Annotated in this window: 62 protein-coding genes and 2 pseudogenes (2 of these 64 running past the window's edge); 32 read left to right on the forward strand and 32 right to left on the reverse strand. The window is 68.9% G+C overall.

The annotated features are described in order from the left end of the window. Together DMB80_RS07785 and DMB80_RS07790 are read left to right on the forward strand one after the other, a co-directional pair. Positions 1–122, forward strand: the 3' portion of a protein-coding gene (locus tag DMB80_RS07785) for a hypothetical protein (protein WP_111509312.1). Its footprint begins 85 nt before the window's first position; only the last 122 of its 207 coding nucleotides appear in the window; its start codon lies off the left edge, out of view; it ends in the stop codon at positions 120–122. After that, positions 119–970, forward strand: a complete 852-nt coding sequence (locus tag DMB80_RS07790; RefSeq protein ID WP_111509313.1) for a hypothetical protein — start codon at positions 119–121, stop codon at positions 968–970. The genes DMB80_RS07785 and DMB80_RS07790 overlap by 4 nt, the downstream gene beginning before the upstream one ends. A 3-nt stretch (positions 971–973) precedes the next feature. Here the strand turns inward: DMB80_RS07790 and DMB80_RS07795 are convergent, their stop codons facing one another. Beyond that, the gene (locus DMB80_RS07795) at positions 974–2,212 is read right to left on the reverse strand and encodes a KasA/KasB family beta-ketoacyl-ACP synthase (RefSeq protein ID WP_111509314.1); all 1,239 of its coding nucleotides are present in this window, start codon (positions 2,210–2,212) and stop codon (positions 974–976) included. Between the two features lie 162 nt (positions 2,213–2,374). Beyond that, positions 2,375–3,367: a ferritin-like domain-containing protein gene (locus tag DMB80_RS07800; protein WP_111509315.1), complete on the reverse strand. Its 993-nt coding sequence runs from the start codon at positions 3,365–3,367 to the stop codon at positions 2,375–2,377. Positions 3,368–3,576: 209 nt separating this feature from the next. Between DMB80_RS07800 and DMB80_RS07805 the strand changes: the two genes are divergently transcribed. Then, on the forward strand, positions 3,577–4,587 hold the full coding sequence (locus DMB80_RS07805; protein ID WP_111509316.1) for an iron-containing redox enzyme family protein: 1,011 nt from the start codon (positions 3,577–3,579) through the stop codon (positions 4,585–4,587). Here DMB80_RS07805 and DMB80_RS07810 read toward each other — a convergent pair. Together DMB80_RS07810 and DMB80_RS07815 are read right to left on the reverse strand one after the other, a co-directional pair. Further along, positions 4,564–4,794: a CDGSH iron-sulfur domain-containing protein gene (locus tag DMB80_RS07810; RefSeq protein WP_111509317.1), complete on the reverse strand. Its 231-nt coding sequence runs from the start codon at positions 4,792–4,794 to the stop codon at positions 4,564–4,566. The two genes, DMB80_RS07805 and DMB80_RS07810, sit on opposite strands and share 24 nt — an antisense overlap. Then, positions 4,791–5,477: a HemK2/MTQ2 family protein methyltransferase gene (locus DMB80_RS07815; protein WP_111509318.1), complete on the reverse strand. Its 687-nt coding sequence runs from the start codon at positions 5,475–5,477 to the stop codon at positions 4,791–4,793. The genes DMB80_RS07810 and DMB80_RS07815 overlap by 4 nt, the downstream gene beginning before the upstream one ends. Positions 5,478–5,625: 148 nt before the next feature. Here DMB80_RS07815 and DMB80_RS07820 point away from each other — a divergent pair, with 148 nt between their 5' ends. After that, entirely contained in the window at positions 5,626–5,880 is a 255-nt protein-coding gene (locus tag DMB80_RS07820; protein ID WP_111509319.1) for a hypothetical protein, read from the forward strand. A gap of 4 nt (positions 5,881–5,884) precedes the next feature. Here the strand turns inward: DMB80_RS07820 and DMB80_RS07825 are convergent, their stop codons facing one another. Beyond that, positions 5,885–6,589, reverse strand: a complete 705-nt coding sequence (locus tag DMB80_RS07825) for a cutinase family protein (RefSeq protein WP_111509320.1) — start codon at positions 6,587–6,589, stop codon at positions 5,885–5,887. Positions 6,590–6,688: 99 nt separating this feature from the next. Here DMB80_RS07825 and DMB80_RS07830 point away from each other — a divergent pair, with 99 nt between their 5' ends. The 5 genes from DMB80_RS07830 to DMB80_RS07850 all read left to right on the forward strand — a co-directional run bounded on the left by DMB80_RS07830 (position 6,689) and on the right by DMB80_RS07850 (position 9,394). Continuing rightward, on the forward strand, positions 6,689–6,976 hold the full coding sequence (locus DMB80_RS07830; protein ID WP_111509321.1) for a hypothetical protein: 288 nt from the start codon (positions 6,689–6,691) through the stop codon (positions 6,974–6,976). 66 nt (positions 6,977–7,042) lie between these two features. Then, positions 7,043–7,600, forward strand: a complete 558-nt coding sequence (locus DMB80_RS07835) for a type 1 glutamine amidotransferase domain-containing protein (protein WP_111509322.1) — start codon at positions 7,043–7,045, stop codon at positions 7,598–7,600. Positions 7,601–7,646: 46 nt separating this feature from the next. Continuing rightward, entirely contained in the window at positions 7,647–8,153 is a 507-nt protein-coding gene (locus tag DMB80_RS07840) for a DUF6328 family protein (RefSeq protein WP_240431058.1), read from the forward strand. A gap of 68 nt (positions 8,154–8,221) precedes the next feature. Next, complete coding sequence (locus DMB80_RS07845; RefSeq protein WP_111509323.1) at positions 8,222–8,608, forward strand: nuclear transport factor 2 family protein; 387 nt, start codon at positions 8,222–8,224, stop codon at positions 8,606–8,608. A gap of 12 nt (positions 8,609–8,620) precedes the next feature. Beyond that, on the forward strand, positions 8,621–9,394 hold the full coding sequence (locus DMB80_RS07850; protein WP_111509324.1) for an enoyl-CoA hydratase/isomerase family protein: 774 nt from the start codon (positions 8,621–8,623) through the stop codon (positions 9,392–9,394). 28 nt (positions 9,395–9,422) lie between these two features. On the opposite strand, the gene DMB80_RS07855 is transcribed toward DMB80_RS07850, so the two are convergent. Then, the gene (locus tag DMB80_RS07855; protein ID WP_111509384.1) at positions 9,423–10,559 is read right to left on the reverse strand and encodes a glycoside hydrolase 5 family protein; all 1,137 of its coding nucleotides are present in this window, start codon (positions 10,557–10,559) and stop codon (positions 9,423–9,425) included. Between the two features lie 284 nt (positions 10,560–10,843). On the opposite strand from DMB80_RS07855, the gene DMB80_RS07860 reads away from it, so the two are divergent. Next, the gene (locus DMB80_RS07860) at positions 10,844–12,040 is read left to right on the forward strand and encodes an MFS transporter (protein ID WP_240431067.1); all 1,197 of its coding nucleotides are present in this window, start codon (positions 10,844–10,846) and stop codon (positions 12,038–12,040) included. Here the strand turns inward: DMB80_RS07860 and DMB80_RS07865 are convergent. Genes DMB80_RS07865 through DMB80_RS07875 form a run of 3 tightly spaced genes read right to left on the reverse strand, consistent with a single transcriptional unit; the run spans position 12,037 to position 12,878 of the window. Continuing rightward, positions 12,037–12,378, reverse strand: a complete 342-nt coding sequence (locus DMB80_RS07865; RefSeq protein ID WP_111509326.1) for a heme-binding protein — start codon at positions 12,376–12,378, stop codon at positions 12,037–12,039. The two genes, DMB80_RS07860 and DMB80_RS07865, sit on opposite strands and share 4 nt — an antisense overlap. A gap of 16 nt (positions 12,379–12,394) precedes the next feature. Then, a complete protein-coding gene (locus tag DMB80_RS07870; RefSeq protein ID WP_240431059.1) occupies positions 12,395–12,658 on the reverse strand; it encodes a hypothetical protein in 264 nt (87 codons plus the stop codon). Further along, positions 12,651–12,878, reverse strand: coding sequence for a hypothetical protein (locus DMB80_RS07875; RefSeq protein ID WP_111509386.1), 228 nt, complete (start codon positions 12,876–12,878; stop codon positions 12,651–12,653). Before DMB80_RS07875 ends, DMB80_RS07870 begins: the two co-directional genes overlap by 8 nt. Positions 12,879–13,057: 179 nt before the next feature. Between DMB80_RS07875 and DMB80_RS07880 the strand changes: the two genes are divergently transcribed. Beyond that, entirely contained in the window at positions 13,058–14,407 is a 1,350-nt protein-coding gene (locus tag DMB80_RS07880; RefSeq protein WP_111509327.1) for an acyltransferase family protein, read from the forward strand. 70 nt (positions 14,408–14,477) lie between these two features. Here the strand turns inward: DMB80_RS07880 and DMB80_RS28030 are convergent, their stop codons facing one another. Then, positions 14,478–14,654, reverse strand: a complete 177-nt coding sequence (locus DMB80_RS28030; protein WP_162938452.1) for a hypothetical protein — start codon at positions 14,652–14,654, stop codon at positions 14,478–14,480. Positions 14,655–14,858: 204 nt separating this feature from the next. Here DMB80_RS28030 and DMB80_RS28035 point away from each other — a divergent pair, with 204 nt between their 5' ends. Continuing rightward, positions 14,859–15,002 (forward strand): hypothetical protein, encoded by a 144-nt coding sequence (locus DMB80_RS28035; protein WP_162938453.1) that lies wholly within the window; start codon positions 14,859–14,861, stop codon positions 15,000–15,002. A 30-nt stretch (positions 15,003–15,032) separates the two neighbouring features. Here DMB80_RS28035 and DMB80_RS07885 read toward each other — a convergent pair whose 3' ends face one another. Then, a complete protein-coding gene (locus DMB80_RS07885; protein WP_111509387.1) occupies positions 15,033–16,166 on the reverse strand; it encodes a CynX/NimT family MFS transporter in 1,134 nt (377 codons plus the stop codon). A gap of 326 nt (positions 16,167–16,492) precedes the next feature. Between DMB80_RS07885 and DMB80_RS07890 the strand changes: the two genes are divergently transcribed. The 5 genes and pseudogenes from DMB80_RS07890 (at position 16,493) to DMB80_RS07910 (ending at position 20,937) form a co-directional block, all read left to right on the forward strand. Further along, complete coding sequence (locus tag DMB80_RS07890) at positions 16,493–18,034, forward strand: PP2C family protein-serine/threonine phosphatase (RefSeq protein ID WP_111509388.1); 1,542 nt, start codon at positions 16,493–16,495, stop codon at positions 18,032–18,034. Further along, a complete protein-coding gene (locus DMB80_RS07895; RefSeq protein WP_111509328.1) occupies positions 18,031–19,086 on the forward strand; it encodes a cobalamin B12-binding domain-containing protein in 1,056 nt (351 codons plus the stop codon). Before DMB80_RS07890 ends, DMB80_RS07895 begins: the two co-directional genes overlap by 4 nt. Then, positions 19,083–19,433, forward strand: coding sequence for an STAS domain-containing protein (locus DMB80_RS07900; RefSeq protein WP_111509329.1), 351 nt, complete (start codon positions 19,083–19,085; stop codon positions 19,431–19,433). The genes DMB80_RS07895 and DMB80_RS07900 overlap by 4 nt, the downstream gene beginning before the upstream one ends. Before the next feature lie 12 nt (positions 19,434–19,445). After that, positions 19,446–20,234 (forward strand): DNA-formamidopyrimidine glycosylase family protein, encoded by a 789-nt coding sequence (locus DMB80_RS07905; protein ID WP_111509330.1) that lies wholly within the window; start codon positions 19,446–19,448, stop codon positions 20,232–20,234. A gap of 32 nt (positions 20,235–20,266) precedes the next feature. After that, a pseudogene (locus tag DMB80_RS07910) lies at positions 20,267–20,937 on the forward strand (alpha/beta hydrolase). Positions 20,938–20,944: 7 nt separating this feature from the next. On the opposite strand, the gene DMB80_RS07915 reads toward DMB80_RS07910, so the two are convergent. Next, complete coding sequence (locus DMB80_RS07915) at positions 20,945–21,661, reverse strand: SDR family NAD(P)-dependent oxidoreductase (RefSeq protein WP_111509331.1); 717 nt, start codon at positions 21,659–21,661, stop codon at positions 20,945–20,947. A 74-nt stretch (positions 21,662–21,735) separates the two neighbouring features. Here DMB80_RS07915 and DMB80_RS07920 point away from each other — a divergent pair, with 74 nt between their 5' ends. Then, entirely contained in the window at positions 21,736–22,272 is a 537-nt protein-coding gene (locus DMB80_RS07920) for a TetR/AcrR family transcriptional regulator (RefSeq protein ID WP_111509332.1), read from the forward strand. Between the two features lie 15 nt (positions 22,273–22,287). Here the strand turns inward: DMB80_RS07920 and DMB80_RS07925 are convergent, their stop codons facing one another. The 6 genes from DMB80_RS07925 to DMB80_RS07950 form a co-directional block, all read right to left on the reverse strand. Next, the gene (locus DMB80_RS07925; protein WP_111509333.1) at positions 22,288–22,860 is read right to left on the reverse strand and encodes a carboxymuconolactone decarboxylase family protein; all 573 of its coding nucleotides are present in this window, start codon (positions 22,858–22,860) and stop codon (positions 22,288–22,290) included. A gap of 62 nt (positions 22,861–22,922) precedes the next feature. Beyond that, positions 22,923–23,363 carry an acyl-CoA thioesterase gene (locus tag DMB80_RS07930; RefSeq protein ID WP_205538575.1) on the reverse strand — a complete coding sequence of 147 codons (441 nt, stop codon included), beginning with the start codon at positions 23,361–23,363 and terminating at the stop codon, positions 22,923–22,925. Beyond that, entirely contained in the window at positions 23,356–24,666 is a 1,311-nt protein-coding gene (locus DMB80_RS07935) for a hydroxyacid-oxoacid transhydrogenase (RefSeq protein ID WP_111509334.1), read from the reverse strand. The genes DMB80_RS07930 and DMB80_RS07935 overlap by 8 nt, the downstream gene beginning before the upstream one ends. After that, on the reverse strand, positions 24,663–25,562 hold the full coding sequence (locus tag DMB80_RS07940) for an EamA family transporter (RefSeq protein WP_240431060.1): 900 nt from the start codon (positions 25,560–25,562) through the stop codon (positions 24,663–24,665). The genes DMB80_RS07935 and DMB80_RS07940 overlap by 4 nt, the downstream gene beginning before the upstream one ends. Positions 25,563–25,594: 32 nt before the next feature. After that, positions 25,595–26,029 (reverse strand): SRPBCC family protein, encoded by a 435-nt coding sequence (locus DMB80_RS07945; RefSeq protein WP_111509335.1) that lies wholly within the window; start codon positions 26,027–26,029, stop codon positions 25,595–25,597. An 8-nt stretch (positions 26,030–26,037) separates the two neighbouring features. Next, the gene (locus DMB80_RS07950; RefSeq protein ID WP_046364261.1) at positions 26,038–26,883 is read right to left on the reverse strand and encodes a 1-acyl-sn-glycerol-3-phosphate acyltransferase; all 846 of its coding nucleotides are present in this window, start codon (positions 26,881–26,883) and stop codon (positions 26,038–26,040) included. Between the two features lie 82 nt (positions 26,884–26,965). On the opposite strand from DMB80_RS07950, the gene DMB80_RS07955 reads away from it, so the two are divergent. Both DMB80_RS07955 and DMB80_RS07960 read left to right on the forward strand, forming a co-directional pair. After that, positions 26,966–27,796, forward strand: coding sequence for an acyl-CoA thioesterase (locus tag DMB80_RS07955; protein ID WP_111509336.1), 831 nt, complete (start codon positions 26,966–26,968; stop codon positions 27,794–27,796). Between the two features lie 43 nt (positions 27,797–27,839). Beyond that, positions 27,840–28,676 carry a formate/nitrite transporter family protein gene (locus DMB80_RS07960; RefSeq protein WP_111509337.1) on the forward strand — a complete coding sequence of 279 codons (837 nt, stop codon included), beginning with the start codon at positions 27,840–27,842 and terminating at the stop codon, positions 28,674–28,676. Here the strand turns inward: DMB80_RS07960 and DMB80_RS07965 are convergent. Continuing rightward, positions 28,673–30,136: an amidase gene (locus DMB80_RS07965; protein ID WP_111509338.1), complete on the reverse strand. Its 1,464-nt coding sequence runs from the start codon at positions 30,134–30,136 to the stop codon at positions 28,673–28,675. The genes DMB80_RS07960 and DMB80_RS07965 overlap by 4 nt on opposite strands. Before the next feature lie 135 nt (positions 30,137–30,271). Here DMB80_RS07965 and DMB80_RS07970 point away from each other — a divergent pair, with 135 nt between their 5' ends. After that, positions 30,272–30,742 carry a hypothetical protein gene (locus DMB80_RS07970; RefSeq protein ID WP_111509391.1) on the forward strand — a complete coding sequence of 157 codons (471 nt, stop codon included), beginning with the start codon at positions 30,272–30,274 and terminating at the stop codon, positions 30,740–30,742. 1 nt (position 30,743) lies between these two features. Here the strand turns inward: DMB80_RS07970 and DMB80_RS07975 are convergent, their stop codons facing one another. Then, positions 30,744–31,571, reverse strand: a complete 828-nt coding sequence (locus DMB80_RS07975) for an LLM class F420-dependent oxidoreductase (protein WP_111509339.1) — start codon at positions 31,569–31,571, stop codon at positions 30,744–30,746. An 81-nt stretch (positions 31,572–31,652) separates the two neighbouring features. On the opposite strand from DMB80_RS07975, the gene DMB80_RS07980 reads away from it, so the two are divergent. Then, positions 31,653–32,363 carry a VIT1/CCC1 transporter family protein gene (locus tag DMB80_RS07980; RefSeq protein WP_111509340.1) on the forward strand — a complete coding sequence of 237 codons (711 nt, stop codon included), beginning with the start codon at positions 31,653–31,655 and terminating at the stop codon, positions 32,361–32,363. Positions 32,364–32,391: 28 nt separating this feature from the next. Continuing rightward, positions 32,392–34,380, forward strand: a complete 1,989-nt coding sequence (gene malQ, locus DMB80_RS07985) for a 4-alpha-glucanotransferase (RefSeq protein WP_240431061.1) — start codon at positions 32,392–32,394, stop codon at positions 34,378–34,380. Between the two features lie 109 nt (positions 34,381–34,489). On the opposite strand, the gene DMB80_RS07990 is transcribed toward malQ, so the two are convergent. Continuing rightward, on the reverse strand, positions 34,490–35,443 hold the full coding sequence (locus DMB80_RS07990; RefSeq protein WP_111509342.1) for an LLM class F420-dependent oxidoreductase: 954 nt from the start codon (positions 35,441–35,443) through the stop codon (positions 34,490–34,492). A gap of 120 nt (positions 35,444–35,563) precedes the next feature. Then, the gene (locus DMB80_RS07995; protein WP_111509343.1) at positions 35,564–37,312 is read right to left on the reverse strand and encodes an MOSC and FAD-binding oxidoreductase domain-containing protein; all 1,749 of its coding nucleotides are present in this window, start codon (positions 37,310–37,312) and stop codon (positions 35,564–35,566) included. An 82-nt stretch (positions 37,313–37,394) separates the two neighbouring features. Here DMB80_RS07995 and DMB80_RS08000 point away from each other — a divergent pair, with 82 nt between their 5' ends. The 5 genes from DMB80_RS08000 to DMB80_RS08020 all read left to right on the forward strand — a co-directional run bounded on the left by DMB80_RS08000 (position 37,395) and on the right by DMB80_RS08020 (position 41,229). Beyond that, complete coding sequence (locus tag DMB80_RS08000) at positions 37,395–38,114, forward strand: GAF and ANTAR domain-containing protein (RefSeq protein ID WP_111509344.1); 720 nt, start codon at positions 37,395–37,397, stop codon at positions 38,112–38,114. Continuing rightward, positions 38,111–38,413, forward strand: a complete 303-nt coding sequence (locus DMB80_RS08005) for a hypothetical protein (protein ID WP_111509345.1) — start codon at positions 38,111–38,113, stop codon at positions 38,411–38,413. The genes DMB80_RS08000 and DMB80_RS08005 overlap by 4 nt, the downstream gene beginning before the upstream one ends. Positions 38,414–38,444: 31 nt before the next feature. Further along, complete coding sequence (locus tag DMB80_RS08010; RefSeq protein WP_111509346.1) at positions 38,445–39,701, forward strand: oxygenase MpaB family protein; 1,257 nt, start codon at positions 38,445–38,447, stop codon at positions 39,699–39,701. Between the two features lie 39 nt (positions 39,702–39,740). Next, on the forward strand, positions 39,741–40,811 hold the full coding sequence (locus DMB80_RS08015; RefSeq protein WP_111509347.1) for an aldo/keto reductase: 1,071 nt from the start codon (positions 39,741–39,743) through the stop codon (positions 40,809–40,811). 70 nt (positions 40,812–40,881) lie between these two features. Further along, the gene (locus DMB80_RS08020) at positions 40,882–41,229 is read left to right on the forward strand and encodes a hypothetical protein (RefSeq protein ID WP_240431069.1); all 348 of its coding nucleotides are present in this window, start codon (positions 40,882–40,884) and stop codon (positions 41,227–41,229) included. Here the strand turns inward: DMB80_RS08020 and DMB80_RS08025 are convergent. Further along, entirely contained in the window at positions 41,218–42,396 is a 1,179-nt protein-coding gene (locus DMB80_RS08025; protein WP_240431062.1) for an FAD-dependent monooxygenase, read from the reverse strand. The genes DMB80_RS08020 and DMB80_RS08025 overlap by 12 nt on opposite strands. 230 nt (positions 42,397–42,626) lie before the next feature. On the opposite strand from DMB80_RS08025, the gene DMB80_RS08030 reads away from it, so the two are divergent. Next, the gene (locus DMB80_RS08030) at positions 42,627–43,127 is read left to right on the forward strand and encodes an STAS domain-containing protein (protein ID WP_111509348.1); all 501 of its coding nucleotides are present in this window, start codon (positions 42,627–42,629) and stop codon (positions 43,125–43,127) included. On the opposite strand, the gene DMB80_RS08035 is transcribed toward DMB80_RS08030, so the two are convergent. The 3 genes from DMB80_RS08035 to DMB80_RS08045 all read right to left on the reverse strand — a co-directional run bounded on the left by DMB80_RS08035 (position 43,109) and on the right by DMB80_RS08045 (position 45,309). Next, on the reverse strand, positions 43,109–43,996 hold the full coding sequence (locus DMB80_RS08035) for a nitroreductase family protein (RefSeq protein WP_111509349.1): 888 nt from the start codon (positions 43,994–43,996) through the stop codon (positions 43,109–43,111). The two genes, DMB80_RS08030 and DMB80_RS08035, sit on opposite strands and share 19 nt — an antisense overlap. Positions 43,997–44,051: 55 nt before the next feature. Then, positions 44,052–45,017 carry a glycoside hydrolase family 6 protein gene (locus DMB80_RS08040; protein WP_111509394.1) on the reverse strand — a complete coding sequence of 322 codons (966 nt, stop codon included), beginning with the start codon at positions 45,015–45,017 and terminating at the stop codon, positions 44,052–44,054. Between the two features lie 85 nt (positions 45,018–45,102). Next, the gene (locus DMB80_RS08045) at positions 45,103–45,309 is read right to left on the reverse strand and encodes a zinc-ribbon domain-containing protein (protein WP_110797957.1); all 207 of its coding nucleotides are present in this window, start codon (positions 45,307–45,309) and stop codon (positions 45,103–45,105) included. An 83-nt stretch (positions 45,310–45,392) separates the two neighbouring features. Between DMB80_RS08045 and DMB80_RS08050 the strand changes: the two genes are divergently transcribed. Then, positions 45,393–46,136, forward strand: coding sequence for an SDR family oxidoreductase (locus tag DMB80_RS08050; RefSeq protein WP_111509350.1), 744 nt, complete (start codon positions 45,393–45,395; stop codon positions 46,134–46,136). Between the two features lies 1 nt (position 46,137). Here DMB80_RS08050 and DMB80_RS08055 read toward each other — a convergent pair whose 3' ends face one another. Further along, entirely contained in the window at positions 46,138–46,653 is a 516-nt protein-coding gene (locus tag DMB80_RS08055; RefSeq protein ID WP_111509395.1) for a MarR family winged helix-turn-helix transcriptional regulator, read from the reverse strand. A gap of 19 nt (positions 46,654–46,672) precedes the next feature. Here DMB80_RS08055 and DMB80_RS08060 point away from each other — a divergent pair, with 19 nt between their 5' ends. Together DMB80_RS08060 and DMB80_RS08065 are read left to right on the forward strand one after the other, a co-directional pair. Next, positions 46,673–47,704: a fused (3R)-hydroxyacyl-ACP dehydratase subunits HadA/HadB gene (locus tag DMB80_RS08060; protein WP_111509351.1), complete on the forward strand. Its 1,032-nt coding sequence runs from the start codon at positions 46,673–46,675 to the stop codon at positions 47,702–47,704. 126 nt (positions 47,705–47,830) lie between these two features. Then, on the forward strand, positions 47,831–48,775 hold the full coding sequence (locus tag DMB80_RS08065; protein WP_111509396.1) for an NADP-dependent oxidoreductase: 945 nt from the start codon (positions 47,831–47,833) through the stop codon (positions 48,773–48,775). A gap of 12 nt (positions 48,776–48,787) precedes the next feature. Here the strand turns inward: DMB80_RS08065 and DMB80_RS08070 are convergent. From DMB80_RS08070 to DMB80_RS08090, 5 genes and pseudogenes are all read right to left on the reverse strand, one after another. Beyond that, a pseudogene (locus DMB80_RS08070) lies at positions 48,788–49,270 on the reverse strand (MarR family winged helix-turn-helix transcriptional regulator); the annotation flags it as partial. Positions 49,271–49,349: 79 nt separating this feature from the next. Beyond that, positions 49,350–50,153, reverse strand: a complete 804-nt coding sequence (locus tag DMB80_RS08075; protein WP_111509352.1) for a DeoR/GlpR family DNA-binding transcription regulator — start codon at positions 50,151–50,153, stop codon at positions 49,350–49,352. Between the two features lie 9 nt (positions 50,154–50,162). Further along, positions 50,163–52,376, reverse strand: a complete 2,214-nt coding sequence (gene pdxA, locus DMB80_RS08080; protein ID WP_111509353.1) for a 4-hydroxythreonine-4-phosphate dehydrogenase PdxA — start codon at positions 52,374–52,376, stop codon at positions 50,163–50,165. Then, positions 52,373–53,104: an SDR family NAD(P)-dependent oxidoreductase gene (locus DMB80_RS08085; protein ID WP_111509354.1), complete on the reverse strand. Its 732-nt coding sequence runs from the start codon at positions 53,102–53,104 to the stop codon at positions 52,373–52,375. Before DMB80_RS08085 ends, pdxA begins: the two co-directional genes overlap by 4 nt. Continuing rightward, positions 53,101–53,521 carry the 3' end of a sialidase family protein gene (locus tag DMB80_RS08090; protein WP_111509355.1) on the reverse strand. Its footprint extends 800 nt past the window's final position, so 421 of the gene's 1,221 nt are visible here — the last part of the coding sequence; its start codon lies beyond the right edge, outside the window; its stop codon occupies positions 53,101–53,103. Before DMB80_RS08090 ends, DMB80_RS08085 begins: the two co-directional genes overlap by 4 nt.

Below are 53,521 nucleotides of genomic sequence, written 5' to 3' on the forward strand. Positions count from 1 at the left end.
ACCGGCAGCACGCACTGAATCGGCTGTGTCGGCTGGTGTTCCCGCACGCGTTCGCCGGGTTGATCGAGCACACGCCGCCCTTGACCCACGGCGAGCACCCGAGCACGGCGACACCGCGATGACCGTCGCAAAGCAGACGCAGTTCGACCGTCTCGCAGCGCAATTCGCCGAAAAGCTCGCCGCGGTGCAGGAGTGCACGACCACTCGATACGTGCGGGCCGACTGGGCGCAACGCAACGCGGACCTGGCGAGTTTCTTGCTGCCCGTTCCGCCGTGGGACTTCCTGCGGCACCCCGCCATCCGCTATCAGATGTTCGTCGGCGACCGCCTGTTGCACCATGAATTGCCCTACGTGCTGGCACATCTCGATGATGTCTCACTGCTGACCGAAGACCCGGTGGGCATGCCGCCGACGGTGGAGGTGCCGGGTGGATCGGTGCGGACGTCGTCGAACACCGTTCATCAGCTACATCACCTGCTGCGCTTCCAGGAAGCGACCGGACGGCCCTTGCGCGACATCGACACCATCGTCGAATGGGGTGCGGGCTTCGGCAGTCTGGCCCGTCTGCTCATCCGCTGCCACGGCGGTGAACCGACAGTGGTCCTGCTGGACACGCCGGTGTTCTCCGCTCTGCAATGGCTCTACCTGAGCGCCACGATAGGTGCGGAACGCGTTGAACTGCACACGACTGCCCCCGTCACCGTGGCTCGAGGCAGGATCAATGTGGTGCCGATCGGCCTGATGTCCGATATGGACGTCGCGGCCGATCTCTTCATCTCCATGTGGGCGCTCAACGAGAGCACGCCCGCAGCCCAGCGCGACGTCGTGCAGCGCGACTGGTTCGGCGCGGATCAGCTGCTGCTCGCGATGCACGCAGGCGATCCGTTCGCCGAGACCGTGCGTTCCCATGGGGCCCGCGACGAATTGCTCGGCCCGTTCATGCCGGGCCAGGAGTACCTGATCAGGTGAGGGCTACCGCCCGAAGACCAGGGACACGTTGTGACCGCCGAACCCCAGCGTGTTCGAGACCGCGTAGCGGTAGTCACCGGGACGGCGTTCACCGGCGACCACATCCAGGTCGATGTCGGGGTCAGGGGTGTCGTAGTTGAGCGTCGGCGCCAGCACACCGTCGCGCAGCGACTGCACGGTCAGCGCCGCGGCCACGGCACCCGACGCGCCCATGGCATGGCCCAGCGCGGCCTTCGGGGCGGTCACGGCGGGCCGATGCGTCCCCAGCACAGCGTGCAGAGCGCGGGCTTCGGCGAGATCGCCGGCGCGCGTACCGGCGGCGTGGGCGATCACAGCATCCACATCACGCGGTTCCACGGCGGCGAGCTCGAGCGCCCGGCTCAGCGCCGCGGCGGCCATCTGTCCGTCCGGATTCGGCTTGATCAAGTCGGCGGTGTCCGAGGTGGTGCCCACCCCGAGCAATCGGCCCAGAATCGTCGCCCCGCGCGCCCTGGCATGCTCCTCGGTTTCCAGCAGCAGCAACGCGCCGCCCTCGCCGAACACCATGCCGTCGCGATTCCTGTCGAACGGGCGGCTCGCGCCCACCGGGTCGTCGTTGCGGTGGGACAGCAGCCCCATGTTGTCGAAAGCAGCGATCGGCACCGGTTCGATCCGCGACTCGACGCCGCCACAGATCGCGACGTCGGCCTCACCGAGCGTGATCAGCCGCCACGCCTCGGCGATGGCTGCCGAGCCGGAGGCGTCGCCGCTGGTGGGCGCAATGACACCCGCTTTGGCCTGGCGGTCCAAACCGACCGCGGCAGCGGGCGCGTTGGGCATGTGCATCTGGACGGCCAGCGGGGAGACCGCCCGCATGCCGCGAGCTTTGAACTCCTCCCAGGCGGTCCAGAGGTCTTGCGTGGATCCGTAGGCGTGGCTCACCGAGACGAGTAGCCGGCGGGTGTCGACCTCGGGGGCGCCCGCGGCCGTCCACAGCCGCCGGTTCAACACCAGAGCCATCTTCTGCATGTACGACAGTCGCCGGACTTCCACACGGCTGAGCTGGGAGTCGAAGTCCTCTCGGACCAATCCGCCGATGGTCACCGGCACCGGGAACTGGTCGAGCATCCGGTCTTCGATGAGGCTGATCCCGCTTTTGCCGTTGAGCAGTGCGGCCCACGACTCCTCGACGTCGGCGGCGAGAGCGGTCGTCGCCGCCAACGCTGTCACCACGACGGCCGGTCGGTCAGCTGTGGCTGTCATGTCGTGCGAATCCCCTCGACCCGTCGGAACATCACCAACAATTCTCTAACGAGACGTGCGCGTGCCGTCAAGGCAGCCTCTGTCAGAAGGCGCCCCTGGCCGCTGAGACGGCACCGGCGCGGAACCCCGAAGGATTCCGCGCCGGCACACGTGTGGCAGTGATCAGCTGATGCCGACGACTTCCTGCGCGATGGCGGCCAACCGGGTCTGCGCCGCAGAGACCACGCGCTGGCGGTTCTTGTGCGCTTCCTCGTACGACACGATCACGCGGATGTCGGAGGCGTCGGCCAGATCCTTGATCGCAGCCACCGCATCGGCCTGGTTCAGCTCGTCGTAATCGGCGATGGGCAGCTCGTCGCTGTCGAGCACTCCGGCGGCGCCGCGCGCCGCGTGGATCACGTCAGCCACTTCCTCGGCGCCCTGCTCACGGGTGATCCGCTCGGCGGCTTCCAGAGCCGAGTTGCGTGCCCCGGCCAGCGCCTTCGCCGCGATCTCGCTGCTACGGGTGCCGCGGTCGACGAGGTCACCCACGGCCGGACGCACCGAGCGCACTGCTTCGACGGCCCGCTCCGCGCGCTCCACGGACCAGGTGAACGGCAGGTTCAGCACCTTGACCGTCAGGCCCGCGGCAGCCTGCAGCGGGGTGCGGCGCAGTGCTGCGGGGCCGCCGAGTGCATCCTCGGCGAGCACGGTGGTCAACCATGCGACGGTCGCCGAGTGCGCCGTGATGAGCCGCTCGGCGAGCGCCTCGACGTCCTTGTCCTTGGCAGCGACTGCGAGGGCTTTGACGTAGCGCGAGCGGTCCAGCAGCTGATCTTCGAGCGCGAGGTCGCCCAGCAGCGCCTCGTCGAACGGGGCAGCCTGCTCGGTGAGGGCCTTGACCGCGGCGGCGGCGCGGCCGAGGAACGGACCGATGACGTCTGGGAAACCGCCGAGGTCGCGGATCGCCTGCTCGATCTGCTCGGCGCGGTCCCGTCCGTTCTCGGCGTTCTGGGTCAGCTCGCGCCGGACGGCGTCGGTACGGGCCTGTGCGATGCGGGTCTCCGCGACCTGGATCTCTGTGTTGGTCAGGTCGAGGATCGTGCGCAGCTGAGCGATCAGCGTGGCCTTCTTGGCTTCGATGGCGGTGGACTCGGTGGTAGCCGTGGTGGCCATGTGTTCTCGTCACCCCTTCAGGTGTTGGCTTGTGCTTCGGTCACTGGCACTTGTGTGCGCCTGGTAGTGGGCTACCCACGGACCGGGGGGCTCGACAGCTCAACCCCGGAAATGTGAAATAGACAGCATCCACGTGTGATCAAGCACGCCCTGTGGGTACTGCGGACGACCCGTTTGGCCCGACCGCCGAGGGGTATGTCGCAGCCGTGATGCCGACGATGGTCCACCCCGTGTTGCCCGAACCCCGCGGGCCGATCTCGCTGTCAGTGATCGAGCTGCTGAACGAGCGAGCCCCGCTGCGGTATCTGACGAAAGTCGAGACGTCGCTGGCCGACGCCGACCCCGCCGGCATCGATCTACAGCTGGCGCTCTACCTCTGCTACGAGCTGCACTACCGCGGCTTCGCCGGCGTGGACGCCGGCTGGGAATGGAACCCCGGGCTGCTCTATCTGCGCAGCCGCCTGGAGGATCTGTTCCTCGACGACGTGCGGCGCGGCGTCGGGAACATCGAGCCGGAAACCAGCGCACTTGACGAGCTCGACGCCCTCTGCGTCGAGCCGGTCGGCGGCACTGGACCGTCCTACTACTTGCGCGACAACGGCACCTGGGAGCAGATGCGCGAATACTTCGCCCACCGCTCGCTGTACCACTTGAAGGAAGGCGACCCGCACGCGTGGGCCATCCCGCGCCTCACCGGGCAAGCCAAGGCATCGTTCGTCGCTGTCGAATTCGATGAATTCGGGGGCGGCAAGGGCGCCCGGCTGCACCAGCAACTGTTCGCCGATCTGATGGCCGCGGCCGGGCTGGACACCACCTATCTCGGGTATCTCCCCGACGTGCCGGCGCCGTCCCTGGCCGTGGTGAACCTGATGTCGATGTTCGGTCTGCACCGCCGGTTACGCGGTGCCGCGGTCGGGCATTTCGCGGCCACCGAGGTGACGTCTCCTCCCGGGTCCAAGCGCATGGTCGCCGCGCTGGAGCGCATGGGCGCGCCCGACGAGTGCGCCGCCTTCTACCGCGAGCATGTCGAAGCCGACGCGGTACACGAGCAGGTGGTGCGCACAGATGTGGTGGGTGACCTGGTCGCCCGCGAACCCGAGTTGGACGCCGACGTGGTGTTCGGTATCCGGGCGTTCGACCTCGTCGAGGGTCGGCTGGCCGATCACCTCATGGAGAGCTGGAACGCGGGAGTCGGCTCACTCCGCCGCGCTCTGGACTGAGTCCTCGTCTGCCGCGGCGCGTTGCCTGCGGCGATGGCTGGTGTCGCAGAGCGGATAGGTCTTCGAGCGACGGCATGCGCAGATGGCCACCATGAACCTGTCCGACTCCACGACCGAACCGTCCGGGAGTTCCACGCGCACAGGACCTTCCACCATCACCGGGCCGCCGGGCACGACGCGCACGGTGCGCGCCAATGGCTCTGTCACGGTGCGTCCGCCCGGATCACGATGATGCGTTCCATCGTGGCACCCTGCGGCAGCAGACCCACGCTCATCAACCAGTCGGCCCGCGCCGACATCACCGGGCCGAACGGAATCATCTGCTGGGCAACGATATCGGCGGCCAGGCCTTCGCGGCGCAACGCCGTCACTGTCTGCTCGGCATTCGAGCACTCCGAGTGCACGATCAGCATCGTGCCACCCTCGGCGAGCAGGTGCGGCGCGGCGGTGCACATCGGATCCAGCACCAATCGTCCGTCGGCGCCGGCATTCCATGCCTGCGACGGCCCGGCATCAGCCGGGATCTCGTCGGTGTCGTCGACCGGCGCCTGGGGCACGTATGGCGGGTTGGCCAGCACCAGATCGAATGGTCCGAATTCCCTTGCGCGTGCCCAGGACCCGCGATGCACGGCCAGGTTCGCACCGGCGGCGGTCGCGCTGCGCCGGGCATGGGCCACGGCCGTGGGGCAGATGTCGAATGCGGTCACCTCGGCCGCATCGGCCTGCGCGGCGGCCAGAGCCACCACTCCGCTACCGGTACACAGATCGGCCACCTTCGCGCCGGGGGCGAGCCCAGCGGCGATCATCACGTCGGTCAGCAGATGCGAATCTTCCTGCGGCGGATAGACTCCAGCCTCAGTGGTGCCGAGATCGGTGTATGCGGTGGTCACGTGCGCTCCTTGCCGACGATGACGACACCGGGGGCGGCATCGCCCCAAATTGATGCCCTCTCTTGAACCGGTCAAACTTCTGTTTGTCGTGACATGGCGCGGGAATCCGCTGCGCGGCTGTGACAACCACCGACAGAGAGGGCTCATCATGACCATCTGCGCGACGTGCGGAAACGACTACGACAAGGCATTCACCGTGACATGGCCGGACGGCCGGTCAGCGACGTTCGACAGCATCGAGTGCGCCAGCATGCAGGTGGCGCTCGAGTGCGGCCATTGCGGTTGCCGGATTCTCGGCCACGGCATCGAGACCGACGAGGGCATCTTCTGTTGCGCGCACTGCGCCCGCAAAGACACCAACGCCGACGTCAACGACCGTTACCCGGTGCCTGCCGGGGCGTGATGCTCTACAGCCGACCGACGGCGTACGCCGCTCCCTCGTTGACCATCCCGTTGACCGGGTACAGGGCGTGCGCCACGGTCGGGCCGCCATCGGGGGCGCCGTCGCAGATCGTGTCGCCCTGCGCGCACAACTGCAGCGTCTTGTCCTCGTACCGCGGACCGATCGTGATGGCCGGGGCGCCATAGCGTTCCAGGAACGTCCCCGACGGAGTCCCGAACAGCACCACCGCGGCCACGTGATCGGCGACCGCCGGCGGCATTGGACGTGGCGCTATCGCGGTCGGCACCATGGCCGGGACCACATCGGAGGTCGTGAATCCCGACACCAGCGCACCCTGCGAGTAGCCACCGAGCACCATGCGGGTGTTCGGACAGTTCGCCGCCATGGCCTGGACGTGACCGGCCTCGTCGTTGATGCCGTCGATCACGGTCTGAGCGATTTCGGTGCGGGCCGAGAAGTTGTTGGATGCCGCGTAGTTCACCGCGTACACGCCGACCGTGCGGGGCGCGGCCTGCGCACGCACGGCATCGACGAACGCCTGTCCGACATTGCCGACACCCGGCGCTTCACTTGTTCCGCGCGCGAACACCACCTCGACATCCGGACATTCCTGGGCGGCTGCCGTCGGAGCAGCGGCAGCGCCCCCCGACACGGCGGCGGTAGCAGCGATCAACGTTGCGGCGGCTCGGGCCCACTGTCGACGTGTCATCAAGGATTCCTCTCTGGGACTGACGCGCGGTCAGTGGCGCCAGTTCAGCTGTACCCCCGTCGTTGCTGAGCAAACGGCGCTGTCGGTTACGGTCGACGCATGTCTGACGCCGACCCCTTTTCCGATCCGACGTCCACGGACCCCATCGACGACGTCGCGCCCGGTGACATCGTCACCGCCGACCGCGGCGACGGCGAGCGGCAGTACAAGGTGGTGCACATCGTTGCCGACGACGAGGGCTATCTCGTGACGCTCGAGGACGACGGTGACGGTGAGACGTTTCAGCAACGATTCGCCGCCGGGACCCGGGTCACCCGCTCACTGGAGTCCAAGTGGGAGTCGGCGCAGAGTCCGACCCCGCATGCTGACGGACCGGAGTCGGCCTGAGCATCGGCGGGATTCGATCCCCGGCCAGCGGGTAACCGCCCGCACAGCCGACGAAAGGACGCCACCATGCCCAACGAGCTGAACGGCCGCCGAATCGCTTTCCTCGCCACCGACGGAGTGGAGAAGGTCGAACTCGAGCGGCCCCGCGATGCCGTCACCGAGGCCGGTGGTCGCGTCGAGTTGCTGTCGCTCAGCGACGGCGACATCGACGCGCGCAACCACGACCTCGAACCGGCGGGAACCATCGAGGTCGACCGGCTGGTCAGTGACGCCGGCGTGGACGAGTACGACGCACTCGTCATCCCCGGCGGCACCGTCAACGGCGACAAGCTGCGCCTCGACGAGACGGCCGTCGCCTTCGTCGGCGAATTCGTCCGATCCGGAAAACCGGTGGCCGCGATCTGCCACGCGCCGTGGGTGCTTCTCGAAGCCGGCGTCGTCGCGGACCGGACGCTGACCTCCTACCCCAGTCTGCGCACCGATCTGCGCAACGCGGGTGCGACGGTCGTCGACCAAGAGGTCTGCGTCGACGGCAACCTGATCACCAGCCGCTCACCCGACGATCTGCCGGCCTTCTGCCAGACCATCACCGATCGTTTCGCCGAAACCCCGGCACACACCTGAGGCTGACCCGAAGTTTCAACCCTCCCGCGGCGGTTAACTGCCCGCAATGACGGCGCCACCCCTCTCGGACAGCTGGAATCGCGAGCAGCGGTCAGAGAGTCCGACGCAACGGCTCGACCGCAACTGGCTGTGCCTCCTGCACGAGTTGCGCGTCGTGTTGACCGGGGTGCAGCTACTCACCGGGTTCCTCCTCACGCTGCCTTTCCAGCAACGCTTCGCGTCGCTCGACCCAGGCATGCATCACCTGTATCTGGCCACTGTGTCCTGCTCGATCGTTGCCACCGCACTGTTGACAGCACCGGTGGCCCTGCACCGCTTCGTATTTCGCCGGCACATGCTGGCGTGGTTGGTCCTCGTATCGCACCGGATCACGGTCCTCGGACTGCTCTTGCTCGGCGTGGCGGTGTCCGGTGTCGCCACGTTACTGTTCGAGGTGCTGGCAGGGTTCACCGCCGGAGTGATCGCGGGAACGACCACCGTGGCGGCGTCGACGGCGCTCTGGGTCGCGCTACCCCTAGCCGTCCGACGAGGCACCTACGCAGACCGGCTCTAGGCATGTCGAATTGGTGACCTCCATGCCACCGGACGCATAGGCCATCTGCCCGAGGGTAGGCCGATCGCATGCATGAACTGACGAAGCACTTCATCGACGCGCTGACCCGACTCCACGAAAGCCGTGACGTGGAGCCGCTGGTCGAGCTGTTCGCCGACGAAGCGACGCTGACCAAGGCCGGCCTACCCCACGGCCAGCACGGCAAGGACGGCGCACGGACCTTCTGGACGCAGTACCGTGACGTCTTCGACGACCTGTCGTCCGACTTCTCGCACACCGTCACCGAGGACGGCATCGCGTACCTGGAGTGGAGTTCGACGGGGACGCTGCGCGACGGCAGCGACTTCCGCTACGACGGGGTCAGCGTGCTCGAAGGTGACGACGAGTCGATCTCGGCGTTCCGCACCTACTACGACACGGCCGCCTTCCTGCACGCGGAGAAGCGCAGCAACTGACACAGTGACGGCATGAGCCTGGTGACCTACGAGCTCCGCGATCACGTCGCCACGATCACGCTGAACCGGCCCGAGGCGGGCAACGCCATCAACGGTGCGTTGCGACAGGAACTCAACGCGGCGTGGAACCGGTTCCGCGACGACGAAGATGCGTGGGTGGGCATCCTCGCCTCCACCGGCCGGATCTTCTGCGCCGGCGCCGATCTGAAGGACGGCGAGGGAGCGGTCGGGACGTTCGGCGGCACGTTCTGGGAGAAGCCGACGATCAACTCCTTCGAAAGCGGCATGGAGTTGTTCAAGCCGACCATCGCGGCCGTGCAGGGGCCGTGCCTGGGCTACGGGCTCACCGGAGTTCTGTTCTGCGACTTCGTGATTGCGAGCACCGAAGCAACGTTCGCCTTCCCCGAGGTGACGATCGGCGTGCCCACGATCGTCGGCGCGATCCGGTTGCCGCGGCGACTGCGCTGGGCCGATGCGATGGAACTGCTGCTGACGGGTAAGCCGATGGCGGCCGAGCGGGCGAAGGAGGTCGGACTTGTCTGGAGGCTGGTCGAACCCGACGAGCTCCTGCCCGCGGCGCAGGAATGGGCGCGAACGCTGACCGAGGCGGCGCCGCTGGCTCAGCGGGCCACCAAGGAAGTGGCATGGCGCACCGCCGACATGGGGTGGATCGAGTCGGTCCGCTTCGGCGAGGTGATGCGCAAGGTGGTCGGCGCGACAGCCGATGTCGCCGAGGGGATTTCGGCCTGGCGGGAGAAGCGGCGCCCGCAGTGGAAGGCGCGGTGACATGTCACGACGGGCATCAAGACGGGCATCACGACGGGCGGGGTCGGCCGGTCAGACTGCGGATCGTGGCGATCTCCGCCGGCCGGTAGGGTTCGCCGTCCCTCCCGAGGAGGTCGTGGAACCACGGCTGCGGTTCGGTGGTGTAGGGCCGATCCCACGAATCCCACGGAAAGTACGTCTGCGTCTTTCCGGCCGTCAGACCCCACGCATATGCTGCGACGTTGCGGCGCTTGGTGATCGGCAGGATGTTCTCGACGGTGCAGTCCAGCGAACGCGCCATGTACTCGGTACACAGCAGCGGGCGGCCGGTGAACGCGAGCTCGCTGATGCGGGCGTCGAAACCGACGGGGTTGTCGTAGCTGTGGAACGAGATCACGTCGGACTGGTCGAGCTGGATGCCCGCGATCTCGCTGCGCAGCCGCGCATCGCCCCACACGCCGTCCCACACACCGCTCGTCAGCGGATGGATGGTGCCGACGGAGCGCGCCCAGCGGAACACCTGCGGCAGGAGGTCGGCCACCAGCGCCAGCTTGTCGGCGCGCTCGGTGTCCCGGTACTGCTTGGCGGGGTTGTCGGGTTCGTTCCACAGATCCCATCCGAGGATGCGCCGGTCGCCGCGGAACCGGGTGAGGACGCCGACGACGTAGTCGTGCAGCACGCGCTTGTAGCGCCGGTCGTCCAGATTCTCCGCGCCGGGGCTCTGCACCCAGCGGGAGTTGTGCACCCCCGGGCGCGGTGCGGGCTGCTTGCCGAGCGCCGGCAGCGGATCCCAGCAGGAGTCGAACAGAACGAACAGCGGACGTATCCCGTGGCGTGAGGCGATGTCGACCACCTGACCGACACGACGCAGGAACCCCGTCGGGTCCTGGATCCACAGCAGGTCATGGAGGAAGACCCGCACGGTGTTCAGCCCGGCCAGGCTGGCCAGCCGCAGCTCGGCGTCTATGCGCCGCGGGTCGAACGTCCCGGGCTGGAACATCTCCAACTGGTTGACCGCATTGCCGGCGATGTAGTTGGCGCCCACCAGCCAGTCCTGCTGCTGATACCACCGCCCGGCACGGTCGGCCGACCAGCGCCCGTCGTCGGCCGATGCTCGTGGCACCGGGGTCAGCGTCATCGCCGCAGCTGCGAGCAGGGGTGCCTTGAGCGCGGTGCGGCGGCGCAGTGCGCCTCCGCGGGCGACGGAGCTCACCTGCGCGGTCGGGCGAGTCAAGGCATCATCCTTCGACGGGAGAACCGGGGCATGGGACAGGGCAGGACACGGCCAGCCGCCCAGTGTATCGATCTGCGGGCACCTGCTGTTACGCCGAACATCAAGCCGCACTGGCGATTTCGCTCAGTGGACAGGACGGGTGGTCGATGCCCGTGCCGGTACTGTGCTATGCAGTTCGGGTGACGCCCGCGCGCGAAGACACCATCGACGACCGCCCCCGCGGCGCCGTGGGGTTGATGTTCGACCGCGTCTTCGGCGCGCTGTTCTGGGGCAAGATCTTCTCTGTCGTCGCCGTGTGGACGCATGGCATCGTCGCGGCGATCGTCATCTACGACGCCACCCGCTCCGCGCTGATGGTCGGCATGGTGGGCGTCGCCCAGTTCGGGCCGCAGCTGCTGCTCACCCCGACCAGCGGCAAGTGGGCAGACACCGGCAACCCGGTCCGCCAGATCCTGCTCGGCCGGGTGTTCTGCGCGACGGGCTCCGGCGTGGTGGCCGGGTGGCTGTTCACCGCGCCGTCGGCGGACGGCACGGCGGCAGCGGTCGCCGTGCTACTCGGCTCGCTGCTCGTCGGCTTCGGGTTCGCCGTCGGTGGCCCGGCGATGCAGTCGATCGTGCCCAGCTTGATTCGGGACGGGGAACTGTCCACCGCGATGGCGCTCAACAGCATGCCGATGACGATCGGCCGCATCCTCGGCCCGGCCGCGGGCGCATACCTGGCCGCCCACCTGGGACCGGCGTACGCCTTCGCCGCGAGCGCGGCTCTGCATCTGGTGTTCGCGGCGTTCCTGATCGTGGTGCGCTTCCCGGTCCCACCTGCTCGCAGCTCGGGCACGGACTACAGGGTGCGGGTCGCGGTCCGCTACGTGATGGGCGATCGCCGGCTCCTGCTGGCTCTGATCGCGGTCGCGGTGGTCGGTGTCGCGTCGGACTCGTCGATCACCCTCACCCCGTCGGTGGCCGCGGCGCTCGGCGGGGACGCCCGCATGGTCGGCATGCTGTCGGCGATCTTCGGGATCGGCGCCGCGGCGGGGATGGCGCTGCTCGCCGGGCTGCGCGGCCGCATCGTGGCCGACCGCGTGTCCGTACTGGGCTTGTGGGGCATGGCGGCCGGTTGTGCGGTGCTGGCGATGGGCTCGGTGACGGCCGTCGCCGTAGCTGGGTTCGCGCTGGCCGGACTGGGCTTCGGGTGGGCGATGACCGGGCTCGGGACGGTTGTGCAGGAGCAGGCCCCCGAGGAGCTGCGCGGTCGGATCATGGCGCTGTGGCTCGTCGGGTTTCTCGGGTCGCGCCCGATCGCGGCGGCGGTGCTGGGCGGCACCGCCGACGCGCTGAACGTTTACGCCGCGTTCGGGGTCGCCGCCGTGCTGTGCGTCATCGTCTCGGTGTTGTGCCGGCCGGGGCAGATGACCTCGGCACCGCGCTCCGACTAACCGCAGCGGGCGCGGAAGTCGACCGAGGGCTGCCGGATCGCGCGCAGCGCATCGCCGACGTCCGGGCGGGCGGCTATGTAGCTCTCCACCTCGGTCTTCATCTCGTCACGATTCTTCCCTCGGAGACCGGTGAAGAAGTCGTTCACGTCCGGGTGGGTGAACAGATAGGCCGAGGTGGATGCGGTGACGCCGGCCATCACACCGGCCAGATCGGCAGCGGTGCAGTTCGGCGGCGGGGGTGGCGGCGCAGGCTGCGCGGACGCCGGGGCCGCGACGGCCAGCAGCGCCGCTGCCGGTGCGATCGCTGTCAGCGCGGCACGGGTGAGGAAGGTGCTCATGGTGCTCCTGTCGGATTCAGTTACGGCCGGGCGTGAAGATGATCGAAAGGCCGCCGTCGTTGCAGTACCAGTCGTATTCGCAGGGGTAGGGCCACATCGGCCCGGTGTCGAGCGTTCCGGGACCCTGCCCGTTGTTCGTGCCGCGCACGCTGCCCTGCGAACAGACCGTGGTGCCGTTGGAGCTCACGCACTCCGCGCCGGCCGGCGGTGCGGCGCCCATCGCGCCGGCGATCAGGGCAGCCGGCGCGCACAGCGCCGCGGCGGCCCGCAGCCTAGACACAGCCACTCACGCTGATCCGGCGGCCGACGCTCGCGCACACATTGACATTCGGTGGAGGCGGCGGTGGTGCCGCGTAATCCTCGGGCAGCGGCGCGTAGGCCCCTGGAGGCGGTACCCAGGGCGCGACCGCGTCGGCGATATTGCCGCAACCGCTCACCGAGACGAACCGGCCGCCCACGCTGCCGCACACGTCGGCCGACGCAGCGGGTGCACAGACCATGCTGCTCAGCAACGTCGCGCCCAGTCCGGCCAACACGCCAACACGGCGATGACTCCGCAGGTGCTTCACACGTGAGATTCTGACGCTGCCGTCAGCCTCCGTCTACATTTCGCGCGCATCGGTGACGTAATGCCCTTCGGCTACCGTGCGGATGCGAGACATGCGCATCTGGAGGGTCGATGACCGAGTCCACCGCCGCGGGCCCCACACCGCCACGCGAAGGCGCCCTCGACCTGTACCGGTCCGCCGCGGTGCTGATCGTCGTCATCGGACACTGGCTGCTCTCGGTGATGACCTACCGGGACGGCTCCTTCGGTCGGGACAACCCGCTGGTGCTGATGCCGTTCACCCAGTGGATCACGTGGTTCTTCCAGGTCGTTCCCGTCTTCTTCGCCGTCGCCGGGTATGCCAGCGCAGCGTCGTGGGAGCGGCTCCCCGCCGATGCGGGCACCGCGGCCAGACAGGACTGGATTCGGCGCCGGGTGGCCCGCACGCTGGGTCCCACCGGGGTCTACGCCGGTGCCATCGTCATCGTGATGGCGGTCCTGATGGTGTCGGGCATCAGTGGGTCGGTGCTCGAGCTGGGCGGCTGGGCCGTCGCCATGCACCTGTGGTTCCTGGCCGTGTACCTGATGGTGGTCGCATTGACACCGCTGGCTGTCGCGGCGCACCGGCGGTGGGGGCTGCGGGTGCCGCTGGTCCTGGGCGTCGGCCTGGTGCTCGTCGACATCGTGGGCATCGCGACCGACCACCCCGAGATCCGGATGGCGAACTACTTCTTCTGCTGGGCGGCGATCTACCAGCTGGGCATCGCGTTTTACGACGGCCGGCTGAGCCGGCGCGTGCTGCTCGACACCGCGGCGATCGCCGCGCTGGCCCTGCCCGCGATGGTGACCTGGGGCCCGTACCCGACCGCGATGATCGGCGTGCCCGGCGACCGCGTGGAGAACAGCGCACCACCGTCCGCGGCACTGCTGGCGCTGGCCCTGCTGCAGATCGGCGTGCTGTTCGCCCTGGTTCCGGTGCTGAACCGGGCGCTGGCGCGCGGCGTCTGGCCGCGGGTGCTCCGCGTGGCCAACCAGAACGTGATGGCGCTGTACCTGTGGCACATGCTGCCCGTGATCATCGTGACCCTGGTCGGCTATCCCACCGGGCTGTTACCGCAGCCACCGCTGGGATCGGGTGCATGGTGGCTGGCCCGCCTCGAGTGGGAAATCGTGCTCGCGGTGGTCGCCGCAGCACTGCTCACGCTGCTGCATTGGCAACGCCGGTTCGTCGCGGCCGCGTTGCCCACGGTCGCCGTCCCCGCGCCAGGGGCGCTCACCGAGGCGACGCTGTACACGGGCACAGCCGGATGCGCGCTTGCTCTCGCGCTGCTGTCCGCACACGGCTTTGCGCCCGGCGGCCGCCTCCCGGTGCTCGCCGCGGCTCTGTTCGCCGGCGGCGCACTGCTCGTCGGGGTACGCCCCCGCACCGCCGCTCAGTCGCGATCTGCGTCGGGCAGTCCCTCCGGCGGCGGAGTCGCGTAGGCGGGGTTGGCCGGCGGCACGCCCGGCTCGGAATCGGGGAGGGATTCGTTCGGATCGTCGGGCGAGGTCATCACTGCTGCTCCCGGTCGTCAGCCACAACGTCGCGCTCGTGCTGGGTGCGACGGGCCAGTTCGTCGTCGTCGAGATGTTTGGGCGTCTTGGCATGTTCGCGCCGATCGGGATGGGCCTCCTCGGTGGGCGCCAGAACGGCGTCGAGGTCCTCGGGGTCTCCGGCGTTGGTTGTCATGCCACCGCCGGTACCCGATCACCGCCCGACTACGCCCCGGTGACGGCGCTCACTGTCCGCAAACTCACACGTCAGCGAGTTGATTTACGTGGAATTAACACGGAAGCATGTCCCGTTGTGCCTGCTGGGAGGGCGATCCCCGCCCCGCAGGCCACACCAAAGCACCCCGGCACCCCGGGGAACCGAAAAAGGAGTACACGCACCATGTCTGTCGCGCAGTTCCGCGCCAACCTCAAGCTCGCCAGGGATCGGCGCCGTCTGTACGCGCGGATCCGCTCGCTGCCTGATTCGTCGATTCGCGACGAGCTGGTGGCCGTCGCCGAGCGGTACGAGTCCGCCCAGAGCTGACCCACCCACCTGGAGCCGGTGACCGACTGGTCACCGGCTTTTTTGGTGCTCGTCCATCGTCGCGTCCCTGGCCGCCCACAGCGCCGACACCGCCTGCGGGATCAGGACAAGGGAGAGAACGCCCATCGCGACGGTCCACGACCCCGTCACGTCGTGCAGCGCACCGATCGCGACCGGGCCGATCGCCGCGACGACGTATCCGACGCTCTGCGCCATGCCCGACACCTGGCTGGTCTGATCGGTGGAGGTACTGCGCAGCACCATGAACAGCAGCGCCAAGCTGATCGACGCGCCCGGACCTGCCATCACGAGCATCGTCCACAGCGTCGGCGCCGTAGTCGTCGTCAACAGGCCGACGAAACCCGCAGCGGTCAGCCCCAACGCTGCCATGGTGACCACCCGCTGGTCGGCGAACCGGCCCGCCACGATCGGTGCCAGCAGCGACATCACCAGCCCCGCGACTTGGCCCAGAGCCAGGACCGCCCCGGCGCTGCTGGCCGACATGCCCCGGTCCACGAGGAATTCGGGCAGCCACGCGGTGAACGTGTAGAAGATGAACGACTGAGCTGCCATGAACGCGGTGATCGCCCACGCGATCGGATTGCGCCACAGCGACGCCGCGGGGCGTCCGGCGCTGATCCGGTGCACGCGGCGGAGCTGCGGGACCCACAGCAGGACCGCCGCGGCCGCGCACAGACCCCAGCTGGCGAGCGCGAGCCGCCAGTCGCCCCCCAGCGCGTCGTCGATCGGGATCGTCAGCGCCGCCGCGGCAGCGGCACCGCCCGAGAGTGTCATCGAGTACAGGCCGGTCATCAGCCCCGAGTGGTGCACGAAATCGCGTTTGATCAGCGACGGCAGCACGACGTTGCAGACCCCGATCCCGACGCCGGCGAGCGCGGACCCGGCGAACAGCGCCGCCGGGGTGGGCATCAAACGCACCGCGCTCGCGACGACGAGAACGACCATTGCGCCGAACACCGTGCGCTCGATGCCGAACCGCGCCGCGCACCGGGGCGCGAACGGTGCCACGAGGCCGAACACCAACACGGGGAGGGTGGTGAGCAAACCGGTGATCCCACTGCCCCACCCGGTCGCCGATTTGATGTCGCCCACCAGGGGCGCCACCGCCACCACGGCAGGCCGCAGATTCGCCGCGACGAACATGATCGCGACCGCGGACAGAATCGTCACAAATCCCGATCGCGGCCGGTGATGCGTTACCGTCGAAGGAACCGTTGCGGTGCTGGGGGCCTTGCTCACTTCTTCCAGGGTGGTCCGACCACTGCAGCCAAGGCAAATCGCCTCATCACTGAACCCGCACGTAATCGGCGTACAGTGACCAAAGACATTGAACGGGGGTTGACGTGCGTAAGAACGCTACCCCCGAACTGGCCGTCGGCGTCATCACCGAGCCGGCCACCGAAACCGTGGTCGCTGAGCCCAGCTGGGACGATATCCCGCATCCCGTGATCGTGGTGGATGCCGACGGCATGGTGTGCGCGACCAGTCCCGCGGCGCTGGCGATCTTCCCCGCTGCGCACCCCGGCACAGCTCTCCTCGACTGCACACCCACCTGGCTGAGCGCCGCCCATCTGGAACGCTCACCTTCGGCCGCCGGCGACGTCGCCGGGCACGAGATCGAGGCGCGGCCGACGACGCTGCTGGCCGGTGCGGTGGCCTGGTGGCTGTTCGCCGATTCCGATCAGGCGCTGCTGCACGCCCAGGACGCGGTGGGCCGCGAGCGTGACCGGGCCGCGTTCCTCGACGAAGCCTCCACCGAGTTGATGGCCTCGTTGAACGTCGAGCGCTGTATGGAAGCGACGGTTCGGATGGCGGCGCGCCACCTCGCTGACGCCGCGGTCGTCGTGGCGCCTGCGACGCGCCGTCAGATCTCGCTGGTGTGTGCCGGTCCCGACGGCATGGTCGTGCAGCGCACCATCGACGGCGGCCCCGAGATGGTGCCCGGTCTCGCCGAGGCGCTGCGCGGTTTCCCACCGGTGCCGTCACGGTGGATCGATCCGGCCACGGTCCCCGAATGGCTCGTCCCGGAGGGCTTTTCCGGTCCCGTCGGCTCCATCGTCATCACCCCGCTGCCCGGCCACGGCGTGCCGGCTGGTGCGTTGGTGCTGCTGCGCCAGACCTCGCAGATGGCGTTCAGTGACGGCGAGGAGGTCTTCGCCCGGCTCTTCGCCGCCCGCGCTGGCACGGCCCTGTCCGCCGCCCGCCTGTACGGCGAGCAGGCCGCGATCACCCGCACGCTGATGCGTGATCTGCTGCCGCCCCAGCTGCACCGCTTCCACGGCATCGAGTTGGCCGGCGGCTACCGCGCGTCAGAGGACGACCACCTCATCAGCGGCGACTTCTACGACGTCCACCCGGCGGCGAACCCCGAGGACGAGACCCTCGTGGTGCTCGGCGACGTCTGCGACAAGGGCCTCGAGGCCGCGCTGGTGACCGGTAAGATCCGCAACACCCTGCAGGCACTCGCCCCGCTGGCCGACGACCACGCCGGCGTGCTGCGACTGCTCAACAGCGCGTTGCTGTCGGCCGAGCACACCAAGTTCGCGACCTTGGTGCTGGCCTCGGTGTGCCGTCGCGACGGACAGGTGGCTCTGCGTCTGACCAGCGCCGGACATCTCGCGCCGCTGATCGTGCGTGCCGACGGGCGGGTGGAGGAAGCCGACACCCGCGGCACGCTGGTCGGGGCGCTGCCCGAGATCAAGTCGTCCACGTTCGAGACCACGCTGGCGCCCGGCGAGACCTGTCTGCTGTTCACCGATGGAGTGACCGAGGCGCACGGCGGGCCGACCGGCGCGGAGATGTTCGGTGAGCCGCGGCTGACCGCCGCGCTGCGGGAGTGCTCGGGCATGCCGGCCGAGGCCGTGGTCGAACGCATCATGATGCTCACCTCGCAGTGGGTGAAGGGCCGACCGCACGACGACATCGCTGTCGTGGCGATCACCTCCCCCCGGCGCACCCACCTCAGCGCGGTCGACGGGCACACCGCGGGGAGGTATACGGCCTCCGCATGAGCACCACCATCGACAGGCTCTGGGCCGCGCTCCTCGACGGTGACGAATACACCGCCGCCGCAGCGGTTCTCGATGCTGCCGACGCCGGGACACCCTGCGAGGAGCTGCTGCTCGACGTCATCGCGCCCGTGCAGCAGCGGGTGGGTTCGGAGTGGGCCGCCAACCGGATCACCGTCGTGCAGGAGCACGTCGCCACCGCCATCAACGACCGCGTGATCGCAGCTCTGGCCCACCACGGCGCATGCCGACCGCCGGAGACGTCACAGGGCCGGGTCACCGTCGCCTGCGTGGACGGCGAGTGGCACGCGCTGCCCGCCCGGCTGCTCGCCGAGGTGCTGCGCCTGCGCGGGTGGCAGGTCGACTTCCTGGGCGCTCAGGTGCCCACACCCCATCTGATTGCGCACCTGCACCAGCAGGGCCCTGACGCGGTGGCGCTGTCCTGCATGATCCCGACACGTCTGCCCACCGCCCACGCCGCGATCACGGCGTGCCAGGCGGCTGGGGTTCCGGTGCTCGCCGGTGGCGCCGGCTTCGGGGTGGACGGCCGCTTCGCCTCGTTGCTGGGCGCCGACGCGTGGACCTCCAATGCCAGGGAAGCGGCCGTGCTGCTGGCCGACGGGGTGCCGCGGCGCTCGCCGTGCGCGCCGCACCAACCCATCGACGACCTGCCGCACCTGGCCGACCAGGAATACACGATGGTCAGCACGGCGGCGGGGAACCTGGTCGCGACGACGGTGACGGAGCTGGAGAGCCGCTTCCCCGCGATGCGCGACTACAGCGACCAGCAGCGTCAGCACACCATCGAAGACATCGCGCACATCGTCGACTTCCTGGCGGTCGCCCTCTACACCGACGACGATGCGCTGTTCACCGACTTCGTCACCTGGACCGCCGAGATCCTGACCGCCCGTGGGGTGCCCGCGGCGTCGTTGCATCCCGCACTCGACGCTCTGACCGCCCACCTGTCCGAATTCCCCCGTACCCAGCGCCTCCTCGCCGCGGCACACCGTGCCCTCGGCAGGGCCCCGATCGACCAGGCAGCATCTGCATGAATCTCACGCTGAGCACCGACATCGACGGCACCTCCACCAGGCTGACCGTGACCGGAGACCTCGACTACGAGAGCACCCCTGCCCTCGTGTCCGCCGCGTCCGACGTGCTGGCCGCCACCACCGCGGTCTCCGACCTGCACCTCGACTTCGCGGGGCTGACATTCTGCGATTCCGCCGGGTTGTCCGGTCTGCTTCTCGTCCACCGCAAGACCTCGTCCGCAGGGATTCAGCTCCACCTCGACCACCGGCCGGCGCAGCTGCAGCGGCTCCTCGACATCACCGGTGTTCTCGAACACCTCACGACCCGGCCCAGCCGCGTGGCGGCGAGCGAGTCCCGCAGCGTCTGAGTCGGAGCCCGCGTGCCCGAGGGTGACACCGTCTATGCGTTGGCCCGGCGGCTCGACGACGCCCTGACGGGACGCACCCTGCTTCGCGGCGAACTGCGCGTGCCCGCCTATGCCACCGATGACCTCGCCGGGCGCACCGTGACCGCCCAGGTGACCCACGGCAAGCACCTGCTGACCCGGTTGTCCGGCGGCGTCACCCTGCACACTCATCTACGCATGTCGGGTTCGTGGACGGTATCGGCGGCTGGGCGATGGCTGCCGCGCTCGGTGATGCCCGACGTCCGGGTGCTGCTGCGAACCGATGGGCCGGCCGCCTACGGGGTGAAGCTGCCCGTGGTCGAGCTGGTGCGCACGGCCGACGAGGCGCAATGCGTCGGCCACCTCGGTCCGGACCCGCTGCGCGAGGACTGGGATCTTAACGAGGCGGCGCGGCGCCTGGCCGCGGATCCGAAGCGGCCGTTGATCGCCGCACTACTCGACCAGCGGTGCGTCGCCGGGTTCGGAAATCTGTGGGCCAATGAGCTGTGCTTCTTGCGGGGGCATGATCCGTGGACACCGGTCGGGCAGGTCGACACCGCCGCGCTGCTGGAGTTGGGGGCGCGGGCGCTGCGCCACTCGGCGACCGTACCGGGGGCGATGCAGGTGACCACTGGGGTGCGCCGCAAGGGCGAGCAGCACTGGGTGGCCGGCCGGGCTGGACGCCCGTGCCTGCGATGCGGGACGACGGTCCGGGTGGTCGCCGAGGTGGGAGGAGATCCGGAACGCCGGCGCACCTGGTGGTGCCCGGCCTGTCAGCGATGAGTCGAATCGGCCGCGGTGGGCACCCGGTCGGGATGGACACCATCGAGTACGCCCCCGGCCGTCACGCCGACATCTATGGCGGGCCCGCCGATGCACCACTGCTGCTGTGGCACGGCACGCAGACCGACGCCCGCGCCACCGTGGGGGTGCTGGCCGCGGCGCTCGCCGACCGGGGCTTCGGAGTCGTCGCGCCCGACTGGGATTCCCACGCCGGCGACCACGGCCGATCGGACCTGCTGGCCTCACTCGACGTCGTGCGCGGCTGGTCGGCCACACCGGATCGGCTCACGCTGGTCGGCTGGTCGCTGGGAGGGGCGGCCGCCGCGGGTCTGACGCTGCGTGCCGACGAGCTGGGGTGACGCTGGCGCACACGGTGTGTCTGGCAGGGGCATTCATGGTGGCCGACCCCATCAGCGGGGCAGCGCCGGCCGGCGCTCTGCCGACGGTGCGGCCCGGCGCCCCGTTCATGCTGCTGCACGGCCGCGCCGACGACGTCGTGCCCGTCGACATCAGCCGGACCTTCGCGAGGGAACTCGAGTCGGCCGGGTGGCCGGTGCGGGTGGTGGAACTCGACGCCGATCATGGCAGCATCGCCGGTGCACGCTACGACGCAGCGGCCGACCGCTACGCGCCGTCCGACGAGGCGTCCGCCCTGCGCGATGCACACCAGGTCGCTGACCTCATTGCTGCTGTGCGGCAATGACTTCCGATCACCAGGGGACAGTCTCACCAAATCGGTCGAGATATCTCAGACCTGGCACCCCACGCTGGGCGTCCACGGTGTCGACCAACGGGGGAATGCTCTCGCTGATCTCGAGCTTGGCACCCGGGCCACCCATCGTGGTCTTGACCCACCCGGGCGCCATGAGCAACAGCGTCCGGGTGGTGTCGGCGTGCCGGGCGGCGTAGCTGCGGAACATCTGGTTGAGCGCCGCCTTTGTCGCTCGGTAGACCTCGAAGCCGCCGCTGGTGTTGTTGGTGACGCTGCCCTGGCCCGACGACATGATCGCGATCGTCCCGGCCGGGTCGACGAGGTCCTGCAGATGCTCCACTGTGCGCATGACACCCAGGACGTTGGTGTCCATCATGCGATGGAAGTCGACGGTGTCGATGGCCGTACCGATCGCGTCCTGCGGGGCCAGCGAGATGCCGGCCACGACGAACATCAGATCGAACGTCCGACCGGCAAGTCGCGTGCCCAACCCGTCGATCTGCCCCTCGTCTGTGATGTCGAGGTACTCGACAGCGACGGAATCGCTGTGGCGCCGCGCGAAAGCGGTCAACTCTGACGGGCTGTCAGTCCTCACGGTCGCGACGACCTGCGCACCCCGAGCGACGTAGGTCTCCACGATCGCCTCTCCAAGACCCCGCGAGGCCCCGATGACCAGCACGGTGCGGTTCGGGCTGACGTGTTGCTCGCTTCTCATCGTCTACTCCTTTTTTCGCTCATCGTATGTTGAGCGAATCTACCACTCTGGCTCAACGCATGTAGAGTGAACGCGTGCAGCAAGGGCGGACGAGGGCGGAGCGCAAAGCCGCGACCGCGGCGAAAATCCTGGCAGCAGCGCAAGAAGAGTTCGGTGCGCACGGGGAAGACGGCGCGACGATCCGCGGCATCGCCCGGCGGGCAGGCGTCGACCCCTCACTGGTGCTGCAGCACTACGGATCGAAACAGGCACTGTTCACGCTGGCGGTGCAACCCGCCGCCGACCTGACCGGTGACGACATCCCCGGCCATCTCGCCGAGGTCCTGCAGACCAGACTGCGCGAGTTACCGGCTCCCACAAAAGCACTCGTGCGTTCGATGCTGACCTCACCGGAAGCGGCCGCCGTGATGCGCGACTATCTGCAGGAACGCACCACTAATCTCGCCCGGGCGATGACCGGTGAAGACACCGAACTTCGAGCAGCACTGCTGGTGTCGAGCATCCTCGGCATCACGATCGCACGGCACTTCCTCGAGCTCGCGCCGTTGATCGACGTGGAGGATGCCACGGTCTCGCGGGTGGCCGACACATGGATGGGCCTGGTCAACTGACCGGCAACCCGGCGTTCACTCCAACGGGCTGGTACGCGAACCGATCTTGTCGGTGTCCTCGAAAGGGACCCGAGTCGCGTTGAGGAACAGACTGAGCAAGCTGAACCACGCGATGGTGGCGATGTAGCGCCGCGTGGTCGTCGGCCCGAAACCATCCAGGAGCCGCTGCAGAGTCGCATCGGTCAACGTTGCGCGCGTCAGCATCTCGTCGGTTGCGGTGGTCAGCAGCAGCCACTCGTCACGCAGTCCACTCACCGGTCCGTCAGCGGCGATCCGCTCGATCTCCTCCGCGGTCAACCCGGCGTTGCGAGCCATCTGCTCGTTGGCTTGCCACTCGTAAGGCACGTCGAGCACGGCGGCCGCCCGCAAGATGATCACTTCCCGGTGCTGGGCGTCGATGTCGTCTGCACCGAAGATCGCGCGCACCATTCCGATCAACGCGGGCAGGAAGTCACCGGTGCCGGCGAACATCTTCACGACGTTGAGCGCTCTGTCGGAGTCGTAGCCCTCCCCGAGCGCTTCACGCAGCTCGGTTTCATCAGGCAGAGGAACGCTGACCTGCGAAGAATATGCGGTGGGCTTGGCCATGAAATCTCCTTCCGTCTGACCCGTCGAACGCCTCCGGGTCGCCTCCGCATCCCGGGCTCGGACTACACCTGTGCGGCAATGGTTTCCAGTGCGGCGCGGATCTGCTCGGGGATCGGTACCGCCCGGCGCTCTTCACGGTCGACGAACACGTGCACGAAGCGTCCGTGGGCAAGCGCCGCTGAGTCGTCGGCGCCGAAGATCGCCACGCCCCAGGTCACCGATCGCCGGGACATCGCGTCGACACGCAGGCCGGCGCGCAGCTGGTCTGGGTAGGCAGCTGGGGCACGGTAGGTGCACGATGACTCCACCACCAGCGCGATGACCGGTGAGGTGTGGATGTCGAGACCACCCTCGGTGATCAGGAAGTGATTGGCGACGGTGTCGAAATAGCTGTAGTAGGTGACGTTGTTGACGTGGCCGTAGACGTCGTTGTCCATCCACCGGGTGGTGATGGGCAGGACGTAGCCGTAGCCGTCGATGACCTCGGGCTCGCGATCAGGCATAGCTCAGCGCACCGCGAAAGATGGTGGCCAGCAACGCTTCATCGACGTCGATCGGCGCATTGCCGAGCAGCCGCTGCTGCGGGAACGCGCCGGCGGCAAGGGCAGTCACGTCAGCGTCGGTGTAGCCGACGTCGGCGAGCCCGGCCGGCATCCCGACCGCCTCCATGATGCCGACGAGATGGCCGGCGAGGACTTCCCCCGCGTCGGCATGGACGGCGCTCGAGACGTCGGCACCGAGGTGCCCGGCGGCGGCGAGGTGGCGTTCCGGGTCCGCCGCGGCGGTGACGCGGAACGCAGCGGGCGCGTTGAGGATCACCGACATGCCATGTGGCACAAGCGGTTTGTCGTCGGGATATCCGGAGGGGCGGAATTCGCGAACCTGTCCCGCCACGGCGTAGGCCATCGCGTGCGGAATGTGCACACCGGCGTTGCCGAACGCGATGCCGGCCAGCGTCGCCGCCCACATCGTCTGCTCGCGGGCCTCGCGGTCCGAGGAGTCTGTCACCGCACGCACCAGGTAGCGGCCGAGCAGAGCGAGGGCTTCGCGGCTGCCCAGGTCGCTCCACGGGTTGGCGCCCTGGCTCATCGGTCGGGCGCTGACCCGCGCCGGCGCCGCCCGCCGGGTGAACGGCCTTGCGGTGTAGGACTCCAGCGCGTGGGAGAGCACGTCCAACCCACTGCAGGCGACGACCTCGCCGGGCAGGGTGTCGGTGCTGTCGGGGTCGACGAGCGCCTCCGACGGCCGCAGCGCCGGGCTGGCGATGCCTGTCTTGGCGTGCAGCTCGAGGAGATCGAAAATCGCGATACCGGTGACCTCGCTGCCGGTGCCTGATGTCGTCGGGCAGGCGATGTGCGGCGCCAGCGGTCCGGGTACCGGTCGACCCTCTCCGACGGGCGCGTTGACGTAGGCAGCGAAATCGGCGGGGTGGGTGGCGTAGAGGTTGGCGGCCTTGGCCGTGTCGATGACCGATCCACCGCCGACCGACACATAACCGTCCGGGCGCGCGTCGGTGGCGAAAGCTGCTGCCGCACGGAAGGATTCATCGGTGGGTTCGACGGCGACCTCGGCATAGGTGACGACGTCGAGTCCGGCGTCGCGCAGCGCGCGCTGTGCGTTGTCGAACAGCTCCAGCCGGGCGACCGACGGATCGGTGAACAGCGCGACGCGACGCATCCCCAGCGCAGCCGCCCGGTCCCCCACCTCGCCGATACAGCCACGACCGAACGTGATGCGGGAGGCGTCGACGGTGAACGCGGTGTCGAATCCGGGGTCGAGGCCCGCCTCGTGCTGGCAACAGCTCATGGCTCGATTGTGCCGTCGTCACCGCCGCCGCGGCGGGCGGCCCGGGCACTGACCGCCAGGGCCGCCATCACCGCGCCGATGCCCGCGGCCTCGGCGACGGTGGGCCGCTGGGCGAGAGCCACGGCGCCGACGACGGCGGCGGTTGCGGGCAGCAACGCCAGCAGCAGCGCGAACCGCGCCCTGCCGATCGTCGCGAGCACCGGCTGATCCAGCGCGTAGGGAATGGCACTGGAGAGCAGCCCGATGCCCGCGCCCCACAGCCAGGTCCGCGGTTCGGCGAGCACGGACGCGTCGACAGCGGCTTGCATCGCGAGCAGCACCGGCGCACTGACCGCCGCGGCAACCGCCATACCCACGGCCAGTGAGTCGAGCCCGGTCCCCGCGTCGGCGACCCGTTTGCCGAGCACGATGTAGCCCGCCCACAGCGCGGCGGCGAGCAGCGCGAACGCCACGCCCACGGCGTCGACGTCGGCCTGCACTCCGGCCAGCAGGTAGACCCCCGCACCGACCAGTCCCACAGCCGCGTAGTCGAGGGGCCGGCGCGACCCGAGCACCGCGACCGCCACCGGACCGGTGAACTCGATCGCGACGGCAGTGCCCAGCGGAATCCGGGCGATCGACTCGTAAAACGCGATGTTCATCGCCAACGTGACGGCGCCGAACGCCGCAGCCGCGCCGACACCCCGCCGGGTCCAGCGCCGTCTCCCCCGCCTGTTCCAGGGCCGTCGCCACGCGAGCAACACCACCGCGGCGCCCATCGCGCGCAGCCACGCCACCGTCGCCGGCTCCGTCGTCGCGAACAGCCAGACGCCGATCGCCGCGCCGACGTACTGAGACACCGCACCGACGACGAAGAACAGCGGCACCGACCACGGGGGGATCGCACGGACGGGCACGGGTGCGAGTACAGCAGAGTCAGTGCTCGACGTCAGGGCTCGACCAAGTCCTTGAGCCGGCGCAGTGTCTCGCCCATCGTGCGACTCACCTGGCTCGCGGCGACACGGTCGGCGATCAATCCGAGCAGCCCACCGGGCGCCTCGTAGGCGAGTCGGAAGCTCACCTTGGTGCGGCCGTCTCCGGCGTCGCGCATCCGGAAGCGGCCCCGCAGCGTGATCCCGGTGATGCCGATCCAGGCGAGGTCGCGCGGCTCGTCGAACTCGGACACCTCGATCACGCCGCCGATGGGCACCGAGCCGACCTTCCAGTGCACGGTGTAGCGCGCGCCCACCCCGGCGGGGGTGTCGGTGACGATCTCCCAGCGCTCCAGGTTGGCCATGAACTCGGGATAGCACCCGGGGTCACTGATGTGTTTCCACACCAGGTGGGGTTCGACGTTGACGACGATGCTGCGCGAGAGTCGCATGGCTCCCCCTATCCGATCACCGGGAAGCGCCGTTCGGCGCCGAGGCGGTCCACCGCACCCTGCAGGCTGGCGAGCACTTTGTCGTTGATGACGTCGTCGTCGGCGTTGGCGATGTCGGCGGCGTCGATGGGTTCCTGGACCTCGATGACGACCTTGGTCGGCAGCGGCAGCCGCGGGATGAAGTCGCTGACCGTCAGCCCCCATGGCGGGGCGAACAGGATCGGCACGCTCTTGAGCCGGGCCAGCTTGTCGACCATCAGCAACTTGGCCAGCCACTGACCGCGGTCGAGGAACAGCGCGGCCTCCTGGCCGCCGACGCTGGCGATCGGGACGATCGGCACTCCTGCTTCACGAGCGAGTTTGACGTAGCCCTTGCGGCCGCCGAAGTCGACGTCGTGGCGTTCCCACGACGGCCGGAACACCTCGTAGTCACCGCCGGGGTACACTAGCAGCGCCGCGCCCGATGCCAAGGCGAGCGTCGCGTTGTCGTGGTTGGCGGCGACGGTGCCGAACTTGCGCAGCGATCCCAGCCCGGGCATGGAGACCACCAGGTTGTGCGCCAGTTGGTAGAACGGTCGCTCGACACCGAAGTACGAGCAGAACGCCAACGTGAACACGAACGTGTCCGGGGGCAGATTGCCGCCGCTGTGGTTGCCGACCATCAGCACGGGGCCGTTGGCGGGGATGCGATCCAACCCGCGGACGTCGGCGCGGAAGTACAGCGACGCCAGCAACCACAGTCCCGGCAGTTGCTCGAGGATGTAGTCGGCGTCGCGCTGATCGAGGTCGGCCTTGGGTACGCGCGCCGAGATTTCGTGCTTGACCCATTCCAACGCATCACCCAGCCCAGGCATGGCAGTGATATTGACCACCATCGGCTCGGAGTAAACCTGCAGCGCCGCGGCGGCCACGCACCCGTCGGGCATTATCTGCGGCGTGCCCTCCTCCCTTGCCGACGTGCTCGCCTCGCTGGACCTGACGCGCCTCGATTCGCGCTCGTTCAGCGGGGAGCAGCTTCCGGCGCCCGCCAATCACATCCTCGGCGGGCACATCTCCGCGCAGGCGCTGTTGGCGGCGAGCCTGACCGCACCCGACCGCGCTCCGCACAGCGTGCACACGTACTTCCTCCGGCCGGGTGACGCCCGCCGGCCGGTCCGGTTCGACGTCGTCGACCTCCAGGAGGGCCGCACGTTCTCGGCGCGCCGGGTGACGGCCCGCCAGGACGACCAGATCCTGCTCGAGGCGATGTCGTCGTTCACCGCGCTGGTTCCGGGGGCGGAAGCCGGTGGATATCAGCCCACCTGCCCGCAGGCGCCCGCACCGGAGTCATTGCCGGTGGTCGCTCCGCACCTCGCGGAGTCTTCGGAGGCGACGGCCGGGCAGTGGGCCAGCCTGCGATGGTTCGAGCGGCGCATCGTCGAGGAGGAGTCGGTGCCGCCGGCGCGCAGCCTCATCTGGTGGCGGCCCGACGGCGAGCTGCCGGAGCACGACCCGGCGCGGACGGCGGCGCTGGTCGCCTATCTGTCGGCGGTGACGCTGACCGAGCCGGTGTATCGCGCCCGCGGCCGGATCGGCACGTCCCTGCAGCGCGACCACTCGGTGTGGTTCCACGCCCCGGCGGACCTGTCCGACTGGCTGCTCTACGACCAGAGCTCGCCGAGCAGCACCGAGGCGCTGGCGCTCGGCAGCGGCTCGATGTTCAACCGTGACGGCACGCTGGTGTGCACCGTGCGACAGGAGCTGTATTTCGCCCCGCCACGAGGCTGACACTGGAGCGTCTCGGCGGGCCGGGACTGGGTATCCCCGCGCGATGGACACCACTGCCCGGCAACGTGAACTCGGCGATTCCGACAGCCCGATCGAGGACGCTCTCGAGCAGGCATTCAACAGAATGGTCGACGAGGGCACCCAGCGTCTGCACCGCAGTCCGCGAGAAGTGCTGGTCACCGGGTTCTTCGGCGGCACCGAGGTCGCGATGGGCGTGCTGGCCTACCTGTCGGTGTTGCTCGCCACCGGAAACCCCCTGCTGGCGGGCCTGGCATTCTCCGTCGGTTTCCTCGCGTTGCTGCTGGGCCGCAGCGAGCTGTTCACCGAAGGCTTCCTCGTGCCGGTCACCACGGTGGTCGCCAAACGGGCAAGCGTCGCGCAGCTGCTGAAGCTGTGGGCAGGCACGCTGGCGGCCAACCTCGTCGGCGGCTGGCTGATCATGTGGCTGGTGATGGCGGCGTTCCCGAAGCTGCACGAGCAGACGATCGAATCGGCGAAGCACTTCGTCGAGGCGCCGCTGAACGCAGAGAGCATCGCGCTCGCGCTGCTGGGCGGCATGGTGATCACGCTGATGACGCGCATGCAGCACGGCACCGATTCGATGCCGGCCAAGATCGCCGCGGCGGTCGCCGGCGCGTTCCTGCTGGCCGGTCTGCAGCTGTTCCACTCGATCCTGGATTCGCTGCTGATCTTCGGGGCGCTGATCGCCGGAGGCACGTCGTTCGGCTACCTGGACTGGCTGTCGTGGTTCGGCTACACGGTGGTCGGCAACATCGTGGGCGGGCTGGCGCTGGTCACGCTGCTGCGCCTGATCCGCAGCAAGGATCGCCTGAAAGAGGAACGCCGCGAGGCCGAGTCGCCGGCGGGTGAGGAACGCTAGACCGGGGCCACCCGATCGAACCAGGGCGCGGCCCGCTCCAGCTGGGCGGCGAGGCGGAGCAGAAGAGACTCCCCGGCCAGCGGAGCCACGAACTGGACGCCGAGCGGGAGCCCGCCTGCGGTCCAGTGAAGCGGCACCGACATGGCCGGGCGGCCGGTCAGGTTCGCCAGCTGGGTGTACGGGACCCAGCCCAGGTTGTCGTCGACCATGTCGTCGACGATCTTGGTGAATCGCAGCATCTTCGCGGTCCGGGTCTTGAGCAGCACGTCGGCGCCGCGCGCCAGCGCAGCCGGCAGGTCGAAGGCGCCGATCACCGGCGGTGGGCTGGCCAGCGTCGGCGTCAACAGCAGATCGTGCGTGGTGAAGAAGTCGGTGAGCCGACGGGTGTGTTCGTGGCGGCGGGCCACGGCGTCGACGTAGTCGACGGCGCTGGTCGCCCGGCCCAGCGCCGCCATGATCAACGTGTCCCGTTCGAAGGATGCGTCACCCGCGCCGGTCAACCTCTTGGTCTCGTCGACTTCGTAGGCCAGAGAGACGAGCCAGGTCAGCAGGAAGTCGCGGGCCAGGGCGGCGTCGTCGAACGGCGCCTCCGGCAGCTCCTCCACCTGGTGGCCGAGTCCGGTCAACACCCGCGCGGCGTTCTCGACGGCGGCGTAGGCCTCCGGGTCCGGAGACGGGGTGATCGAGGACGGCACGCGGAACCCGATCCGCAGGGGCGCGGGGTCTGCGTCGAGGACCGAGGTGAACGGCTCTGCGGGAATCGCGGGCGAGTACGGGGCGCCGGGTTCGCCGCCGCGCAGTACGTCGAGCATCGTGGCGGTGTCGCGCACCGATCGGGAGACGACGCCGTTGACCGCGGCGCCGTGCATGGGTTCCCCGGCACCCGGACCTGACGGGACGAGGCCGCGGCCGGGCTTGAGTCCGAACAGGCCGCAGCAGCCCGCCGGGATGCGGATCGAACCGCCGCCGTCGCTGGCGCCCGCGCACGGGACGATGCCGGCGGCGACCGCGGCTGCCGATCCGCCGGACGACCCGCCGGGGCTGTGGGCGAGGTTCCATGGGTTCCGCGCCGCGCCGTTCGCGACGGGCTCGGTGATCCCCTTGGCGCCGAACTCGGGGGTGTTGGTCTTGCCGAAGATCACCAGGCCGGCATCGAGCCAGCGCTGCACCACCGTGGCGTGCTCGGCGGCGGGTCGCGATGCCAGTGCCCGCGATCCGGCACCGGTGGGCAGTCCGGCGAAGTCCTGGCCGAGGTCCTTGATCAGGAACGGCACCCCGCGCAGCGGACCGTCGGAGGGTTCTGGTGCGGGCACGTCGCGCACGATCGCGTTGATCCGCGGGTTGACGGCGCGGGCCCGTTCCCGTGCGACGGTGAGCAACTCATCGGCCGACACCTGGCCGGAAGCCATCAGCTCGGCCAGCCCGACGGCATCGAAAGTCCGGTAGTCCGCGAAGTCCATCACGCGACCGTAGCGCGCAATGGGAATGTTTCAATCGTTATCAAGGTTTGTCTCATTTGTCACATGGGTAACTCCAGTAACGACGCGGACCCCGTGTCACACCCCCGCCGAGAAAGTGACGAATGGATCATCGCCATGAACACAATCCTGTACTTCAGCACCCAGGGTTCGATTTATGAGACACGGGCCTACACCCGGGCCGACATCGACCGTCTCGTGCACGACCGCGGACTGCAGTCGCTGAGCAGCGCTGACCATCAGTTCGACTTCTGGTTCAGCTCGTCGGCGGGACGCTGCCAGCGCCGCGTCAACCGCCACGCCACCGAATTACTCATGGCGACAACCAATTTCACTGCCAAGAACGTGCCGCTGCTGCGAGGCGCCGTCGTCGTGGCGACCCACGACGCCGACGGTGATCTCGACGGGCTCAGTTGGCAACAGCTCGATGCCCTGTCCCAGCGCTTCCGATCGCTGACCGATCGCGACGAGCGCCACCTGACCCGGCGCATCGTTCGCGATCAGCGCCGCCGACGTCGTGCGGCCGTGCCTGCTGCCGTCCCGTCGCAGCCCGCGGGCGCACCCGTGCGGATCGCCGCCGCACACTGAGTCAGCCGAACTGCGCAACCCGTTCGGCCAGCCGGTCGAGAATGCGCAGCGACTCGTCCAGCGGCTTGGTGGGCAGCAGCAGCTGAGCCTCCTCGAAGCCGAGATCGGCCACCTCCCGTAAGTACTCGGGATCGTCGGGCGCCGCGAACAACCGCAAAGGCACCGTGTGCTCGGCGCGGTCGTTGAGTTGTTCGATGCGCGAGCGAAGCACGTCGACCGGTAGCGGATTGGACAGCCATCCCGCGCGGTGGCGGGCGATGCGCGTCACCGTGGCCTTCGAGTTGCCGCCGATGAACATTGGCGGATGCGGTGAGCGCACCGGTTTGGGCCGCGCGTGAGACGGTGGGAAATCGACGTATTTCCCGTGATACTCGGCGGGCTCGGTGGTCCACAGCGCGATGATGGCCTCGATGCGTTCGTCGAGCAGTGCACCGCGGGTGGCGGGATCGGTGCCGTGATCACGCATCTCCTCGAGGTTCCATCCCGCCCCCACGCCGAACACGAACCGTCCGCCGGAGATGAGGTCGATGCTGGCCGCCTCTTTTGCGGTGATGATCGGATCACGCTGGATGAGTAGCGCGATCCCGGTCACCAGTTCGATGCTCGACGTCACTGCCGCTGCGGCGGCCAGCGTGACGAACGGATCCAGCGTCCGGTAGTAGACCGATGGCAGATCACCTCCGCCGGGGTAAGGCGTCTCTCGGCTGGCGGGAATGTGGGTGTGCTCTGCCACCGACAGCGACGTGAAACCGCGCTCCTCGACCGCTCGGGCCAGCGACACCGTGTCGATGGCGTCGTCGTTGACAAAGGTCGCGATACCGAACTTCATGCGTCGAGCCTATGCCGTGACCGGCGTTTGGGAAGGCTTGGTTTGCTGGTAGATCCTGCCGATTCTGGCTACGGTGACGCGGTGAGCACTGAAACCCACGCCGACGAACCTCATCTCGGTTCCGTTGCGGCCAAGCTGAATTGGTTGCGGGCCGGTGTCCTGGGGGCGAACGACGGGATCGTGTCGACCGCGGGACTCGTGGTCGGCGTCGCTGCGGCGACGGCCGAGCGGGGCCCGATCCTGACCGCCGGCATCGCTGGACTGGCCGCCGGCGCGGTGTCGATGGCGCTGGGTGAATACGTCTCGGTGAGCACGCAGCGCGACACCGAGAAGGCGCTGCTGAACAAGGAGAGGCGCGAGCTCCGCGATGATCCCGCCGCAGAACTGGACGAACTCGCCGCCCTGTACGAGGCGAAGGGGTTGAACCCCGCCACCGCACGCACCGTCGCCGAGGAGCTCACCTCTCACGATGCGTTCACCGCGCATGCCGAGGCTGAATTGGGCATCACGCCAGGGGAGTTCACCAATCCGTGGCAGGCCGCCCTGTCCTCGGCACTGTCCTTCACCATCGGCGCACTGCTCCCCATCATCGCGATCCTTGCGCCGCCCACGTCGTTGCGAGTGCCGGTCACCGTGGTGGCCGTTCTCGCCGCACTTCTTCTCACCGGCGCGGTGTCGGCCGGACTCGGCGGCGCGCCCAAGCAACGCGCCTTGGCCCGCAACGTGATCGGCGGCGGCCTCGCACTGCTGATCACCTATGGAATCGGACACCTGGTCGGCGCCGCAGTGTAAGGATCTCCGCGCGGGGTATAGACCGGCGGTGACCACCGACCCCGCACCCGTGCCTGACGACCTGCGCCGGTTGGCCGATGCGCACGGCGTCGCGACTTTCTATCGCAACGAACGTCGCGAACCGGTGAATGTCGATGCCGACGTCGTGATCCGTGTGCTCGGTCTTCTCGATGTGGAGGCCGGTACCGAGGCCCAGCGCCGCGCCGAGCTCACCCGTCTCGAGGAACGCGCGCGGGCCGGAGTGCTGCCGCCCACCATTGCGGTGCGCTTGACCGGACAGCCGAAGCCTGTCCCTCAGGCGATGCTGCTGATCGCCGAGGACGGCTCGCGCATCGACGTGCACGACGAGATCCCGGCCGACCTGGCGCCGGGCTGGTATCAGCTGCACACGCGCGACGGCCAGGAGGTCACGGTGGTCGCCGCGCCGCCGACAGTGCCGACCGCGCCCGACACCTGGGGCTGGATGCTGCAGCTGTACGCGCTGCGCTCCGGACGCTCCTGGGGTATCGGCGACCTCGGCGACCTGACCGAGTTCATTCGCTGGACCACCGCCGAACACGGTTGCGGCGCGGTACTTCTCAACCCGCTGCACGCACCCGGCCCGACCCATCCGGTGCAGCCCTCCCCCTACACGCCGTCGAGCCGGCGGTTCGCCGACCCGTTGGCGTTGCGGATCGAGGACCTACCGGCCTACGCCGGACTCGACCCCGCCACCCGCGCCGATGTCGACGCACTGCGTGTGTCCGCGAGCACGCCGCGCATCGACCACGACCTGGTGTGGGCGGCGAAGCGCTCGGCGCTGGAGCTGCTGTGGCACTCGGCCGGGCGACCTGATCCCCTGTCCGGCGACGCCTCTGCCGGGCTGCGCGATTGGGCCACGTACTGCGCGCTCGCCGAACGTCACGGTGGTCGGTGGAGCCGGTGGCCAGAAGCACTGCGCCAGGTCAACAGCGACGCAGTCGCAGCTGCCCGGCGAGAGTTGGCTCCCCGGTTGGCTTTTCACGCGTGGGTTCAGCAGCAGTGCGCAGCGCAACTCGGCTCGGTGCGGGAGACGGCGAAGGCATCCGGGATGGCGCTGGGAGTGCTCCACGACCTCGCCGTGGGCGTCGACGCAGACGGTGCCGACGCCTGGGCGCTTTCCGACGTGCTGGCCACCGGAGTGAGCATCGGCGCGCCGCCGGACAATTTCACGCCCCGCGGTCAGGACTGGGGGTTGCCGCCGTGGCGGCCGGATCGATTGGCGGCGAGCGGCTATGCGCCGTTGCGCGACATGCTGCGCGCCGTGCTCTCCCATGCCGACGGCCTGCGCATCGACCACGTCGCCGGGCTGTGGCGGCTGTGGTGGATACCGCCGGGCGATGGGCCCGACCGCGGTACCTACGTGCACTACGACGCCGAGGCGATGCTGGCCGTGTTGGCGCTGGAGGCGCACCGGGCCAACGCGACCGTGGTCGGCGAAGATCTGGGCACCGTCGAGCCGGAGGTGACACAGGCACTGGCGGACAACGAGATGCTGGGCTGCGCGGTGGCGTGGTTCACTCGCGACCTCGACGAGCCGAACGAGCCGTTGCTGCCGCCGGCGCGGTGGCCCGAACGGGCGGCGGCAAGCATCTCCACGCACGATCTTCCGACCGCCGCCGGGTTCCTGGAGGGCGAGCATGTGCGGGCGCGCGCCGATCTGGGCCTGCTCGACGACGTGCCGGCAGAGCAGGCGAATGCCGATGCCGAGCGCGCGGAATGGTTGGCGCTGTTGCGTTCTGAGGGGCTGCTCGGGGCCGAGGACTCTGATGAGACCGCGGTCGTCGTGGCGATGCACCGGCTGCTCGCGCGTACACCGAGCAGGCTCAAGCTGATCTCGCCCTACGACGTCATCGGTGAGGTGCGCCAGCCCAATCTGCCCGGCACCGTGGACGAGTACCCGAACTGGCGGCTACCGCTGCCCGAGACCCTCGAGGAGCTGCAGGCCGATCCGCGGGTCGCTGCGATCACCGCGGCATTTCGCCACCCACCCAACTGACTACGCCCACCCAACTGACTACGCCCACACCAACGTTTGGGCGCGAAAACACGGCAATTCCCCGCCCAAACCTCGGTTTGGGCGGGGTTCGGCGTCAGCCGAGGCCGTGTCAGCGGAACTGCGGTAACACGTCCTGCTGCCAGCTCGTGAAGAACCCGTCGAGATCCGGGCCGATCTGCTGCACGTAGACCTCGTCGACCCCGGCGTCGACGTACTGACGCACCTGAGCGACGTGCGCATCGACATCCGGACCGCATGTCACCGACTCGGCCACCATGTCGCGCGGCACCAGAGTCGAGGCCGCCATGAAGTCGCGGGGCCGCGGCAGGGTCTGCGCCAGCTGACCGGGCAGCGCCTCGTTGGCCCACAACCGGTGTGCGGCGTCGAGACCGGCGTCGGCATCGCGATCCCAGCTCACCTTCGTCCCTGCCTGCACCGGCTTGTCGCCGCCCCCGGACTCTCGGAACGCCTTGACCAGGTCGGCGTCGGGCATCGTCGTGCAGAACCCGTCACCGATGCGGCCCGCCAATTCGGCTGCCTGCGTGCCGAATCCGGACACATAGATCGGCACCGGCTGCTCCGGACAGGTGTAGATGCGGGCCTCCTGCACCTCGTAGTGCTCACCGTGGTGACTGATCTCCTCGCCTCGGTGCAGCAACCGGATCACGTCGATCGCTTCCTCGAGCATCTCCAGCCGCACGCCCACCGAGGGCCACGGGTCACCAAGAATGTGCTCGTTGAGCAGCTCGCCGCTCCCCACGCCCAACACGAACCGGCCGTCGAGTTGCACCGCGGCTGTCGCTGCGGCCTGGGCGATGATCGCCGGGTGGATGCGCATCGTCGGGCACGTCACCGCCGTGCTGACCGGCAGCGACGTCACTTGCGACAGCGCGCCGATGATGCCCCACACAAACGGGCTCTGGCCCTGCTCGTCGTTCCACGGGTGGAAGTGATCGGAGATCCACAGCGCCTCGAAGCCCGCGTCTTCCGCTCGTTTGGCCTGATCGACCAGGCCTTGCGGGGTGAACTGTTCGCAGGACAGGAAGTAACCGATCTTTGCCATGCCGGCGCGGTTACCCCGCGGCGGTGTCACTATGCATGCGGGTTTGGCCGATCCCGACAGGGGAACGGCGTCGGGGTGAGCGCACCCGAGCTCGCGGGGATGTTCCGGTGGCAGTCGGCGCTACAGATCCAGCGCCAGCGGCTCGACGGGTGACGCGCAGCAGATGAGCACATTTCCGTCGGCGGGCGGCTCGAGCGGTTCGGGGTCGTAGCGCACCGATCCCGACAGCAGGGCCGTCTCGCAGTTGTGACAGACACCTGTGCGGCATGACCACCGGGTCGGGACGTCGCACGCCTCGGCGAGTTCGAGCAGGCTCACCCGGTTCGGTCCCCACGGCGCGGCCAGCCCGCTGCGCACGAACTGCACCTCAGGACCCGGTCCGGGCTCGCCCTCGGGTGGGTGCGGCGTGAGGGTCGTCGCGGCGATTCCGGGGGTGAGAGCCGGCCCAGCACCGAAGATCTCGGTGTGCACCCGCGACGGGTCCAGGCCGTGGGAGAGCAGTGCCGCCTCCATCCCGGCCATGAAGGGCTGCGGTCCGCACACGTAGGCGGCGGCCTCGCGAGGGATGTCCAGCTCCTCGAGTGTCGCCGCCGAGAGCCGGCCGGGCTCGCTGAAGTCGACCCCTGCCCGGTCTGTCGGTGCGGGCCGGCTGTAGGCGACGTGAGAGACCGCGTGCGGCAGTGCTTTCAGCGCATTTTGGGCTTCGGTGGCGAACGCGTGGTCGGCGCCGTTGCGCGCGCCGTGCAGCCACCACACCGGGCGGGTGGATGCAGCTGCGACCAGTGCGTTGAGCATCGACAGCACCGGCGTGACCCCGACTCCGGCGGAGACGAGGACCACGGGCGACTCGTCGTCGGCCAACCAGAACGTGCCACGCGGCGCGGCGACGTCGAGTGAGTCACCTGGATGCAGCTGCGTGTGCAGGTATTCGCTTGCCGCGCCGTGCGGTTCGCGCTTGACACCGATGCGGTAGGCCGGACTACCCGGCGCGTTGCACAGCGAATAGGTACGGATCAGGGCGGGCGCTTGGCCGCTGCGCGGCAACCGGACCGTGACCGATTGGCCGGCAAGCCATCTCGGCAGCGGCGCGTCCGCCGGATCGGCGAGCACGACCGAACGGACCGACCGGCTTTCCTCGACCACGTCGCGCACGATCAGTGACCGGAAGCCGGTCCAGGCGGGCGGCGGACCAGCGGCGGCCAGACCGGGGTTGCCGGTATCGGCCCCGTCGTGGTCGGCCAGGGCGCGCAGCGAACCCTGCCAGCCCGGGCTGAGGGCGGGGATGCGCAGCGCCCGGGCGAGTCCGTCGCGAGCATGGCCGGGAAGGTAGAGCAGCGCGTCGATCTCGGCGACGGTCATCTGTTCGGGGCCGTCGGCGATCTTGACGATCTCCTGCCCGGCTTCGACATCGCCCTCCGTGATCACCCGGCAGTAGAACCCGGGTCGGCGGTGCGCAACCAGCAGTGCGGCCATTCGCGGCTCCCCGATCCGCATCCCGGCCCGATAGCAGGTGACGCGGGGCTGGGTGACCTCGAGAACCGCGTCACCCACGCGGTAGCGGTCACCGATGCACACCTCGTCGTCGGGCAGACCCTCCACGGTGAGGTTCTCGCCCAGCAGTCCCGGCACCAGGTCGTCACGGCCGAACTCCTGTGCCCAATGCCGGTAGGAATCCATTTGATACACGAGCACGGCGCGGTTCTCGCCGCCGTGCCCGCCGAGATCGCCCTGTCCGTCACCGTCGATGTTGAGCCGGCGAATCCGCCGCGGCCCGGTGACGGGATCTTTCCACGCTCCGGTGTAGACGGTGCGATCGTTCCACGACACGTCGCGGGGCATGCCCACGTTCACCGATACCAGGGTGGCCACTTCGCCATCTTCGCTCCCCCGCTGCCGCAAAACAGGTGAAACGCCCGCGCATGACGGACGTGGTGTCGGGTAGGAGCCCATCATGACCGCTCCCCAGTCGCAGCCCGATATGGAACTGGCCGGCATCTTCGCCAGCCTGGCCGGCGTCCTGCTGACCGAGACCACCGTGGCCTCGGCCCTGGCCACCCTGACGTCGGTGGCCGCCGACACGATCGGCGGCAGCGCGGGAGCCGGTCTCACCGTGCTGGACGCGCAAGGCCGGCGCATCACCTCGGCGGCCACCGACCCCATCGTCGGACAGCTCGACGATCTGCAGTACCAACTCGACGAGGGGCCGTGTCTCACTGCATGGCGCGAGAGCCGCGTCGTCCGGACGGAGCCCGATACAGATGAACAGAGATGGCCGTCGTGGATCCGCGCGGCGCGTGCGCTGGGGATGCAATCGTTCCTCAGCGCTGCACTCGTGGTCGGCGAGCGGCCCCTGGGAGCCATCAAGGTGTACTCCACGACGGTAGATGCCTACTCCGACAGGGATGCAGACCTTTTGCGCCGCTTCGCACGTCAAGCAGCGATCTTCGTCAGCAATGCGCTGACGGTGCAGGCCGCTGAGCAGATGAGCGACACGCTGAAGAACACAATGCGTGATCGCGACGTCGTGGCGATGGCACGGGGGATCCTGATGGCGCGCAATCGGATCGGTCAGGACGAGGCGTTTCGCCGCCTCGTCGTGGAGTCCCACGGCAGCCGCCGCGTCCTGACCCAGGTAGCCGAGCGGGTCGTCGCTTCGGCGACGGAGGGGTGAGCGGACCGGTGGCCACCCCGGGTGACGTACAGGAACGGTTTCGGCGGGCCTTCGAATCGACTGGTCTGACGATCGCAGATCTGTGGCTGCGCTACTTCGCGTACGGCGGTGTCGCGAGCCGTTTCGAACTCGACGCCTATCTCAACGGTGCCCTGGCGCTGCCTCCGTTGCAGCACGACATCGTCGCGCAGGCGATCAACGAACGACTCGGTGAGATCGCCCCGCCACGTGCCCCCTACAGCGTCGAATTCAGCGAGGCGGAAGGCGCGCTCGACGACGAAGATCCACAGGAAGGGTAGGAAGGGCGGCCCCCTGCGCTAAGACAGACAGATGGCCGACACCGTCCGCCCACCCGGGGCGCCGACCGCGTTCCGCTACCCCGAGGTGGGCGACCGCCGCGCGCGGCTGCGCAGCGGCATCCGTCGGCTGACGGGCATCGACCCGTTCCCGTCCCACGCCGTGGCCCGGGCGTTCATGACCGGCCTCACCGAGGGCGATCCGGTGGCCGAGCGCTTCGTCGCCGAGACCTACCACGGGGAGCTCGGCGCCCGTCGGGCCCGCGATCTCGTCGAGCAGGCGCAACGCCACGGCATCGACAGCCTGCCCGAGGCACCGGAGTCGATGCAGGCGCTGTTCGCGGAGTTCGAGCAGCAGCCCGATTGGCTGGACCCCGAACTGGTCGAGCAGGGCGCTGCGGTGTGGCGACGGTGGGCGTATGCGCTGGGCGCGCTCGGCAACGCCGGCACCACCGACACCTACACCGAAGGCTGGCTCGCGGTCCCGCTGTCGCTGTCCGGCGGGTACGCGGGCCAGCGCGCGCTGCATCGCTACCTGGAGACGTCACGCTGGTGGATCGAGGTGTGCCGCCCGGGCGCGCTGCTGACCCCCGGCTCGCTCGGTCGGCAGATCTCTCTGCACGTGCGCATCATGCACGTCAGCGTCCGCGAGCGGGTGCGCCAGCACCCGGAGTGGGACACCGCGCGGTGGGGCTTGCCGATCAGCCAGTCCGCGATGCTGCTCACGCTGCTCGGTGGCAGTGTCGCGCCCGCGCTCGGGCTGTTCCTGCTCGGCCACGTGACCTCCCCCGCCGAGATGCGCGCGGTGCTGCACTTCAACCGCTACTGCGGCCATCTCGTCGGCGTGCGGTGTGACGGCTACTTCCCCGAGACCGTCACCGACGCGTGGCGCATCCTACTGATGGCGGATTCGGCCCGCAGTCACGACAGCGGTTCCAGCGGCACCGAATTGGTCGAGTCGTTCGTGCCCGCATTCGCGCCGACCACCGCGCATCGGGGGCTCGGCCGGCTCCGCGCCGAGTACCACTATCGCGTGCAAGCCGGCTACCTCGGCCTCTACATGCTGCCGTGGAATCGCCGCCGCTATCGGCTCCCGTCGGCGCTGCCCGGAGTCGCGCTCCTGCTCGCGCGGGCACCGGCCATCACCGCGCTCGAGATCGGCCGCCGCGTCTGCCCGCCCCTGGATCGATGGTGGCAGCGCACCAACCTGCACCGGTGGGAACGCTGGCTCTCGTGGCAGTCGGCCGGCAAGGCGGCCCAGTTCGAGGCGGCGGTTCCGCTGCGCCGCTGACTCTCGTGGACCCGCGGGCCGCGCGCCTACGATGGACGGATGGCCGAGCAATTCGCGATCCCGGACGTCCCCTTCACCCACGACCCCTGGGTCGCCTCGGCGCAGCGCTACAGCGAGATGCCCTACCGGCGGGTGGGTTCGTCGGGGCTTCTGCTGCCGGCGATCTCGCTGGGCCTCTGGTACAACTTCGGCGACAACCGGCCGTTCGACACCCAACGAGAAGTGTTGCGGCACGCCTTCGATCGTGGCATCACCCACTTCGACCTGGCCAACAACTACGGCCCACCGTACGGTTCGGCGGAGGAGAACTTCGGCCGCATGCTGCGCCGCGATTTCAAGCCCTACCGCAACGAACTGCTGATCTCGACGAAGGCCGGCTGGGACATGTGGCCCGGCCCCTACGGTCAGCTCGGCGGCCGTACCTATGTCCTCAACAGCCTCGACGAATCCCTGGACCGACTGGGGCTGGACTATGTCGACATCTTCTACTCCCATCGCATCGACCCTCGCACTCCGCTGGAGGAGACGATCGGCGCGCTGGACACCGCGGTGCGCACCGGCAAGGCACGCTACGTCGGCATCTCGTCGTACTCACAGGCGAAAACGGCCGAAGCCGCCGCTATCGCAAAGAGTTTGGGCACGCCGCTGGTGATCCACCAGCCGTCGTACTCACTCCTCAATCGGTGGATCGAGGACGGTCTCACCGCCGAGTTGAACACCGCGGGCATGGGCGCGATCGCGTTCACCGCGCTGGCGCAGGGTCTGCTCACCGACCGTTATCTGACGCAGCCGGCCGACGGTGTGGAGCGTGCCACCGCGCGCCCGACGTTCGACGACGAGCAGGTCACCGATGACGTTCTCCAGCGGCTGCGCGGCCTCGCCGACATCGCCGAGCGCCGCGGCCAGTCGCTGGCCCAGCTGGCGTTGGCGTGGGTGCTGCGTGAGCCGACCGTGGCGTCGACGCTGATCGGTGCGTCGAGCGTGGCCCAACTCGACGAGAACCTCGGCGCGCTGAAGAACCTGGTTTTCACCGATGAGGAGCTCGCCGAAATCGACCAGTACGCCATCGAATCCGGCATCGACCTGTGGCGGGAGAGTTCTGACGTCTGAGCGTGTTTCGCTCGAGACGCTGGGCGCCTGGGTGATCAAGTGCAATCCGCGGCACACGCCCGTGGAGCCGATGGTCTCGGCCGGGCACACCGCGCCGCGGTGGTGCGTGGCCGACAACTACCGGACGCGGTTGATGCAGCCTGGGCAGCGGGTGCTGCTGTGGGTGACGACGCGGCCCGACCGCGGTATCTGGGGCGTCGGGCGGATCACCGGCGACGTGGCGGTCGTCGACGGCAAGCACCGAGTGCCGGTGCACATCCCGCTGCTCCCCGAGCCGCTGACCGCTGCGCACCTCCGCACGAGTCCGGATCTGGCCTCCCTGGAGGTGTTTCGCGTTCCGGTGCAGTCGAATCCGTCGTGGGCGACGGTTGCCGAGATGACGGTGATCGATGCGCTGCTGCCGGACTCAGTCCAGTGACTGCTGGTCACCGCCGATGCCGGCCATCCCCGAAACTGTGCTGACCGCTTTCCCGAGGGGGCCCGCAGCGGCGCGCGCAACGGTGTGTACGGCGCGCACCCCGAATCGCGATCGCGGGTTGGCCAAGCGCAGCGAGTTCTCTCGCACGGTGGGCGCCGTCGCGACGAACGGCCGCATGGCGTCGCGGTAACGGTGCAGGGCGGCACTCGGGTCGTCGGCGTCGGCGAGCTCACGGGCCAGAAGGTAGCCACCGATCAGGGCGAGGCTGGTGCCCGCGCCGCCGAACGTCGCGTTGCAGAACGCGCTGTCGCCGAGCAACCCGATGCGGCCTTTGCTCCACACCGGCGGATGCACCTGGCCGACCGCGGAGAAGTACATCGGCACATCGGCATCCAGCGCATCGAGGATGCGCGGTGCGGCGCCGCCGACATCGGCGAACGTGCGCCGCAGCACTGTGACCAGGTCGCGACGGCCGAGTTCCTCCAGCCCGCGCACGTCGGAGAGGAAGGACAGCATCCCGCGAGTGGTGCCGAGGTTGTCCGGTCGTAGGTGCACGCTGCGGGACTTGGTGGCGTGCTGCCAGTTCCACCACCGGTCATCGCTGTCGTCGCGAGGCAGCGTGGCGTAGGCGCAGTACATGCCGAGCCTGTGCACGTCGACGGGAGTGACGAATCGGCGCGAGCGCGAATACAGACCCTCGGCGATGACGATGACGTCGGCGTCCAGTGTGGAGCCGTCGCTCAGCGCCGCCGTCACCCGGTCGCCGTGGTCGGTCACGTCGACGAGCTGGGTCTCGAATCGATAGTCGGTGGCCTCCGCCGTGTGCTCGACGAGGATGCGGGACAGTTCGCCGCGCAGGATCTCCAGTTCCGCGGTGGGTCCGTCGGAGTGGCCGCCGCTGCCGACCGGGAACGACGCGACAGCCCTGCCGTCGGCGGTGACGAACCGGGTCCCGATCTCGGTGGTGTTGGCGGCGCGCACGTCGGCGTCGATACCCATCCGGCGGATGACGTCGCGGGCGGCGCCGCGGATGTCGACGTTCTGTCCTTCGTCACGGCGCTGCGGATAGCGCTCGAGGATCGTGGTGCGCCATCCACGCGCGTTGAGTTGATGGGCCAGAGCGGGGCCGCCGATACCGGCACCGGAGATGATCGCGTGTGAGGGCACGATCCATTGTGCCTGCGGTGGCGCGACGACGGATTTCGTTGCGGTCGACCCGTGTATCAGCTCGAGCGTCAATATCCAGGCGCCGCACAGACACAGATGCCCTGCTGGGGGGCACGCTCTCAGAATGGACGCAGACCTTTCGCTCACACGAAATCCGTATTATCTTGACTTTGGTTGAGCTTCCAGCCCGCGGACTGTCCACGAGTTCAACCGATCCGAGGTGTCCCACGATGACCGCCGTCGAAAAGCACCGCAGCTTTTCCCTTACCTACAGTCCCGATTACGAGCAACAGCGTTGCGGCCCAGCCATTTTCGAGGCCCGCCAGTGTTCGTCCAACCGCGTCGCCATCGCGGTCATCGGCGAGATCGACGCGGTCAACGGTCGGGAATTCGGCCGCTACGTCCAACGACACACGCGTATCTCGAAACAGCTCGTGCTCGACTTGCGTGCCGTCGACTTCTTCGGCTCGGCGGGCTTCACCGCGCTCTACTACATCAGCGTGCACTGCACACGCAGCGATGTGGACTGGACGATCGTGGGCGGCGACCCGGTCCGCCGCCTGCTGTCGATCTGCGATCCGGACGGCGAGCTCCCGCTTGCCGCCGATCTGTCGTCGGCGCTCGCTCGTCTCGACCGACTGGGCCACGGCCTCGCGCACGTCATCTGGACCGCACAGGCGGGGTGGCACCGGCCGGCGAGCCGCACGACGATTCAGCGTATTCGCCGCTGACCGCCGTCCACCGCCCACGTCGTCGTCTCGGCCACAGACCGCCGGACGACGGCGGAGACATCCGGTGCATCGGCCGGTTGCGTGCCGATGCGGATCAGCATCTGCGCATGCCTCTGCCCGTCGAACACCTCACATGCCAACGCAACCCTGTCCCGCGCCGGACGCAGCGGCTCGGTCAACGCGCAGGACGCCAGCCCCATCGCCGTCGCCGAGAGGAGAACGCGGCTGGCCGCTTCCCCGGCACGCAGCCGGGCCGCGTCGCCGTCGTCCTCGGTGCCGAGGGCGAGCAGCACACCGTCGGCGGGAGCCGCGGACGTCTCCGCGGGGTCGCCGTAGTGCAGACGCACCTGCCCGGTGTCGTCGCGGTGCCATCGCGCGGCGGGGACGACCCCCAGCTCGACACCGCGGCGCGCGGCACGCACCAGCAGCGTTTCGACCGTCGTCTCGGGGAGGGCTGCGGATGCGTATTGACGACGGTCCGATCTGCGGCGGTGGATGACGTCGGCGAGCTCACGAGCGGCCGGCATCGGAGCGGATTCGATCATCTCGAAGGTGGCCAAGCGCACGGGATCGAGCCTGGGATCGAGCCTGGGATCGAGCACGGTGCCGCCCGGGAAGCGGTGGATGCGGGTGGCCCAGCCGGCGGCGTCCAGCGCGATCGCGCAGTGGTCGAGCACCGCTCCACAGGCGAGCAGGACATCGCGTCGGTCGAAGGGTGAGTCGCCGAGCCGGCGGCTCCAATCGGCGTCCAGATGCAGGCCGTTCGGTTCGACGTGCCACGACCAGGGTTGGGAGTTCTGCGCCGACGGCGCCCAGCCGGCCGCCTCCAGCACCCGTTCCAGCGTCGCGGTATCGGGTCCGCTCGCCACCGCCTGTCCTTCCGCCTGGGGTTTCTCGCGGAGAAATCCTACGCGGCGAGCAGTCTCACCAGCCGGCGTTGCGCGCCAGGTCGACGGCGTATTGGTTGACGAATGTGCCTGCGCCGGGCTCACCCCGGCCACAGGAGCCGTCGGATTCGCCGGGTCGCTTCACCCACAGGAAGGCGTCGATCTGCGGGTTGCCGGTGTTCGCGGTGGGTGCCACGCCGAGCGCGCGTCCGGTCGGGTTACACCAGTACAGCGGATCCCCCTCGACCGGTCCGGCACCGTTGCGCGAGGTGTCGATGACGAACGGCTTGCCACCGGTCATCCCGGAGATCGCCGAGCCGTAGCCGACCTCTTCGTCGGTGGTGAAGAAGTTCGCGGTGTTGAGGCTGAAGCCGCGCGCCTTGGCGACGCCCACCTGGTTGAGCCGGTTGGCCATCTCCTCGGCGCTGACCCAGCGGGAGTGGCCGGCGTCGACGTACACGGCGGTGCCGGGATTGCGCGTCAGCGTGTCCACGGCGTAGGAGATCAGGTCGAATCGCTCCTGCCGCTGATCGCCGGAGAGGCAGTCGGCCATCGCGAGGGCGTCGGGTTCGAGGATCACGGTGGCCGGCCCGCCGCCGATGGCTCCCGCGACACCGTCGATCCAGTTGCGGTAGGCGCCCGCGGACCCGAAGCCGCCCGCGGCGAAGCTGCCGCAGTCGCGGTGCGGAATTCCGTAGAGGGCGAGGATCGGCATGGTGCCCGCCGCCTGAGCGGTCGCGATGTACTTCGCGTCCACTGCGGGTGTGGACAGCTGATCCATCCAGTACGCGGTCGGCGTGTTGACGACCCGGTCGAGCACGGGGTTGCCGGCACTGCGCGCTGCCCGGACGCCCTTGGAGTCGGGGTTGACGTAGAACGGCAGGCCGGCCAGCGGGTTGGCGTCGGCGGCCAGGCGCACGGTGTCGGTACGCAGATCGGCGGGCGCCGGTCCTGCGAGGGCGCCGGCGGTGGCCACGGCGGTCACGGCGATGACAGGGGCCATCCACCGGGCGAGCGAACTGAGCGCGGGAAACGTCACGCCGACGAACGTATCGAGGCTTCTCGTCCGACGCCAATCTGAGCGGGCCTCACGTGGTGACGGCGGTGCCGCAGATTCCACACATCTCGAACTCCTGTCGTTTCCACCGCATCAGCGGAACGAAGAAGACGCTGAACTGGCGGAACTGGCGCATCCGCGTCCACTGCGTGGTGTTGTGGCATCGAGGGCACGTCCGCACGCCTCCCGCGCCGAGGGGTTTGCGCTTGGTTCCGATGCCGAACAGCAAGAACAACACCACACCACCGTAGCGACGCCGCCGGAATAGGTGACATGTCACCCATGTTGTAGGGCACGTCCACCGCGAAGAAGGGAAACATCATGGGACAGCTGGAAGGCAAGACCGCACTGGTCACCGGCGGGACATCCGGAATCGGACTGGCCACTGCTCAGCGACTCGCAGCCGAGGGTGCGCATGTCGTGATCACCGGGCGCCGGCAGGAGGCTCTCGACGCGGCCGTTGCGTCGATCGGCGACGCAGCGACCGGCGTGCGCAGCGACGTGTCGAAACCCGAGGAACTCGACGCGGTCGTCGAGGCCATCGAGGCGCGCGGTGAAGGATTGGACGTCGTCTTCGCCAACGCCGGCGGCGGGGAGTTCGCCGCGCTGCCGGATATCACTGTCGAACACTTCACCACCACGTTCACCACCAATGTCGGCGGCACACTGTTCACCGTGCAGAAGGTGCTGCCCCTGCTCAATCGCGGCGCTTCGATCGTCCTCTCGGGCTCGACCGCGGCATCCAATGGGACACCGTCGTTCAGCGTGTACGCCGCGACGAAGGCCGCGATCAGGTCGTTCGGTCGCACCTGGGCCGCGGAGTTGGCGGGCAGCGGGATCCGGGTCAACACCGTCGTGCCGGGGCCTGTCGAAACCCCAGGGCTGGTCGGCTTGGCTCCGGGCAGCGAGCAGGAGCTCCTCGACGCCCAAGCCGCGACGGTGCCGTTGGGCCGGGTCGGCCGGCCGGAGGAGATCGCCGCTGCGGTGTTGTTCCTCGCCTCGGATCAGAGCAGCTTCATGACGGGTGCGGAAGTGTTCGTCGACGGCGGTGCAGAACAGGTGTGAATCACTCGGTCGGCGAGCCGAATTCCGGCGGCGGGAGGGTGCCCGCACGCAGCAGTGAGTCGTGGACCGTGGCCAGGATGTCGGCGAGCGCCGACTCCTGGCCACGGTCGGTGTCGGAGAAAACCGTCTCTCGGACCCAGGCCGCATGGATCGGAACGGCGGCTCGGAACTGGCGCACCCCGTCGGCGGTCAACGTGATGTCGGTGGCCCGGCCGTCGTCAGCCGACGGCAGCCGGTCGATCAGCCCGCGTGTGGCCATGCGCTTCAGGTGGTGTGAGAGCCGGCTGCGCTCCCATCCGATGACGGTGGCCAGGCTGGACAGTTGCGCCTTGCCGTCCGGCGCGTTGTACAGCGCATTGAGAACTGTGTAGTCCGCAAGCGACATCCCGCAGTCGCGCTGGAGGTGCCGGTTCATCTCGTACTCGATCCGGTGGTACACCCGCATGTAGCTGATCCACGCCCGCTGCTGGGAGGCGGTGAGCCCGTCGCCCGCCGCCCCCGCCGACCGTTCTGCCATGCCGATTAGTGTGCAATCCATGACTGCCGCAGCAGAAACGTCGCCGTTGGAAGCCCGGGTGGGCCACTACTACCAGATGGACGGCACGTACCTGGTCGGCCGCGAGAAGCTCCGCGAGTACGCCCGTGCGGTGCAGGACTATCACCCCGCGCACTGGGATGTCGACGCCGCCGCTGAACTGGGTTATCCCGATCTCGTGGCGCCACTGACCTTCACTTCGGCGCCGGGGATGCAGTGCAACCGCCGGATGTTCGAAGAGGTCGTGGTCGGCTACGACACCTACATGCAGACCGAGGAGGTCTTCGAGCAGCACCGTCCGATCGTGGCGGGCGATGAGCTGAAGATCGACGTCGAGCTGACGTCGGTGCGCCGCATCGCCGGGCGCGACCTGATCACGGTGACGAACACGTTCACCGATACCGCCGGCGAGCGGGTGCACACGCTGCACACGACGGTGGTCGGGGTGACCGCCGAGGACATCGGCGCTGACGTCAAGGTTGCAGTGCAGAAGGCGATGATGCACGACATGAACATCCTCGAAATCGGGGGATCTGAGGCGAGCTACGAGAAGACGGTGCGTCCCGACGGGGACATCACGGTGTCCGATGGCGGCTCGACGCGCACCCCGGGTTCACGCGCGTTCACCGACGTGTCGGCCGGCCAGGAGATCCCGGTGCACCACACCCGCCTGTCGCGGGGTGATCTCGTCAACTACGCCGGGGTGGCCGGTGATGCCAACCCCATTCACTGGGACGAGGACATCGCCAAACTCGCCGGGCTGCCCGACGTGATCGCTCACGGCATGTTGACGATGGGCCTGGGCGCCGGGTTCGCGTCGTCGTGGACCGGTGATCCGGGAGCGGCGCTGCGGTTCGCCGTCCGGCTGTCGGCGCCGGCGATCGTGTCGGCCAAGGAGGGTGCCGACGTCGAGTTCAGCGGCAAGGTGAAGTCGCTGGATCCCGAGACCCGGTCGGGTGTCCTCATCATCGGCGCGAAGTCGGCCGGAAAGAAGATCTTCGGGTTGGCCACCCTCGCCGTCCGCTTCAGCTGACCCACTGCGGCGCCGGCTCGGCCGACCCACCGATCCCACAGCCCACCTCCGGAATGTTTCGATGTCGAAGCGAGTTGTCCCCCCACAGATGCTTCGAATGCGAAGCACGTGATCGAGGAGGACACCATGAAGGCAGTGCGGTACCACGAGTACGGCGGCAGTGACGTGTTGCGTTACGAGGACGCTCCGCGCCCGACACCCGGCCCGCAGCAGGTGCTGGTCGAGGTCGCCGCCACATCGTTCAACCCGGTCGACGCGGGCATCCGGGGCGGCTACCTGGCAGAGGTCTACAAGGTCGACTTCCCCCACATCCCGGGTGTGGACGTGGCCGGCACGATCGCAGAGCTCGGCGACGGCGTGACCGGATGGGCGCTCGGCGACGCCGTGGTGGCGTTCCTGCCCCTCGACGCTGACGGCGCGGCAGCCGAGTACGCCCTGGTGCCCGCCGACGCATTGGCGGCGGCCCCCACGTCGGTGCCCCTCGTCGACGCCGCAGCACTCCCCGAGCCCGCACTGACCGCCTGGCAGGCGCTGTTCGAGATCGCCGGGCTCACGGCCGGGCAACGTGTATTGATCAACGGCGCCTCCGGAGCCGTCGGCGGCTACGCCGTGCAGTTGGCCAAGCAGGCCGGCGCACACGTCACCGCCACGGCGCGGGACCGCGACGCACAGCGGCTGCTAGATCTCGGCGCTGATCGCACGGTGGGATACCTCGACTACGACCGATCACCGATCCGCGTCGAGGGGGCACCGTTCGACGTGGTGCTCAACCTGGTCTCCACCACCGACTCGCAGACCGAGGCATTGATCAGCCTGATCGGAGACGGCGGTTTCCACGTCGGGACCATGGTGTTCGGACTCGAGAACCCGCCGCGGGGAATCCGCACCCAGCGCGTGTTCGTCCGCAGCGACGCCGCCCAGTTGGCTGCACTGGCGCACCGCGTCGACCACGGACATCTGCGCATCGAGGTCGCCGATCGCCGCCCTCTTGCCGAGGCCGCCGCGGTGCACGACGCCTCTGACGCGGGGCGCCTGCACGGCAAGACGCTGCTCGTCCCCGCGCGACACTGACGCCGGTCCGTCGGCGCGGTGTCTGCGGGGGGCGGCCGAGCGCGGCGGGCGAGCACGCATGTGGTCGCGCGCCGCGCTCATCATGTCTGCCAGTGCGCGTACATCTCGGGCGGACAGCGCGTCGAAGAGCAACTCCTGCACGACGTCGATGTGCCCCGGCAACACCGCGGCCAGCCGGTCACGGCCGCGCTCGGTGATCTCGACGACGGTGGCGCGCTGGTCCTCCGAGGACGCGGCGCGGCTGATCAGACCTTGCTTCTCGAGCAGCCCGGCCTGGTGCGTCAACCCGGAACGGCTGTAGACGACGCCGTCGGCGAGATCGGTCATCGTGAGCGGTCGATCGTTGTCCGAGAGTTTAGCGAGAATCTCGAATTGCACGTAACTCAAGCCCCCGTCGTCCAACAGCTGTTGACGTACCGCGTACTGCAACAAGCTGACCGACTCCATCAGTGCGAAGTACGCCCGCAGTTGGACGGGGTTCAGGGCGTCGGCCATGGCCCGACTGTAGTGCTTCGATATCGAAGTGCCAGGGCCTGACCGCGGGCACGCCGCGTGAGCCATCGCGGTCCGCGGATCACGTCGCGGGTCTGACCGCCGGGTCCAGAAGCCGCGGCGCCACCGCGACAGTCAGCGAAGCCTTTTCGAACGAACGGATCTGGTCCTCGGCGACGTCGGAGTCGGTCACCAGCGTGGCGCCGGCCGGAATCGGCGCCCACGCGTGAAAGGGCCTGCGCCCCAGCTTCTCTGCGTGGGCCAGCACGTAGACCGTCTCCGCGCGCTGCATCATCAGTTCCTTGAGCCGAGTCTGTTCCAGCTCCGCTTCGCAAATCCCCAGTTCCGAGTTGACCGCGTCTGCGCCCAGGAAAGCGCGATCGAACGTCAGCCGCTCCAGCGTCGCCTCGGCCAACGGGCCGACGAAACCCTGGCTGAGGTGCCGCAGAGTGCCGCCGATGCATTCGACACGGACAGCGTCAGCGTCGGCAAGGGCTTCGAGAGCGGTGAGACCAGCGGTCACCACCGTGAGATCGGCGACGGTGCGCAGGTAATCGCCCATCGCCCCTACCGTGGTGCCCGCATCGAGCAGGATGGTTTCGCCGGGTTGCACCTGCTCGGCGGCCCACTTGGCGATGGCGTGCTTGGCGTCGAACCCCTGCATCGCCCGCTGCCGGATCGAGGATTCCGGCTGCCGCCCGAGCGCGATCGCGCCGCCGTAGGTGCGCGCGATCAGTCCCTGTTCGGTCAGCAGGCTCAGGTCGCGGCGGATCGTCGACGCGGTCACGCCGAACTGGGCCGACAGTTCTTCGACGCTTGCCAGCCCTGTGGACCGGGCCAGCCGAATGATCTCAGCGCGGCGGCCCGTCGACCCACGTGGTGGCATCACCCACTCCTAATTGAGAACCGTTGTGCTGGTGGCAAGTTCGGCGGCCTGGCGCAGAGCTTCGACCATGCTACCCGCCTCCGCGATGCCTTTGCCCGCAATGTCGAAGGCCGTTCCGTGATCGACCGACGTCCGGATGACCGGCAGCCCGACCGTGATGTTGACGCCCGCCTCGATGCCGAGCACCTTGACCGGTCCATGTCCCTGATCGTGGTACATCGCCACGATCAGGTCGTAGTCGCCGCGGCCGGCGAGGAAGAAGGCGGTGTCGGCCGGCAGTGGTCCGTGCGCGTCGATCCCGTCGGCCACCAGCGCTTCGACAGCCGGCACGATCTTCTGGTCTTCTTCGCCGTAGCCGAAGAGCCCGTTCTCCCCCGCGTGTGGGTTGATACCGCAGAGCCCGATCTTGGGATGCGGATTGCCGGACCGCACGAGTGCGTCATGCCCGCGGCGCACCGTACGTTCCACCAGACCCGGTTCGATCTTGGCGACGGCGTCGAGCAGCCCGATGTGGGTGGTGACGTGGATGACCTTCAGCTTCGGCGACGACAACATCATCGACACCTCCTCGGTACCGGTCAGGTGGGCGAGAAGCTCGGTGTGCCCCGGATAGATGTGTCCTGCGGCGTGCAGCGCCTCCTTGTTCAGCGGCGCGGTGCAGATCGCCTGGACTTCGCCGCGCACCGCCAGTTCGCTTGCCACTCGGATGTATTCGTAGGCGGCGTTGCCGGCGACGGCCGACAGCTCACCCCAGGGCAGATCTGCCGGAAGCAGGTCGAGGTCGATGACGTTGATCCGGCCCGGCGCAACACGGGCGTCGCCGACCGTCTCGACCGCGACGATGTCGCACGTGATCCCCAGGATGTCCGCGGCTTGGGTCAGGCGCTTCGCATCTCCGATCACAACGGGGACGCACCACCCCGCGACGGCGTCGTCCAGGAGTGCAGGGACGATCACCTCGGGGCCGATCCCGGCGCCATCCCCCATGGTGACGGCGACGACGGGAAGTGCTGCGGTGCCGGAGTTCGGCGTCATGGTGGTGCCCTTCAACTGGTGGGTGGGTGAAACGTTCTGCGCACGAACGAAACTGAGGTGCGCGGTGATGTCGACGAAACTGTCGCGATCGCCGAAGCTTCCGGGGCGAGTCACGATTCGCCGACCGTCGGAGGTCACACTGACGACGGCTCCGTGGTGCACGACGTCGACCGGCCGCAGCGCGTCGTATCCGAGCGCGTCGATGACCGCGCGGGCGGTCTCCCCGCCGGTCAGGACGAAGTCGGGGCGGCGCGTCGCGGCGCGGTCACCGGCGGCCACGTACGAGCCCAGCCGGGTGGCCAGTTCTGCGCGCTGCGGTGCGGGAACCGATCCGCCGATGGTGAGGACGACCTGCGCGTGCGTGGCCAATGCCTCCGCCAGCCGGGACGATTCGGCGGTGCCCGTGAGGAGCTCGCCGGCTTCGACCGTGATCGGTACCGCACCGGTGTCGACGAGCGCCGCGACCTGTGCCGTCGCATTCCTGGCGCCGGTGCCCACGACAGTCAAAACAACTGAGGGACAATTGCTCTCGGCGATTGGTACAGGAGAGCTCGCGTCCAGTGTGCGCGCCAGCGCAGCCGTCAGCGCTGCGGTTCCGATCAACTGGACACCCGGTACCTGTCGAGCGGCGGCGAGCGCGGCATCGAGGTCGGAGTCTGAGGCCACATCGCAGATCGCCACCGCACCGTCGGCCACCGCAGCGGCGATATCCCCCGGCGACGAACAGATGCGGCTGGGGTGTCGCACGACGTCGGTGATCGACTCGGGCGGTGGTGCGGGCTCCAGGTGCCACAGGTCGGTGCGGTGCAGGGGAACGCCGTCGACATGGAGCACACCGTCGCGCACAGTGCGGCCGAGACCGGGGAGCCCGGCCGCGACGACGACCGGGCCGCGATCGGCCAGGACGTCCACGGTCGAACCGATGTGCCCGCGCAACAGTGAGTCGATCTTGACGATCGTGAGGCGGCCCGCGGGGCTGCGGTCGAGGGTGGCTGTCAGCACCGAATCCGTCTGTGCCGGCGCAGCTCCCCGCGTGTTCAGGTCGACAACGGTGACGCCGGAAAGATCCGCGTGCGCCGGGTCCAGCACGAGCCTCGCCTCGGGGATGCGGCCGAGGAAGGATGCGGCGGCCTCGGCGGCTCCGGAGAGGTCATCGGCGAGAACGAGGATGTCGGCGCAAGTGCTCATAGCGACAGGCCTGCACATTGGGTGATGACCTGGCCGGTGATGCTGCGCGCATCGGCGCCCAGCAGGAAGGCGACCAGGCCGGCGACTTCACCGGAATCGATGAGGCGCCCCATCGGTGGCACCGTGGCGGCAGTTCGTGCCCGGTTCGGGTCGGACAGCATCGGGGTGTCCGTGGGTCCCGGGGCGACGACGTTGACGGTGATGCCGCGCGTGACGAGTTCTGCTGCCCACGAGCGAGCCATGCCCGTGAGTGCGGATTTGGTGGCGGCGTACTGGCTCTTGCCGGGATTGCCACTCATCGTGCGGCTGCCGATCAGGACGATGCGGCCACCCTCGGTGATCCTGGCAGCGAGGGTGTCGACGAGCGCTTCGGCCGCACCGACGTGAATGCGCCACATCTGCGCACTGTGCCCGAGATCCAGTTCACCCACCGGCGCCGCGAACTGGACACCGGCCGCGTGGATGACCGCGTCGACGGTCTGCAGCCCAGCGAGGTGGCGCTGGATCTGGTCGAAGTCCGCCATATCGGTTTCGCACCAGTCGAAACGGTCGTCGTCGAGGGCGGGCTTGCGGCGACTGAGCCCCAGCACGCCCCAGCCGTCGGCGAGCAGCCGCTCGGCGATGGCCGCGCCGATGCCGGAGCTGACCCCCGTCACAACGGCTTGCTGGCTGGCTTGCTGGACGGCTTGCTGGACGGCTTGCTGGACGGCTTGTTCGACCTCGCTCATGTCGCGCTTCCGTACACCCACGAATTGTCCAGTCCGACATACTCGATCGCCTGGCGGAAGCGCGTGAACGCGACGTGCAGCGTCTGACCGTCCGCGCAGATCGACGGGTACGACAGCTCGCGGTTGAGCGCGTCGCGGGAGTTGTTGGACAGGCAGTAACCATCACCGTCTTCGACGGTGCGGCGGACGGGCCACGTCAGTCCGCCGTCACGGGAGATCGCGAGCGTCATCGGGGCCCGCGGGGCGCCCCAGAACGCGGTGCGCGCGTCGGCGTCGACCACCGACGGCTCAGGGGTGACAGGCTGCTGGGCGCCCTCGGCGAGTCCGTCGTCGTCGATCTCGTCGTACAGCGAGAGACGTCGGGCCGTGGCGTCGGCTGCACTCGAGTGGTTGTACACCAACGCAAGTCGATCGTCG

The sequence above is a fragment of the Mycobacterium kyogaense genome (genome assembly GCF_003254575.1).
In the GTDB taxonomy this organism is placed as follows: domain Bacteria; phylum Actinomycetota; class Actinomycetes; order Mycobacteriales; family Mycobacteriaceae; genus Mycobacterium; species Mycobacterium kyogaense.

Bases quoted from the DNA above. Each gene is read 5' to 3' on its own strand.
- DMB80_RS07790 (WP_111509313.1), top strand. From the start codon at position 119: ATGACCGTCGCAAAGCAGACGCAGTTCGACCGTCTCGCAGCGCAATTC.
- DMB80_RS07795 (WP_111509314.1), bottom strand. From the start codon at position 2,212: ATGACAGCCACAGCTGACCGACCGGCCGTCGTGGTGACAGCGTTGGCG.
- DMB80_RS07800 (WP_111509315.1), bottom strand. From the start codon at position 3,367: ATGGCCACCACGGCTACCACCGAGTCCACCGCCATCGAAGCCAAGAAG.
- DMB80_RS07805 (WP_111509316.1), top strand. From the start codon at position 3,577: ATGCCGACGATGGTCCACCCCGTGTTGCCCGAACCCCGCGGGCCGATC.
- DMB80_RS07820 (WP_111509319.1), top strand. From the start codon at position 5,626: ATGACCATCTGCGCGACGTGCGGAAACGACTACGACAAGGCATTCACC.
- DMB80_RS07825 (WP_111509320.1), bottom strand. From the start codon at position 6,589: ATGACACGTCGACAGTGGGCCCGAGCCGCCGCAACGTTGATCGCTGCT.
- DMB80_RS07830 (WP_111509321.1), top strand. From the start codon at position 6,689: ATGTCTGACGCCGACCCCTTTTCCGATCCGACGTCCACGGACCCCATC.
- DMB80_RS07835 (WP_111509322.1), top strand. From the start codon at position 7,043: ATGCCCAACGAGCTGAACGGCCGCCGAATCGCTTTCCTCGCCACCGAC.
- DMB80_RS07840 (WP_240431058.1), top strand. From the start codon at position 7,647: ATGACGGCGCCACCCCTCTCGGACAGCTGGAATCGCGAGCAGCGGTCA.
- DMB80_RS07845 (WP_111509323.1), top strand. From the start codon at position 8,222: ATGCATGAACTGACGAAGCACTTCATCGACGCGCTGACCCGACTCCAC.
- DMB80_RS07850 (WP_111509324.1), top strand. From the start codon at position 8,621: ATGAGCCTGGTGACCTACGAGCTCCGCGATCACGTCGCCACGATCACG.
- DMB80_RS07860 (WP_240431067.1), top strand. From the start codon at position 10,844: ATGTTCGACCGCGTCTTCGGCGCGCTGTTCTGGGGCAAGATCTTCTCT.
- DMB80_RS07865 (WP_111509326.1), bottom strand. From the start codon at position 12,378: ATGAGCACCTTCCTCACCCGTGCCGCGCTGACAGCGATCGCACCGGCA.
- DMB80_RS07875 (WP_111509386.1), bottom strand. From the start codon at position 12,878: ATGGTCTGTGCACCCGCTGCGTCGGCCGACGTGTGCGGCAGCGTGGGC.
- DMB80_RS07880 (WP_111509327.1), top strand. From the start codon at position 13,058: ATGACCGAGTCCACCGCCGCGGGCCCCACACCGCCACGCGAAGGCGCC.
- DMB80_RS28030 (WP_162938452.1), bottom strand. From the start codon at position 14,654: ATGACAACCAACGCCGGAGACCCCGAGGACCTCGACGCCGTTCTGGCG.
- DMB80_RS28035 (WP_162938453.1), top strand. From the start codon at position 14,859: ATGTCTGTCGCGCAGTTCCGCGCCAACCTCAAGCTCGCCAGGGATCGG.
- DMB80_RS07885 (WP_111509387.1), bottom strand. From the start codon at position 16,166: ATGTTCGTCGCGGCGAATCTGCGGCCTGCCGTGGTGGCGGTGGCGCCC.
- DMB80_RS07890 (WP_111509388.1), top strand. From the start codon at position 16,493: ATGGTGTGCGCGACCAGTCCCGCGGCGCTGGCGATCTTCCCCGCTGCG.
- DMB80_RS07895 (WP_111509328.1), top strand. From the start codon at position 18,031: ATGAGCACCACCATCGACAGGCTCTGGGCCGCGCTCCTCGACGGTGAC.
- DMB80_RS07900 (WP_111509329.1), top strand. From the start codon at position 19,083: ATGAATCTCACGCTGAGCACCGACATCGACGGCACCTCCACCAGGCTG.
- DMB80_RS07915 (WP_111509331.1), bottom strand. From the start codon at position 21,661: ATGAGAAGCGAGCAACACGTCAGCCCGAACCGCACCGTGCTGGTCATC.
- DMB80_RS07925 (WP_111509333.1), bottom strand. From the start codon at position 22,860: ATGGCCAAGCCCACCGCATATTCTTCGCAGGTCAGCGTTCCTCTGCCT.
- DMB80_RS07930 (WP_205538575.1), bottom strand. From the start codon at position 23,363: ATGCCTGATCGCGAGCCCGAGGTCATCGACGGCTACGGCTACGTCCTG.
- DMB80_RS07935 (WP_111509334.1), bottom strand. From the start codon at position 24,666: ATGAGCTGTTGCCAGCACGAGGCGGGCCTCGACCCCGGATTCGACACC.
- DMB80_RS07945 (WP_111509335.1), bottom strand. From the start codon at position 26,029: ATGCGACTCTCGCGCAGCATCGTCGTCAACGTCGAACCCCACCTGGTG.
- DMB80_RS07950 (WP_046364261.1), bottom strand. From the start codon at position 26,883: ATGCCTGGGCTGGGTGATGCGTTGGAATGGGTCAAGCACGAAATCTCG.
- DMB80_RS07960 (WP_111509337.1), top strand. From the start codon at position 27,840: ATGGACACCACTGCCCGGCAACGTGAACTCGGCGATTCCGACAGCCCG.
- DMB80_RS07965 (WP_111509338.1), bottom strand. From the start codon at position 30,136: ATGGACTTCGCGGACTACCGGACTTTCGATGCCGTCGGGCTGGCCGAG.
- DMB80_RS07970 (WP_111509391.1), top strand. From the start codon at position 30,272: ATGAACACAATCCTGTACTTCAGCACCCAGGGTTCGATTTATGAGACA.
- DMB80_RS07975 (WP_111509339.1), bottom strand. From the start codon at position 31,571: ATGAAGTTCGGTATCGCGACCTTTGTCAACGACGACGCCATCGACACG.
- DMB80_RS07990 (WP_111509342.1), bottom strand. From the start codon at position 35,443: ATGGCAAAGATCGGTTACTTCCTGTCCTGCGAACAGTTCACCCCGCAA.
- DMB80_RS08000 (WP_111509344.1), top strand. From the start codon at position 37,395: ATGACCGCTCCCCAGTCGCAGCCCGATATGGAACTGGCCGGCATCTTC.
- DMB80_RS08010 (WP_111509346.1), top strand. From the start codon at position 38,445: ATGGCCGACACCGTCCGCCCACCCGGGGCGCCGACCGCGTTCCGCTAC.
- DMB80_RS08015 (WP_111509347.1), top strand. From the start codon at position 39,741: ATGGCCGAGCAATTCGCGATCCCGGACGTCCCCTTCACCCACGACCCC.
- DMB80_RS08020 (WP_240431069.1), top strand. From the start codon at position 40,882: ATGGTCTCGGCCGGGCACACCGCGCCGCGGTGGTGCGTGGCCGACAAC.
- DMB80_RS08030 (WP_111509348.1), top strand. From the start codon at position 42,627: ATGACCGCCGTCGAAAAGCACCGCAGCTTTTCCCTTACCTACAGTCCC.
- DMB80_RS08040 (WP_111509394.1), bottom strand. From the start codon at position 45,017: ATGGCCCCTGTCATCGCCGTGACCGCCGTGGCCACCGCCGGCGCCCTC.
- DMB80_RS08050 (WP_111509350.1), top strand. From the start codon at position 45,393: ATGGGACAGCTGGAAGGCAAGACCGCACTGGTCACCGGCGGGACATCC.
- DMB80_RS08055 (WP_111509395.1), bottom strand. From the start codon at position 46,653: ATGGCAGAACGGTCGGCGGGGGCGGCGGGCGACGGGCTCACCGCCTCC.
- DMB80_RS08060 (WP_111509351.1), top strand. From the start codon at position 46,673: ATGACTGCCGCAGCAGAAACGTCGCCGTTGGAAGCCCGGGTGGGCCAC.
- DMB80_RS08065 (WP_111509396.1), top strand. From the start codon at position 47,831: ATGAAGGCAGTGCGGTACCACGAGTACGGCGGCAGTGACGTGTTGCGT.
- DMB80_RS08075 (WP_111509352.1), bottom strand. From the start codon at position 50,153: ATGCCACCACGTGGGTCGACGGGCCGCCGCGCTGAGATCATTCGGCTG.
- pdxA (WP_111509353.1), bottom strand. From the start codon at position 52,376: ATGAGCACTTGCGCCGACATCCTCGTTCTCGCCGATGACCTCTCCGGA.
- DMB80_RS08085 (WP_111509354.1), bottom strand. From the start codon at position 53,104: ATGAGCGAGGTCGAACAAGCCGTCCAGCAAGCCGTCCAGCAAGCCGTC.